51 protein-coding genes (2 of these 51 running past the window's edge) are annotated in these 57,671 nt (G+C 58.1%); 13 read left to right on the top strand and 38 right to left on the bottom strand.

The genetic code is table 11. The features are described from left to right. A protein-coding gene (locus tag ACNA0J_RS13595) for an FAD-dependent oxidoreductase (protein ID WP_415819395.1) crosses the window boundary here: on the bottom strand, positions 1 to 996 show its 5' portion. The gene continues 435 nt to the left of window position 1, outside the view; the window shows 996 of its 1,431 coding nt (coding positions 1-996); the start codon lies at positions 994 to 996; its stop codon lies beyond the left edge, outside the window. A gap of 165 nt (positions 997 to 1,161) precedes the next feature. On the opposite strand from ACNA0J_RS13595, the gene ACNA0J_RS13590 reads away from it, so the two are divergent. After that, on the top strand, positions 1,162 to 1,458 hold the full coding sequence (locus ACNA0J_RS13590) for a YciI family protein (protein WP_415819394.1): 297 nt from the start codon (positions 1,162 to 1,164) through the stop codon (positions 1,456 to 1,458). A 67-nt stretch (positions 1,459 to 1,525) separates the two neighbouring features. Continuing rightward, positions 1,526 to 2,530, top strand: coding sequence for a Bug family tripartite tricarboxylate transporter substrate binding protein (locus ACNA0J_RS13585; RefSeq protein ID WP_415819392.1), 1,005 nt, complete (start codon positions 1,526 to 1,528; stop codon positions 2,528 to 2,530). A gap of 13 nt (positions 2,531 to 2,543) precedes the next feature. Here the strand turns inward: ACNA0J_RS13585 and ACNA0J_RS13580 are convergent, their stop codons facing one another. From ACNA0J_RS13580 to ACNA0J_RS13560, 5 genes are all read right to left on the bottom strand, one after another. Then, complete coding sequence (locus ACNA0J_RS13580) at positions 2,544 to 3,551, bottom strand: Ldh family oxidoreductase (protein ID WP_415819391.1); 1,008 nt, start codon at positions 3,549 to 3,551, stop codon at positions 2,544 to 2,546. A gap of 84 nt (positions 3,552 to 3,635) precedes the next feature. After that, complete coding sequence (locus ACNA0J_RS13575; protein ID WP_415819427.1) at positions 3,636 to 5,099, bottom strand: aldehyde dehydrogenase family protein; 1,464 nt, start codon at positions 5,097 to 5,099, stop codon at positions 3,636 to 3,638. A 102-nt stretch (positions 5,100 to 5,201) separates the two neighbouring features. Further along, positions 5,202 to 6,821 (bottom strand): GMC family oxidoreductase, encoded by a 1,620-nt coding sequence (locus ACNA0J_RS13570; protein ID WP_415819390.1) that lies wholly within the window; start codon positions 6,819 to 6,821, stop codon positions 5,202 to 5,204. A 12-nt stretch (positions 6,822 to 6,833) separates the two neighbouring features. Continuing rightward, the gene (locus ACNA0J_RS13565; RefSeq protein WP_415819389.1) at positions 6,834 to 7,829 is read right to left on the bottom strand and encodes a Bug family tripartite tricarboxylate transporter substrate binding protein; all 996 of its coding nucleotides are present in this window, start codon (positions 7,827 to 7,829) and stop codon (positions 6,834 to 6,836) included. Next, positions 7,826 to 8,197, bottom strand: coding sequence for a hypothetical protein (locus ACNA0J_RS13560; protein ID WP_415819387.1), 372 nt, complete (start codon positions 8,195 to 8,197; stop codon positions 7,826 to 7,828). Before ACNA0J_RS13560 ends, ACNA0J_RS13565 begins: the two co-directional genes overlap by 4 nt. A gap of 428 nt (positions 8,198 to 8,625) precedes the next feature. Here ACNA0J_RS13560 and ACNA0J_RS13555 point away from each other — a divergent pair, with 428 nt between their 5' ends. Both ACNA0J_RS13555 and ACNA0J_RS13550 read left to right on the top strand, forming a co-directional pair. Then, a complete protein-coding gene (locus ACNA0J_RS13555; protein ID WP_415819386.1) occupies positions 8,626 to 10,044 on the top strand; it encodes an FAD-dependent oxidoreductase in 1,419 nt (472 codons plus the stop codon). A gap of 37 nt (positions 10,045 to 10,081) precedes the next feature. Further along, positions 10,082 to 10,867 (top strand): SDR family NAD(P)-dependent oxidoreductase, encoded by a 786-nt coding sequence (locus ACNA0J_RS13550; RefSeq protein ID WP_415819385.1) that lies wholly within the window; start codon positions 10,082 to 10,084, stop codon positions 10,865 to 10,867. A gap of 6 nt (positions 10,868 to 10,873) precedes the next feature. Here the strand turns inward: ACNA0J_RS13550 and ACNA0J_RS13545 are convergent, their stop codons facing one another. The 9 genes from ACNA0J_RS13545 to ACNA0J_RS13505 all read right to left on the bottom strand — a co-directional run bounded on the left by ACNA0J_RS13545 (position 10,874) and on the right by ACNA0J_RS13505 (position 19,690). Further along, positions 10,874 to 11,785, bottom strand: a complete 912-nt coding sequence (locus ACNA0J_RS13545; protein ID WP_415819384.1) for a LysR family transcriptional regulator — start codon at positions 11,783 to 11,785, stop codon at positions 10,874 to 10,876. Positions 11,786 to 11,831: 46 nt separating this feature from the next. Further along, positions 11,832 to 12,071 carry a hypothetical protein gene (locus ACNA0J_RS13540; protein WP_415819383.1) on the bottom strand — a complete coding sequence of 80 codons (240 nt, stop codon included), beginning with the start codon at positions 12,069 to 12,071 and terminating at the stop codon, positions 11,832 to 11,834. Positions 12,072 to 12,128: 57 nt separating this feature from the next. Then, a complete protein-coding gene (locus ACNA0J_RS13535; protein ID WP_415819382.1) occupies positions 12,129 to 12,923 on the bottom strand; it encodes an enoyl-CoA hydratase/isomerase family protein in 795 nt (264 codons plus the stop codon). Positions 12,924 to 12,940: 17 nt separating this feature from the next. Beyond that, a complete protein-coding gene (locus tag ACNA0J_RS13530) occupies positions 12,941 to 13,657 on the bottom strand; it encodes an enoyl-CoA hydratase/isomerase family protein (protein ID WP_415819380.1) in 717 nt (238 codons plus the stop codon). A 9-nt stretch (positions 13,658 to 13,666) separates the two neighbouring features. Beyond that, positions 13,667 to 14,665, bottom strand: a complete 999-nt coding sequence (locus ACNA0J_RS13525) for a 2Fe-2S iron-sulfur cluster-binding protein (protein WP_415819379.1) — start codon at positions 14,663 to 14,665, stop codon at positions 13,667 to 13,669. Positions 14,666 to 14,676: 11 nt separating this feature from the next. Beyond that, on the bottom strand, positions 14,677 to 16,785 hold the full coding sequence (locus ACNA0J_RS13520) for an acetate--CoA ligase family protein (protein ID WP_415819378.1): 2,109 nt from the start codon (positions 16,783 to 16,785) through the stop codon (positions 14,677 to 14,679). A 133-nt stretch (positions 16,786 to 16,918) separates the two neighbouring features. Continuing rightward, positions 16,919 to 18,109 carry a lactonase family protein gene (locus ACNA0J_RS13515; protein ID WP_415819377.1) on the bottom strand — a complete coding sequence of 397 codons (1,191 nt, stop codon included), beginning with the start codon at positions 18,107 to 18,109 and terminating at the stop codon, positions 16,919 to 16,921. Beyond that, positions 18,106 to 18,516, bottom strand: coding sequence for a Zn-ribbon domain-containing OB-fold protein (locus tag ACNA0J_RS13510; protein WP_415819376.1), 411 nt, complete (start codon positions 18,514 to 18,516; stop codon positions 18,106 to 18,108). The genes ACNA0J_RS13515 and ACNA0J_RS13510 overlap by 4 nt, the downstream gene beginning before the upstream one ends. A gap of 4 nt (positions 18,517 to 18,520) precedes the next feature. After that, positions 18,521 to 19,690, bottom strand: coding sequence for a thiolase domain-containing protein (locus ACNA0J_RS13505; RefSeq protein ID WP_415819375.1), 1,170 nt, complete (start codon positions 19,688 to 19,690; stop codon positions 18,521 to 18,523). Between the two features lie 211 nt (positions 19,691 to 19,901). Between ACNA0J_RS13505 and ACNA0J_RS13500 the strand changes: the two genes are divergently transcribed. Both ACNA0J_RS13500 and ACNA0J_RS13495 read left to right on the top strand, forming a co-directional pair. Then, positions 19,902 to 21,986, top strand: a complete 2,085-nt coding sequence (locus tag ACNA0J_RS13500) for a 3-hydroxyacyl-CoA dehydrogenase NAD-binding domain-containing protein (protein ID WP_415819374.1) — start codon at positions 19,902 to 19,904, stop codon at positions 21,984 to 21,986. Positions 21,987 to 22,039: 53 nt separating this feature from the next. Next, entirely contained in the window at positions 22,040 to 22,243 is a 204-nt protein-coding gene (locus ACNA0J_RS13495; RefSeq protein ID WP_415819372.1) for a rubredoxin, read from the top strand. Positions 22,244 to 22,315: 72 nt separating this feature from the next. Here ACNA0J_RS13495 and ACNA0J_RS13490 read toward each other — a convergent pair whose 3' ends face one another. Both ACNA0J_RS13490 and ACNA0J_RS13485 read right to left on the bottom strand, forming a co-directional pair. Further along, complete coding sequence (locus tag ACNA0J_RS13490; protein WP_415819370.1) at positions 22,316 to 23,152, bottom strand: SDR family NAD(P)-dependent oxidoreductase; 837 nt, start codon at positions 23,150 to 23,152, stop codon at positions 22,316 to 22,318. Between the two features lie 325 nt (positions 23,153 to 23,477). Then, positions 23,478 to 24,218: an IclR family transcriptional regulator gene (locus tag ACNA0J_RS13485; protein WP_415819369.1), complete on the bottom strand. Its 741-nt coding sequence runs from the start codon at positions 24,216 to 24,218 to the stop codon at positions 23,478 to 23,480. A gap of 462 nt (positions 24,219 to 24,680) precedes the next feature. Here ACNA0J_RS13485 and ACNA0J_RS13480 point away from each other — a divergent pair, with 462 nt between their 5' ends. Further along, positions 24,681 to 25,433 (top strand): hypothetical protein, encoded by a 753-nt coding sequence (locus tag ACNA0J_RS13480; RefSeq protein ID WP_415819368.1) that lies wholly within the window; start codon positions 24,681 to 24,683, stop codon positions 25,431 to 25,433. Positions 25,434 to 25,627: 194 nt separating this feature from the next. Next, positions 25,628 to 26,035, top strand: coding sequence for a GFA family protein (locus ACNA0J_RS13475; RefSeq protein WP_415819367.1), 408 nt, complete (start codon positions 25,628 to 25,630; stop codon positions 26,033 to 26,035). A 143-nt stretch (positions 26,036 to 26,178) separates the two neighbouring features. Here ACNA0J_RS13475 and ACNA0J_RS13470 read toward each other — a convergent pair whose 3' ends face one another. The 13 genes from ACNA0J_RS13470 to ACNA0J_RS13410 form a co-directional block, all read right to left on the bottom strand. Next, positions 26,179 to 27,228 carry a zinc-dependent alcohol dehydrogenase family protein gene (locus ACNA0J_RS13470; protein ID WP_415819366.1) on the bottom strand — a complete coding sequence of 350 codons (1,050 nt, stop codon included), beginning with the start codon at positions 27,226 to 27,228 and terminating at the stop codon, positions 26,179 to 26,181. A 35-nt stretch (positions 27,229 to 27,263) separates the two neighbouring features. After that, complete coding sequence (locus ACNA0J_RS13465) at positions 27,264 to 28,262, bottom strand: Bug family tripartite tricarboxylate transporter substrate binding protein (protein WP_415819365.1); 999 nt, start codon at positions 28,260 to 28,262, stop codon at positions 27,264 to 27,266. 118 nt (positions 28,263 to 28,380) lie between these two features. Further along, complete coding sequence (locus ACNA0J_RS13460) at positions 28,381 to 29,724, bottom strand: MFS transporter (protein WP_415819364.1); 1,344 nt, start codon at positions 29,722 to 29,724, stop codon at positions 28,381 to 28,383. 228 nt (positions 29,725 to 29,952) lie between these two features. After that, entirely contained in the window at positions 29,953 to 30,999 is a 1,047-nt protein-coding gene (locus ACNA0J_RS13455) for an amidohydrolase family protein (RefSeq protein ID WP_415819363.1), read from the bottom strand. Positions 31,000 to 31,004: 5 nt separating this feature from the next. After that, positions 31,005 to 32,837, bottom strand: coding sequence for an NAD-binding protein (locus ACNA0J_RS13450; protein ID WP_415819362.1), 1,833 nt, complete (start codon positions 32,835 to 32,837; stop codon positions 31,005 to 31,007). A 34-nt stretch (positions 32,838 to 32,871) separates the two neighbouring features. Then, a complete protein-coding gene (locus tag ACNA0J_RS13445) occupies positions 32,872 to 33,858 on the bottom strand; it encodes a Bug family tripartite tricarboxylate transporter substrate binding protein (RefSeq protein WP_415819361.1) in 987 nt (328 codons plus the stop codon). 45 nt (positions 33,859 to 33,903) lie between these two features. Continuing rightward, positions 33,904 to 35,412, bottom strand: a complete 1,509-nt coding sequence (locus ACNA0J_RS13440) for an aldehyde dehydrogenase family protein (RefSeq protein ID WP_415819360.1) — start codon at positions 35,410 to 35,412, stop codon at positions 33,904 to 33,906. 28 nt (positions 35,413 to 35,440) lie between these two features. Further along, positions 35,441 to 36,427 carry a Bug family tripartite tricarboxylate transporter substrate binding protein gene (locus ACNA0J_RS13435; RefSeq protein ID WP_415819359.1) on the bottom strand — a complete coding sequence of 329 codons (987 nt, stop codon included), beginning with the start codon at positions 36,425 to 36,427 and terminating at the stop codon, positions 35,441 to 35,443. 53 nt (positions 36,428 to 36,480) lie between these two features. Beyond that, positions 36,481 to 38,313, bottom strand: a complete 1,833-nt coding sequence (locus ACNA0J_RS13430) for an NAD(P)-dependent oxidoreductase (protein ID WP_415819358.1) — start codon at positions 38,311 to 38,313, stop codon at positions 36,481 to 36,483. Positions 38,314 to 38,469: 156 nt separating this feature from the next. Next, positions 38,470 to 39,849: an NAD(P)-binding domain-containing protein gene (locus ACNA0J_RS13425; RefSeq protein WP_415819357.1), complete on the bottom strand. Its 1,380-nt coding sequence runs from the start codon at positions 39,847 to 39,849 to the stop codon at positions 38,470 to 38,472. A 56-nt stretch (positions 39,850 to 39,905) separates the two neighbouring features. Then, positions 39,906 to 40,889 carry a Bug family tripartite tricarboxylate transporter substrate binding protein gene (locus tag ACNA0J_RS13420; RefSeq protein ID WP_415819356.1) on the bottom strand — a complete coding sequence of 328 codons (984 nt, stop codon included), beginning with the start codon at positions 40,887 to 40,889 and terminating at the stop codon, positions 39,906 to 39,908. 36 nt (positions 40,890 to 40,925) lie between these two features. Beyond that, the gene (locus ACNA0J_RS13415; protein WP_415819354.1) at positions 40,926 to 42,287 is read right to left on the bottom strand and encodes an MmgE/PrpD family protein; all 1,362 of its coding nucleotides are present in this window, start codon (positions 42,285 to 42,287) and stop codon (positions 40,926 to 40,928) included. Positions 42,288 to 42,289: 2 nt separating this feature from the next. Continuing rightward, entirely contained in the window at positions 42,290 to 43,258 is a 969-nt protein-coding gene (locus tag ACNA0J_RS13410) for a Bug family tripartite tricarboxylate transporter substrate binding protein (RefSeq protein WP_415819353.1), read from the bottom strand. Between the two features lie 260 nt (positions 43,259 to 43,518). On the opposite strand from ACNA0J_RS13410, the gene ACNA0J_RS13405 reads away from it, so the two are divergent. Further along, complete coding sequence (locus tag ACNA0J_RS13405) at positions 43,519 to 44,499, top strand: Bug family tripartite tricarboxylate transporter substrate binding protein (RefSeq protein ID WP_415819351.1); 981 nt, start codon at positions 43,519 to 43,521, stop codon at positions 44,497 to 44,499. Positions 44,500 to 44,667: 168 nt separating this feature from the next. Here ACNA0J_RS13405 and ACNA0J_RS13400 read toward each other — a convergent pair whose 3' ends face one another. After that, positions 44,668 to 45,567: a LysR family transcriptional regulator gene (locus ACNA0J_RS13400; protein ID WP_415819350.1), complete on the bottom strand. Its 900-nt coding sequence runs from the start codon at positions 45,565 to 45,567 to the stop codon at positions 44,668 to 44,670. A gap of 145 nt (positions 45,568 to 45,712) precedes the next feature. Here ACNA0J_RS13400 and ACNA0J_RS13395 point away from each other — a divergent pair, with 145 nt between their 5' ends. After that, positions 45,713 to 46,366, top strand: coding sequence for a hydrolase (locus tag ACNA0J_RS13395; RefSeq protein ID WP_415819349.1), 654 nt, complete (start codon positions 45,713 to 45,715; stop codon positions 46,364 to 46,366). 108 nt (positions 46,367 to 46,474) lie between these two features. On the opposite strand, the gene ACNA0J_RS13390 is transcribed toward ACNA0J_RS13395, so the two are convergent. The 7 genes from ACNA0J_RS13390 to ACNA0J_RS13360 form a co-directional block, all read right to left on the bottom strand. Further along, entirely contained in the window at positions 46,475 to 47,713 is a 1,239-nt protein-coding gene (locus ACNA0J_RS13390; RefSeq protein ID WP_415819348.1) for a Hint domain-containing protein, read from the bottom strand. A gap of 902 nt (positions 47,714 to 48,615) precedes the next feature. After that, on the bottom strand, positions 48,616 to 48,786 hold the full coding sequence (locus ACNA0J_RS13385) for a hypothetical protein (RefSeq protein ID WP_415819347.1): 171 nt from the start codon (positions 48,784 to 48,786) through the stop codon (positions 48,616 to 48,618). A gap of 16 nt (positions 48,787 to 48,802) precedes the next feature. After that, on the bottom strand, positions 48,803 to 49,882 hold the full coding sequence (locus ACNA0J_RS13380; RefSeq protein WP_415819346.1) for a YeeE/YedE family protein: 1,080 nt from the start codon (positions 49,880 to 49,882) through the stop codon (positions 48,803 to 48,805). Positions 49,883 to 49,973: 91 nt separating this feature from the next. Next, positions 49,974 to 50,909: a sulfurtransferase gene (locus ACNA0J_RS13375; protein ID WP_415819345.1), complete on the bottom strand. Its 936-nt coding sequence runs from the start codon at positions 50,907 to 50,909 to the stop codon at positions 49,974 to 49,976. Positions 50,910 to 51,110: 201 nt separating this feature from the next. After that, complete coding sequence (gene yghX / locus ACNA0J_RS13370; RefSeq protein ID WP_415819344.1) at positions 51,111 to 51,998, bottom strand: YghX family hydrolase; 888 nt, start codon at positions 51,996 to 51,998, stop codon at positions 51,111 to 51,113. Positions 51,999 to 52,244: 246 nt separating this feature from the next. After that, a complete protein-coding gene (locus ACNA0J_RS13365) occupies positions 52,245 to 52,724 on the bottom strand; it encodes a MarR family winged helix-turn-helix transcriptional regulator (protein ID WP_415819343.1) in 480 nt (159 codons plus the stop codon). Further along, positions 52,721 to 52,921 carry a hypothetical protein gene (locus tag ACNA0J_RS13360; protein ID WP_415819342.1) on the bottom strand — a complete coding sequence of 67 codons (201 nt, stop codon included), beginning with the start codon at positions 52,919 to 52,921 and terminating at the stop codon, positions 52,721 to 52,723. Before ACNA0J_RS13360 ends, ACNA0J_RS13365 begins: the two co-directional genes overlap by 4 nt. 116 nt (positions 52,922 to 53,037) lie before the next feature. Here ACNA0J_RS13360 and ACNA0J_RS13355 point away from each other — a divergent pair, with 116 nt between their 5' ends. From ACNA0J_RS13355 to ACNA0J_RS13345, 3 genes are all read left to right on the top strand, one after another. After that, entirely contained in the window at positions 53,038 to 55,413 is a 2,376-nt protein-coding gene (locus ACNA0J_RS13355) for a thiamine pyrophosphate-dependent enzyme (RefSeq protein ID WP_415819341.1), read from the top strand. A gap of 80 nt (positions 55,414 to 55,493) precedes the next feature. After that, a complete protein-coding gene (locus ACNA0J_RS13350) occupies positions 55,494 to 57,038 on the top strand; it encodes an indolepyruvate oxidoreductase subunit beta family protein (protein ID WP_415819340.1) in 1,545 nt (514 codons plus the stop codon). A gap of 26 nt (positions 57,039 to 57,064) precedes the next feature. Continuing rightward, positions 57,065 to 57,671 carry the 5' portion of a PDR/VanB family oxidoreductase gene (locus ACNA0J_RS13345; protein ID WP_415819339.1) on the top strand. It continues 383 nt past the right edge of the window, so the window shows 607 of its 990 coding nt (coding positions 1-607); the start codon lies at positions 57,065 to 57,067; the stop codon falls past the right edge of the window.

Genomic DNA, 57,671 nt, shown 5'->3' with positions numbered 1-57,671 from the left:
CTGCAATAACGGATTAGGAGAAGTGATCCGCATAGCGCCGCACTCTTGCCAGATCTTCTCGTCAACGATCACAAAATAGGGACCAGATTGAACAGGCTGCCGGGCAAGGCAATTCGCCAGATACACGCCGCCGAGCCCTTCGTCGGCGATGCGCCGGCCTGTCGAATCGACCAGCATCCCCGCCGTCGCCAGATAATCGAGATAGGGGTAAGTCGCCAGCTCGGCGTTTTCCAATGCATCTTGCGACAATAGATGCCCATAGAAACCGCTCAACGTACTGGTCGCCGCTCCTGCCTCTACCGCCATCCGCAGGCCGTCTCCACTGCTCGCCCGCGAGTTCCGTTGGACGACACGTTCGGGATCGGCCGCAATCCATTGGCCGATTTTCTCTACGTTTGACTGGAATCCTCCGTCCGCAATCACGACATGCCTTGAGTTCACGTGAAAAGGTACGCCATCGTGACACTCGCCGCTGACGCCATGCACGCCCTGCTCATCGACCAAGAGCCCTGTGACCCGACGGCCTCGCAATAGCGATCCGCCTCTGGACGTCAACGCAGCCTCCAGAGCCTGCAACGCGGCATCCGGCCCGCGTCCTTTCCAGACAGCGCCTTGCGGCGACACGGCCGGCGGAGCGAGCACATATTTCTGATAGGCATAGGGACCCCGTATGAACTTCGCCCCTTGATCGCGTAGCCAGTGCACCACCCTCACCGCGTCGTGCGCGACAACGCGAACCAAGTCTGGATCAGCCTCTCCCGCGGTGGCCTGCATCATCTTTTCCTGCAGTCCTGCGGGATCGCCGGAAATATCCGATGCGCAGCAGTGCCACACGCCGGCACTCAAACGAGAATTGCAGAGGTACAGCGGTTCCGCTTGTTTTTCGAGAACACTGACTTTCAGTCCTCCTTGCGCACATCGCAGCGCCGCAATCAGGCCGGCAATGCCGCCGCCGACTACGACGACATCGCAAAATTCCTCGCCATTTCTCGACATCGGAGTCTCCCAATTTTCTGTCGAGATGCTATCATGAGTTTTGTCAAACAAGACTAATTCCATTCAATGGAACTTTATAGGCGGGCCATATCAACCCCGCCTGAGTCGACCACACTGCAATTGGTTCTAAGAAGCAAAAATCCTCACCACTAATCGGGAGACGCAATGCTTTGGCTCATCATGTGCACGGACAAACCCAATCAGGCGCAGACACGGGAAAAACTGCTGGCGGAACATCGCAACTACCTGGATACGAACACCGACCTGATTTTCTTTTCCGGGCCTCAGCAAACCGACGATGGCGCCGCCTCACTGGGCAGTCTGTTTATTCTCAACGCAGAAACCCGTAAAGAAGCGGAAGACTTCATCAATAATGAGACCTTCTGCAGGGCCGGCGTATTCGAGGCCGTCGTAGTACGACGCATGCGCAAAGGCCGCTTCAATCCACAACGCGCGGACTGACCCTATCGCCAGGATGCGGATGCACCGCATCTTTAAAAAATCTAAACAGTGGCACTCGGAGGATTTCGTGGAGACAGCTCACTACTGGCGATATGCCGCCTCGGCGCTGACAGCTGCAGCACTGTCATTTTCCCCTTTGCCCGCAGCCACGGCTGCCGATAACTCGAATTATCCCGTCAAGGCCATCTCTTTACTGGTTGGCTTTTCACCCGGCGGGTCCGGCGATTTCGTCGCGCGGGCCATTGCTCAATATCTGAGCCCGGCATTGGGTCAGACCATCGTCGTAGAAAACCGGCCCGGTGCCAACGGCCTCATCGCCGCCAGCCTCACCGCAGCGGCAAAGCCCGACGGATATACCTTGCTGGTCACGACCATGGGGCTGACAACGAATCCTCATCTGTACAGCACCAACAAACTGGATCCGGTTAAAGACTTCACGCCCATCACCATGATTGCCGATGTTCCCAATGTACTGGTGACCAACCCTGCCATTCCCGGAACAGACCTGCAGTCTTTTCTCGACCAACTGAAGGTTCGCGACACTCCACTTTCCGTCGCCACGACCGGACAGGCCGCACCAGGCCACCTCGCCAGCGAGCTCCTGCAGCGTGCGGCCGGCGTCGATTTCGAATTCGTGGCATATCGTGGATCAGCGCCCGCACTGACCGACGTCATAGCGGGTCATGTGGACGCCTCCATGCCCACCGTCGTCGCTGCGCTGGCCGGCATCAAATCAGGCAAGCTTCGCGCATTCGCAGTGACGGGCTCTCAGCGGTCGCCGCTCCTTCCGGATGTGCCGACCTTTGCCGAACTGGGTGTCTCGACCATCGGAACGGCATCCGGATGGTACGGCTTGGTCGCACCACCAGGTTTGCCGCGCGAAATTGCCGAAAAGCTCAACCATGAGATACGCAAGATCATGGAAACCCCTGAAATTCGCGATCACTTTCTGACTCAAGGTGCCACGCCGCACACCATGACGACTACAGAGATGAGCGACTATTTATCAGAAGAATACCGGCACTGGGGCGACATCATCAGGCAATCAGGCATCAAGGCCAGCAGCCAATAGCGAACAGGAAAAATCATGCTGAGCCGAGTAATTGCAGCTGATCCCAAATGCGGCGATCAATACTGATACCCATATCCTGTCGCTTTCGGCGTTCGGCAAATGCGCGTTCGGACGGCAGGCGAATATCCGTCACGCCGGCCTGTTTTGGCGTGGCTTTTATCCTGGCCAGTGTTTCGCTAAGTCCGCGGCGATAGTCCTCCAGAGGCACAAGCAAATCAGGCCTCATGGCGATCAATAGATAGCCGTAGTCTTTGTCAGGACTCTTGTCCGAGCCAGCCATCACACCCAGCGCCTGCATCGCGAGTCCGATGGCAAATCCGCGATAACCGGCAAAATTCAATAACGCCCCGGCACGAGCCGCCTGAGGATCGCGGGTAGGAACGCCCGCCTTGTCGATGGCAACTCCCTCAGGCAGCTCTCCTCCCCGGCGCTGTACAAGAGACAATTCGGAAACCATATAGGCAGACGTCCCCAAGTCAATCACCAAGGGATCATTCTCAGTCGGGAAACTGAAGGAAATAGGGTTGGTCCCAAGCGCGGCAGCCGATGCCCCCGGCGGAGCCACTATCGAGAACGATGAGACAGTCAACATCCCGATGAGACCGACGTTGGCCAACTGCTCGACGAAATAGGCGCTGCGTCCCGTCATCCAGCTGTTGTAGACACCTACCACCGCGAAACCATGCTCAGCAGCCCGTTGGATCGCCGTCTGAGTCGCAGTATGCAGGGCCAGCATACCTACCGTATTGCCGCCGTCGTACAACGCCGATACCGGGGTCTCGTGATAGATCTTCGGTGTGGCCCTTCCCTGCTGCACCTTGGGATGGGCGGCGAGATCCAGAATTTTCGGAAATCCGGAATACTCATATCCACACAGAGCCGCATCAAGAAGCTGCTCGGCAATGATCCCCGCCTCATCGGGCGAGTAACCAATACGGGCCACAATCTGGCGCATATGTTGCCGGGCGTCATCGACACTGAAATGTACGCGATCGGCGCTATGAGATTCGTAGGTATGCACGGGAAACTCGTCTATAAAATTTTGATTCCCGCATCGCGGGATCACGCCAATGAAGAGCCGTCGCACGCAGACAGCGTGCGATGATCAGAGCCGATGCCGGATCATGATGCTCTTGGTCTCCAGGAACTCATCCAGCCCCTCCGGCCCCATTTCCCTGCCGATCCCACTCTGTTTAAACCCGCCGACCGGCATATGCTTGAGGATGGAATTGTCGCGATAGCCATTTACCCAGACCATCCCCGCACGGACCTCCTGGGCAAATGCCATCGCGGTGCCCAGATCCTGGGTCCAGCATCCTGCCACCAGACCAAACAGGCTGCGATTAGCCAGTTCGATGGCCTCCTCAACACTGTCAAAGGTCAGAATGCTGAGTACGGGGCCGAATATCTCCTCCTGGGCGAGGCGGGAATCCAGCGGCACATCATCGAAAACCGTAGGCTCAAAAAAGAACCCGCGTGACAGATCCGCATCCACAGGCCTATGGCCGCCGACAAGAAGCCGGGATGTTTTCTTTCCATCTGCCACGAACGCTTCCACCCTGACCAATTGATCTTCGCTGACGAGTGGACCACAGGTTGTATCAGCGGCCAGCGGATCTCCCATTTTCACTTTTTCGATCTCGGCAAGCAGCAGTGGGATGAATTCATCTTTAATGCTGCGCTCGATAAGCAGTCGGCTCCCCGCCTGACACGACTGTCCCGCCAGACGAACAAACCCTTTGGCGCAAGACGCCGCGGCCACTGACAACGACGGCGCATCGGCGAAAACCACCTGAGGCGACTTACCGCCCAGTTCCAGCTTTACGCGCTTTAAGTTGCCTGCGGCAGCACGCATGACGGCGCTGCCAGTACGCGACGAGCCGGTGAAAGTGACCATATCGACTTTGTCGCTGCCAGCGATTGCCTGACCCACAACTGCCCCGTTATCCAGCGCACTGGTGAGCACGTTGAACACTCCAGGAGGCAAGCCGGCCTCCTGCAGAATCTCTGCGAACTTCAAAATTGCGCCAGGCGATTGATGGGCAGGCTTCACGACCAGGGTACACCCGGCCGCCATTGCCGGGCAGCTCTTGTGAGCCACCGATAGCGGCGTATTCCAAGCAGTCAATGTACCCACCACGCCAACGGGCTCTTTTGCTACCAGTCCAATAGCATCGGCATGCTGCCCATAAACAGCCTCGTCTCTCCTGCTGACAATGAGGCCTGCGTAGTATTCCAGCGTCGCTGCCGCACCGCTCACAAATTTGAGTTGCTCATCCTTGGGCTGACCGACTTCCTTGGCCATGATCGTTGCCAACTCATCTACGCGCTCTCGCAGCAGTTGAGCCGCCCGCTTGAACACCGCCGCTCTTTGTTCGGCGGGCGTTTTCCGCCATGGCCCGGTATCGAACGCCAAACGCGCCGCGTCTATCGCGAGTTCTGCATCGACGGCATCGGAATCCTGGTATACACCCACAATCGATTGATCATATGGATTCAGGCGCTGATAGGTTCTGCCGCTTTGGGCTTCGATCCAATTGCCGTTGATAAAGTTCTTTTGGCTCGCCATGTCGGGTTGCTGGGAATGGGTCATGATCGTAAAAAGCCCTCAGAAATAAATAGCAGACAAAATCCCGGAACGGGCTTTGGCTTGATCTGGAGAAACAGCGAGCTAAGCGTGCACAACATCCTCTAACACCATGTCGGCACATTTTTCGCCAATCATCATGCATGGCACGCTGGTGTTTCCCGAGATAATGGTCGGCATCACTGACGCATCTGCGATGCGTAATCCCGTCATGCCATGCACTCTCAAGCGTTCGTCGACCACAGCTGCAGCATCCACGCCCATCTTGCACGTGCCCACCATATGCTGAGTGATATTTCCGCTCTGACGAATGAACTCGAGTATTTCCTCGTCTGTTTCCACCTCCAGACCAGGAGACATCTCACTGGCAATCACGTCTCGCACCGGTGGCGCCGCCACAATTTCGCGCGCCTTGCGCACCGCGAGAATTGCCGTTTGACGGTCTTCCTCTGTTTCAAGAAATCGATAGTTGATCGCGGGAGAGGCCAACGGATCGGCTGATCGAATATGCACAGAACCTGTGCTGCCTGTGCGTTGGACATGCGTATAGACAAAGAACCCCTCAGTACGCGACATTCTCCGGCCTTTCCCTTCCTTCAATTCAATGATGTAGGGATTCACAATCATCATGATGTCCGGCAGCTCACTCTCTGGGCGCGAGCGCGCGAAAACACGCAGCGATCCGTTGCCTTGGGCGATAAAACCCTTGCGAAAGAACACGTACTTCAGGACCTCCATCGCCAGTCCGATACCACGACCCCGTTTAGCCAGAGACAGACCTGGCCGATTGAACTGCCACTTCAGAATCGCTGCGTAATGATCCCGCAGGTTCTCTCCTACACCGATGAGGGGATGCTTAACGGGTATGCCATATTCTTCAAGGATTTGAGGATTGCCAATCCCTGATAGTTCAAGCAGCTTTGGAGTATTCGCCGTGCCGCAGCACAAAATGACCTCGCGCCGTGCTCTCAGTTCTTTCGTAATGCCGTTTTTTTGAATACGGACGCCTAAACAACGCTTACCTTGCAGGATCAACGAAGTCGCCTCTGCACCTTGCAGGATCGTCAAGTTTCTTCGCTTCCGTGCAGGCCACAGATACTGTGTGGCGGTGCTGTGGCGAAAACCTCTATAGCTGGTCTGCTGCGCTAAAGCGATGCCTTCCTGTGTCACACCGCTGTAGTCGGGGTTCTTTGGAATGCCCACGGCTTCTGCTGCGTTGATATACAGGTCATAGAAAGGGGACATCTTGGCCATTTCAACGACTTTGACCGGTCCTTTCCTGCCTCGATAGGTATCATCGCCGATCTTCGTGGATTCTATTTTCTTAAAATACGGCAGAACCTCTTCATAGCTCCAGCCGGCGCAACCCAGTTTGACCCAGGTATCGTAATCAATGCGTTGGCCGCGGTTGTAAATGAGGCCATTCAACGCGCTGCTGCCCCCGAGGATCTTTCCACGCGCCACATAAATCCGGCGATTGCCGTGACTCTCATGGGGCTCCGACTCATAACACCAGTTGGCCCGCGGGTTGTCGACTAGCTTGACCACGCCCGCCGGCGGCATGGTCCACAGATATCTAGCCCCCTTGTCACCTGCTTCAAGGCAAAGAACCCGGTACTTTCCACTCTCGCTGAGCCTGTTGGCAACGACACCACCCGCGGACCCAGACCCAACGACGATAAAGTCGTAAGTGTCATCCTGCATCTTCTGTCCTATTCATGCGCCAGGCATATCGATCTGAACCACTTTTCCCAGCTCTTTCCACTTTGTCACTTCGGTAACCAAGTAATCGTTGAAGCTCGCCAAGGTGCTGGTTGCGGGTTCAAAGTAAAGGCTGTCGCGCATTTTGCTGACGAGCTCTGGAGCCGCCGAGGCAGTGTTGAGCGCGTCATTCAGTTTCTTTATCACCGGCTCAGGTATGCCCTTCGGGCCTACGAGTCCGTAAAACGTGTAGTTATCTATTCCCTTTAGCTCGGCAACTCCCGTTTCCGAAAGGCTGGGCACATCGGGAAGCGCCGGCAGCCGATGCGCGCCTGTCACGGCTAGAGGCCTGATCTTGCCGGCGAGCGCCATAGGGATCGCCGCCTGTGCGATTGTCAAACCCACATGCACGGTGCCGCTAGCTGCCTGCAATGTGACGTCCTGATCGGATTTGAATGGAATATGGACCAAGTCAATACCAGTGACTTGCTTCATATACTCCATTTGCAGATGATTAGCCGCACCGACTCCGGCGGACCCATAGTTGAGTTTTCCCGGATTATTTTTTGCGTAGGTGATTAACTCACCCATGGATTTGACAGGAACCTCGGGATTGACAAAGAACACACCAGGTGCCGTGGCGACCATCCCTGCCAGCGAAAAATCTTTTAGCGGATCGTAAGGAAGGTCCTTGCGCACGCCGGGCCCTTGAGCCAGGGAGCTTCCCGTGCCGAGAAAAAAAGTATAGCCATCAGGAGGCGAATTCAGCACAGTTCTAATAGCCAATAGCTGAGAAGCGCCCACTTTGTTTTCGACAATGACTGGCGTCCCCAGAATTTCCTGCAGCTTCTGCGCATAGACGCGGGCAATCGCGTCCGTGCCTCCCCCGGCGCCGAAACCAACGATCAACCGAATCGGCCGCGACGGAAACTGCTGAGAAAAGGCTGGCCGCGAAAACACGGCGGATGCTGCGCCAAGCAGAATCGAGCGCCGGATTGAACTGGTCGTCATGTTCTCGCCTCCTTGGCCGCATGCAAATGGAACGCTTCCGGTACCTGCTCGATGCGAGAGTTACACAGATGTTCGATCAGGCCGTCGGTACCGCTGAATATCCAGCGAACCAAAACGGGGGCTTGACCCGGATAATGAATATTTCCGTAGACAGTGACCCTGTTCGGCCGAACGATGAACTCCGACAGAAACTCGACCGTCATCGTCGGCACTTGTGCAATGAAAACGCGAATAGACTGCCGCCCGGCATGGCATCTACCGCGAAAATCATCGATAGCGCCATGCTCTTCAAACAATGATGCGGCCAGTACACCGTTTCGGGATTGAAGCGCCGCAAAGTACTGGTCAATCGTGCTTTGCGTCACCATAGCCCTGATCCTTGGGGCCAGGGCCGTACGGAAAACTCGTCTTTCTGTTTTTGATATTGACGTAGCACAAACCCACTCCACCAGCCTATTTGAACAATCCTGTTCACTGTAGTCTCCTCTAGTGCGGGCCATCAACGGCTATCAGGGCAACCCGTAACCGTTGCCGCAGTATAGGGACAACATTTCCAGCCTGTCAATAAAATGGAATAAGTTCCGATTAATGAAACCGAAAGGCATATCTGCGGCTCGTTACGAGGCGTGCCATCAGCCCCCTTACGCTCCCCCAACACAAATTTCGCTCAATTTGGCAGCCAAGTCGCATATCTAATCTGCATTACTTCGTCTGTAAATTTTTCTTGTAAGTCTGGCCCCTCGTGCTGAGTACCATGCGTCCATCATCGCTCTGATCTGGAAGACGTGACTTAACCATGACTGAACTCGAAGCAGATGTAATCGTAATAGGAGCCGGCATTGCTGGATTGGTGACGGCCCTGCGCCTGACGGACAAAGGATTGAAACCCCTCGTCCTGGAACAGGGAGACCAGGAAAAGTATCCCTGCAATACCCGTATCGCAGGGGGAGCCTTTCACGTGGCCCATCAAGACGTCGCTGACGATCCCCAAGTCATTCGGCAAGCTATTGTGAGCCGTACTCAAGGGAGCGCCCGCCAAGATCTGATCGACGCTGTCGCCGACAATATCGGTGAAGCCACCCGTTGGCTTCAGAGTAAAGGCGTGCGGTTTATGAAAGTCGGCCACGAATCGTATCGCAAGCACACATTAGCGCCCCCGATTCTCACCAAAGGTCGAAACTATTGGGAAGGCCGAGGCGGTGACGTACTGCTACGAACGCTGGCTAGCGCGCTGGAAAAAGCGGGCGGCCGTATTCAACGAGGGGCCAGGGGTACGGGATTACTGATGCGCGGTGATACGTGCGTTGGCCTGCGAGTCGAGTATGCAGGCACGACGGCAGAAATTCCCACCCGAAGCGTCGTGATCTGCGACGGAGGCTTTCATTCCAATATCGATCTGCTGCGTGAATTTATCAGCCCTGCGCCCGAAAAGCTCAAACAACGTAACGCAAAGACAGGCAACGGCGACGGTTTGGCGATGGCGCGGGCCGTCGGGGCCAAGCTGACCGGATTGAACCGGTTCTATGGCCACGTCCTGGCGCAAGATGCCATGCATAATGACGACCTCTGGCCTTTTCCCATGATGGATTTTGTCTGCGCTGCAGGCATAGTGGTGAATGCATCCGGCCAACGCTTTATGGATGAGGGCTTGGGTGGGGTTACGATGGCCAATGCCATTGCCACCCAAGCAGACCCCTTGGGGGACACCGTCATATTCGACTCGGAAATCTGGAATACGGCGGGCCGGGAATACCTCATACCAGCGAACCCGACGCTTTTATCAGGCGGAGGAACACTCTACTCTGCCCCAGATTTGGCTGGCTTGGCAAATCAGCTTGAAATCCCCGTCGAGTCGCTACAACGCACTGTCGCACAATACAACCACGCCATCGAGCAGGGCCAGGGAGCTGAACTGGTCCCGGCACGCTCGAATACGACTCACAAGCCACATCTCATCAACAAGGCGCCCTTTCACGCAGTGAAGCTCTGCGCCGGCATCACCTACACGATGGGTGGCATTGCTATCGATGGCGCCGGGCGGGTCCTGGACCAACAAGACAATCCCATTTCCGGGCTGTATGCAGCCGGCTGCTCTACGGGCGGCCTTGAGGGCGGTGATGGAGGTCAAGTCGCGTACATCGGCGGACTGACTCGGTCGATGGTCATCGGATTACGTGCAGCCGACGATATCGCTGCTCATCTGACCGTTGCATAGCAGTTGAAGGAAACCACTCAACACCAGGGAGACCCAAATGCGTTTGAAGGACAAGACCGCCATCATCACGGGAGCAGGCTCCGGCCTGGGACTCGCGATTGCCAAACGCCTCGCTCAAGAAGGCGCCGCTGTCGTGATTGCCGACATCAATGAAACGTCGATCAGCGCCGCCGTAAACGAGATTCAGGCCACCGGCGCACAAGCCATCGGATATCGCATAGACGTCACAAAGCACGAAGATGTCAAGCGATTTGTCGACGACATCGCAGAAAAAACCGGCCAGATCGACATTCTCGTCAATAATGCCGGCGTCACGCGTTACCGTGCGTTTGACACGATTTCCGATCCGGATTGGCAAGCCGTGCTGGACCTGGACCTCAAGGGGGTCTTCTACGGTGCACAGGCAGTGGCTCCTCACATGGCCCGGCGCCGTTACGGAAAAATCGTCAATATTTCTTCCAGTCTCGGCACCGGAACCACGCCTGACATAGGGAAACTGTCAGCAGGAGCCAGCGCCCCGTATGCCTCAGCCAAAGCCGCTGTGATTCAGCTCACCAAGACCCTGGCACGCGAACTCGGCCCGAGCGGCGTCAACGTCAATTGTGTCGCGCCGGGATTCTTTTTGACGCCGCTCACGTCAACGACTCGCTCTCCGGAAGAAGTCAAGGAACATATCGCCTTGCGAACACGCACGACAGTGCTGAACCGTCCGGGCAAACTGGAAGAACTGGCGAACGCAGTTTTGTTCCTTGCATCCGATGAATCCAATTTTATCACGGGCCACACGATCCCCGTAGATGGCGGACGTACCGACCGGATGTAATGCGTATCATCGCAATTGAAAATCAGGGTGGCAGCTGAGCTCTTGGTGCAAAAACTCCATTAGCGCCCTGGTTTTCTTTGGAATCTGCGTACGTCGTTGCATATATAAGGAATAATCCAGCGAACCGACGAGCAGACCAGGCAAGATCTGAATCAGGCGCGAGGACCGGATATACGGTGCAGCACGGTACGTGGACGACATGACGATCCCTGCACCGCTCAATGCTGCCTCGATAGCGCCTGCGGCATCATTGGTCACGATACTGGCCTTCCTTTCCAGATCGACAATCTTTCCCCCCATCTGAAACTGCCACGGGCGGATCGTCTGCGTCATCCAGCTTCGCAGGTCGATGCACTGATGTTTGCTCAGATCTTCTACCTGCTGTGGCATGCCATGCTGCCGTATATACATCGGCGACGCGCAGAGCATGAATGGCGAAGAGATCACCCGCCGGGCGACCAAGCTTGTATCCGGCAAGGGATGGGGCAGAATGCCGACGTCGATATTTTCCGTCACGACGTCTGGAATGCGGTTCTGTATCAGCATTTCTACTTCTACGCGAGTGTTCATCTTTAGGAAACGCCCGATCGCAGGCGCAACAAAGAGAGACCCTATGCCGCAAGGCGCGGCAACACGTACTCTGCCCACTGCCTCCTCAGAGGCATTACGCAGCCGCTCCACTTCGTTGTCAATCGCGTTAACAGCCAGGGTACAGGTCTGATAGAACTGTGTCCCCTCCTCTGTGAGGCTGACTTTGCGTGTATTCCGATTAAAGAGCCTTACGCCGACCCAATTTTCCAGCTGTTTTACATGGATACTCGCCGCCTGCGGCGTAATACTGAGATCACGGGCAGCGTTGCTAAAGTTTCCCGTTTCGACGATGCGGATGAACGTTGTAATGCCCCGAACATGTTCCATGAATCACGCTCCACAATCTTTTGACGTCCAGCGATGCTCAATCCGTTTATTTAGGCAACATCATGTCGACAATCAGCCTGACCATTTCAACGTAGCTCTTCAGTAATACGTATAGAAATATGGCCCCTATTACGCTGATAGGCAGCGCCCATACGGCTTGCTCAATTGCCCAATAGACAATACCCAGTGCCAGAGCCCCCACAGACACGATCCACGCTAACCGGTCTCCATGCTTGACCAGAAAGAGCAACATGCTATAGACGCGTACAGGATCTTGGTTATCCATATTCTTTCCTTTGGTATGTTCCGTATCTGCCGATTGATCAACGATGCGGGCCGCTGGTCATTTACCTTGATAAACAGGTTTGCGCTTCTCTTTAAAGGCCGCAATGGCCTCTTTGTAATCCTGAGTAGACTGAATCACCGCCATATGAGCCGATACCGCGCGCAAGCTGGTGCGCAGATCGGTATGCAGAGATTGATACAGCAGTTTCTTGATTTCGCGCTGCTGCACAGGCGGCCCCTCGGCGATTCGCGCGGCGAACGTCATGGTCTCATTCAACAAAGCGTCATCGTCATACACACGGCTTACCAAGCCCAGTTCCAATGCCTCTTCGGCCGAGACAAAATCACCGGTCCATAAAAGCTCCAGGGCACGCGCAATGCCTACGATGCGCGGCAGGAAATAGCACCCGCCGTTGCCTGGCAACAATCCAACACGAACATAGCCCTCCGACAGCCGCGCCGAACGCCCCGCAAAGCGGATATCGCACATCAGGGCCATGTCCATCCCTGCCCCGACAGCAGCCCCGTTCACGGCAGCGATCAATGGTTTTTCAAACTCTTCAACGGCGCGGGCGACATTGTGCGTCACGCCATGCAGGCGGTCCATGCGTTCCAGAGGCGTAGGCGACCCGCCGTTCGGGTCGTTGGCGCGCCGGCCCAGGTCACCGCCCGAGCAAAACGCATCGCCCGCACCTGTCAGCACAAAGCAACTCACTCCGGGATCCGCATTGGCATCGCGCAATGCCTGGCATAGCAACTCGAGCATTGCTTCGCTTTGCGCATTTTTCTTTTCCGGACGGTTCAAACGCGCCAGGACGACGCGACCTTCACGTTGGATCTCTAGATCGGCCATGATTACCTCCTGATAAGTCAGTGTTTTTTGGGGGAACGGTGGCGGGCATGCTCTTCGCGCGCCTCGGCCATCGCCGCCTTGAGCGGACCGTTGATCCAGCGCTTGATATCTTTGAACGCGTCTGCTGGTTTGTCGCCCAGACGCGCAGCGGCGCTGGCTGCCGCCTGCCGCAACTCTGCGCGCGGAACGACGCCTTGGATCAGTCCCCGCGCTGCGGCCTCGGCAGCCGGCATGCGGCGCCCGGTCAAAATCAGGTCCGCCGTCACAGCGCGGCCTCCCAGCGTCTGCACGATGTTGGCGCCTGAAAAGCTGGCGATACCGATATCGATTTCGGGCAGAGACAAGGTCGCCTCTTGCACCGCCACGCACGAATCGGCCAGCATGGCGAGCATGGCGCCACCACCGATGGCAGCGCCGTTCAATGCGACTACCACAGGTTTTCCGCTGTCCATCACGGCATCCTGCAAGGCTGCCGTACTTGCCGAGCGGCGCGCGCGCTGCGCTGCCTCATCGCCGTCGGGAGCCGTCTCCCGAACGTCAACGCCTGCGCTAAAGATCTTCTCGCCCGCAGCGGTGAGTACGATGGCCTTGACCCTCTCATCGTCATTGGCACGCACAATCGCCTCGGTCACACACCGGGACATGTCGACCGTCATGGCATTGGCTTTGGCAGGACGATCCAGGGTGATCCAGGCGATGCCTTCGGACTGTTCAATCGTTACTTCTTCGCTCATGGTTGTGTCTCAGGATTTTTTGAATTCATCGGTGTAGAAATCGCGCAGGCCGCAGCGTTCCTGCAGGACCTTTCGAGCGGAGTCGATCAGAATCGGCGCGCCGCAGATGTAAAGCTCATGGCCACTCAAATCCGGAAAATCTTGTGCGATGACATCTTGCACAAAGCCGGTTTTTCCCTGCCATTGATCCTCAGGCAGAGGCTGCGCGAGCACAGGCACATAGCGCAGGCCAGCGCGCGCCTCCCAACTGCGCGCCAACTCGTCCATGTACAGATCCGCCGGACGGCGTCCGGCCCAGTAGAACGCCACTGGGCGACGCGACCCTTCGTGAATCAGTTGCTCGACCATGGCCTTGATCGGTGCAAAGCCCGTGCCGCTGGCCACAAAGACGATCGGCCTCTCGGTGCTGCGCCGGATCGCAAAGATACCCAGCGGACCCTCCATGCGAATGAGGTCGCCGGCTTTCAGTTTCTCGAACACATGTGTACTCAGGACGCCGCCATAGTTTTTTAAATGCAGCTCGACAAAACCATCTTGCCCAGGGGAATTGGCAATCGACACACAGCGGCGGACGGATGCGCCCAGCACGACATTCACATGCTGCCCAGCCGCGAACTTCACCGCGTCTCCCTCGGCTAGCTTCAGAGTGATGCGCATGACATCGCTCGCGACACGCTCCAGCTCATGCACGCGGCTCATGATGCGGCGTACCGGAATATCCGCGGTCTCGTCGATCATGTTCAATTCCAGTGTGACCGGCGAGTGCGCGCGGGACTGGCACAGCAGCGCCAGTCCTTCGGCCTCCTCGGCCGGCGTCAGCGCGCAATCCTTCGGCGTGGCGCGCTCCACGTCGCCTTCCAGAATCCGGACTTTGCAGGTGCCGCAGCGGCCACTGCTGCAACTGTGCGGCACAATATGGCCTTGCCGCAACGCGGCCGCCAGCAGGGTTTCGTCCTCGCCGCAGGTATAGGTCAAGCCCAGCGGACGGCAGTGAATTTCATGCTGCATAGAACCTCCCTTCAGGCGCCATGGCCATCAGGCTTGCGTGACACGACGAGGGCATCGGCCGCGACCACCCCGTCCTTGGCCAAGAACAGCGGGTTGACATCGACCTCCTGGACTGTCTCTCGATTGGCCCAGACAAATTCAGACAATGCCACCAGGGCACGCGCCGCCGCGCTCACATCCAGGATTGCCCCACCGCGCGCACCGTCAAAAATCGGGCGGCAACGAAGCTCGTCCAACATTTCCATGGCCGTCGACTCGTCAAAGGGCGCGAGCCGGTACGACACATCCTTGAGAATCTCTGCGTAGATGCCGCCCGCCCCCACCATGACGACTGGGCCAAATACCTCGTCGTTCACGCTACCGGCAATGAGTTCAAAACCGCCGCCCACCATTTCCGACACCAGCACGCCGTCGATCTTCGCACCCGGGGCCAGGCGAGCCGCATTGGACAACACTTCGTCGATCGCGGTGCGTACTTCGCCTTCGGTGCGCAAGTTCAGCTTCACGCCACCCACTTCTGACTTGTGGGGGATGTCGCGCGAGACGATCTTGGCCACCGCCGGAAACTTGAAACCTTTCAAGTCGGGCATCTGTCCTGCCGGCAGCAGCACGTCACGCGTCACCGGAACACCCGCCTCAGACAGAATGGCCTTGGACTCCATTTCGGAGAACACGTCACCCACCTTGATGGCTGCCGGCGTCCCGCGCTCGCCTGCAACGGCGGTCTGACTGCGCTTGATCCGATCCAGACGCAGCAGGACCCCCAATGCGTTGGCAGCGCGCGATGGAGACGGAAATACGGGCACTCCGCCATCTGCGAACACCTGGCGCGCCTCGCCGTTGATGGACTTTGGCGTCGATGAAAAGACCACCACAGGTTTGTCGTAATCCCGGGCAACGCGTGTCAGCACCTTGGCAGCGACCAAACTGCCCGATGCGCCGGTGGTGGCGATGTTGACGCATATGCCGCCGACAGCACGGTCCTCGATGACTGCGCGCAGCGCGATTTCCAGCTTGTCCTGGTTACCCTCGGCGAAGTATCCCGCCGTGAGGTCGATCGGGTTGTGAATCGCGCCAATGCTAGGCACCACCGGAGCCAGACGTTCCTGCGTCTGTGCGGACAGGTCGCATAGTTTCAGGCCCTGGCGCGCACCGGCGTCCGCGAAAACAATGGCCGAGCCACCGGAAACGCCCATTACAGCGATTCCCGGTTCCTGCAACCGCTTGCCCGACTGCAACAGTTTCAGGTAGTCGACGATTTCGTGCAGCTCGGTGATCTCGACAATGCCGCTCTGCTTATACAAGGCCCGGTAGAAGTCATAGGTACCGGTCATACTCGCCGTGTGCGACTCGGCGGCGCGTGCGCCTTCTTCGGTCACGCCGCCCTTCCAGAGCAAGACAGGCTTGCCCGCCGCCAGCGCCCTGCGGCCCGCGGCCAAGAGACGGCGGCCATCCCGGGTACCTTCTATATAGGCAACGATGCACTGCGTCTGGTCATCGTCGACGAGCGATTCGATGAAGTCCACCGTATCGATGTCGCTCTCGTTCCCCGTCGCGATCACATGACGAAAGCCTATGCCCTCCTCTGCGCATGCCAGCGCGATGCTGTAGCCGAATCCCCCGCTTTGCGTCACCAGCGACACGCCACCGCGCGCTAGCTTGGGTTCGCGCGTAATACTGCCAAACGCAGCGTAGACGCCTGCGTGGATGTTGGCAAAGCCCAGACAGTTCGGGCCCACCAGGCGGATTCCAGCGCCGCGTGCGATCTCCAATAACCGCCGCTCGCGCTCGATGCCTTCTTCTCCGCTTTCCCGGAAACCGCCGCTCAGGATCAGCGCATACTTCACTTTCTTGGTCGCACATCCTTCCATCACGGGCAGAACGGCCTTGGCCGGTACACCGATGATCACCAGATCGACATCCGCGCCAATGGCCTCCACGGAGGGATAGCACGTCAGGTCGTCAAAGTGCTCATACTTGGGATTGACCGGGTAGATCTTTCCTGCGAAGCCATTGGCGCGCAATGCCCGCAGCGCCTGCGTGCCCGGCCTGCCGGTCTCTTCCGAAACGCCGACGATGGCGATGGATCGTGGTTCCAACAAATATTTGAAATTGCTCATGATTGTTCAACTCATTGGGTTGTGGCACTGCATCGATCGAGGTTGCGCCGTTTCCGGGGCACCGGCATCCAGGATGGCTGCCCGCATTGGATCAATTTAGAAACCAGTTCCGTTTAATAAAATCCGAAAAAAATTACGTCGGCTCGGTACAGACCGTGCCCAGTCCCGTCCAGTACTGCAGTTCCGTTCCAGGGGTTGCCACTTCCTCGCGATGCAGCTGCTGCAGCAGGACGCCGTCCATGCGAAAAACCGTCAGTGACGCCGCGACGGGACCTGCCTCCGTAGCCATCGGTTTGACACTGGCAGCCACCAGCACGCGCGCGTCGCCATCCATGGAAAACGTCCGCACGTGGAACGACTCGGTATCAGCATGCTGTACCGGTGCCACCTTGCCGCTGGTCGGATCTATCTCGAATACGGCTATGTTGTTCTCACCACCCCCGAACACCTGTCGCCCCTGCTGTTCAATAACGCCATCGGCCCGGTTCGCCACATACACGGCGCGGCCGTTAGGATGAACGTGGATGGGGCCGGCCAATTGCCGCTGCTTGGCGTTGCCGGGATCTCGAAGCGTGGACAATGTCTGCAAGGGCTGCGGATCGATCAACGAGCCGTCCAGCGCGAACACGTGCAAGCAATTAAATCGCTCGTCCGAGACATACAGCCAGCGGCCGGAAGGATGAAACGCGACGTGGCGCGGCCCAAAGCCATACCCTTCATTAGGCGCTACGACCTGCCCTGCCCCCAGTTGCCCATCGGTCATGCGATACGTACGCAGGGCGCCAGGATCTTCAGGCCGTTCGTCCTTGGGCGAATTGCCGCGGTCCACGATAAGCGCATAGTCCCCTCCAGGCAACGTCATGACTTGATGGGGATAGATGCCGAAATCCTGGACCTCATGCTGCGCAACCGCCGCCCCGATCGAACCATCCGGGTTCAGCGCGTGCACGGTGAGATTTCCGCCGCCGAAATTATGGCCGCTCAACAAGAACGGCCCGGAAGGATGCACGCAGATATGTACGGGACGCGCCGGAAGGATCTGCGACTGGCCGAGGGGCTGCAGGCTGCCGTCTGCGGCGATGCTCCACGCACTGACGTGATTTTCCAGTGACGCCTGACGGGGACCGGCGCTGGAGGTTCCCACATACAGGACCGGTAGACTGGGATGACGCCACGCGTATTGCACTTTTGCAGGCATGTCTGCACCACCGCGCAGTGCCAGACGGCCGGTCTGCGGGTCGAGATGATAGACACTCAGCCTCGAGCCCACCGCGCTGTAGAAGCACAGCGGCCGCGAACGACTGCCGTTCACAGACGTGTTCATTGGCCCGCTCCTGTAACGCCGGTGCTGAACATCGGAATGGCCCAGCCGCCTTCGGTCGGCTTGAACACCACGCGCACGATATCCCCGATGCGAATTCGATCCAGATCACAATCGACAATATTGGTCATCAGCGTGGGGCCTTCCTGCAGTGTCACATAAGCAATGCAGTACTGCTCTCCGCGGCGGGTCACACTATAGGTGTAGATCGTGCCCAGGCCGCTGGCCTCGACCCATTCCACACGGTCACTCCAGCAGAATGGGCAGATCGCGCGCGGATAATGGTGGGTCTTGCCGCAGGCCGAGCAGCGTTTGAGCAGCAAGCGGCCCTCTTTGGCGGCAGCGAAATAGGCCTCGTCACCTGGGTTCATCGCCGGGTCGGCCAGTTTGGCTTCGTCATTGGTTTGCATACGCTTACTCCCTGCCCATGATCAGTGTCGCTGCGCCGTGACGGTGACCGATCGCGCCGCCGACGCCGGTAGCCAAGGCGAACTGACAGTCCTGCACTTGCACCTTGGGATGCGCCTCGCCGCGCAATTGGCGCACCGCCTCGATGATCTTCGTCATCCCCCCGCGGTTGGACGGATGGTTGTTGCACATTCCGCCGCCGTCCGTATTGAACGGCAGGCGGCCCACACCGGATATCAAATTGCCATCGGATACGAACCTGCCACCCTCGCCCTTGGCGCAGAAACCCAGATCCTCTAGCTGCAACAGGACCGTGATGGTGAAGCTGTCGTAAATGGAGGCGTACTGAATGTCGGCCGGGCTCAGTCCCGCCTCCGCAAAGGCGCGTGGCCCAGTCCAGGCAACCCCCGTATAGGTCAGATCAATCTCTCCGCCGTCCTGATGCTTGGTGGTTTCACCGGTGCCCAGCACGCTGACCACAGGACGCTTCAATGAACGGGCGATCTCAGGCCGGGCAACGATGATCGCGCCGCCCCCGTCGGTGACCACACACGAATCCATGCGCCGCAGCGGATCAGCGATCATGGGTGATGCCAGCACGTCCTCCACACTGAGCACATCGCGCAGCATGGCGTTCGGGTTGTGCTGGGCATGATGCGACGCCGCCACCTTGACCCAGGCCAATTGCTCGCTTGTCGTGCCGAACTCGTACATATGGCGCATGGCGCACATCGCGTACAAATTCAGCGTCACCGGACGATAGGGAATCTCGAATGGCGTTTCCGGCAGATTCGATCCGCGCACACGCACTTGCGTACCGGACACCCCCTCGGATCTCGGGCGGCCCGCCAGCGTGATCAGCGCCACATTGCATTTTCCCGCGGCGATAGCTTGCGCAGCGTGCGCCACGTGGATCAGGTAGGAACACCCGCCCATGTCAGTGGAATCGATATGCCGCAACTGCCTCAGGTTCAGATAATTGGCCATGGACCACGGGTTGGCCCCGGGGGAATCGCCGGCGCAGAAATAGCCGTCGATGTCATTCTTGTCCAGGCCGGCGTCGGCCAGAGCACCGACGGCGACCTCGGCATGCAGCCGCGCCAGCGAGTGCTCCGGCGCATGGCGCAGGGGATGTTCGTAGGCGCCCACAATGCACGCCTTGCCTCGGATACTCACGCTATCTCCTCCATGATCTGGTCTGGGCTTGCTGCCCTCTGGCCTCGGGAACGATCAATCTATGTTCGTTCCGACGGCCCAGCCAAAAAGTTTCATTCATCAAAACTAATGTCACTGTGTGGATATCATGGTAGCATGACGACCGGTCAAGACAACAGCGCGAATTCCGTTTTTTTCGAACATTCGCGCGGAAATCACGAAGGAGATAGCCATGAATTCGGTCCCTACGGTCCGATACGAGGTGAACGATCAGCTCGCCGTCATTACGGTTGATAACCCGCCCGTCAATGCCATGGCGCCGGGAATGCGCGAGGAAATTGTTGCCGGCATCGAACGCGCGAATGCGGATCCCGCCGTACAAGCCATCGTTCTGACAGGCGCCAATCGCAATTTCATTGCGGGCGCAGATATCCGGCAGTTCGGCAAAGCCCGCGGAATTTCCAGCGCCGAGAGCACCGCTGCCATCGTCCAGAGCGCGAAACCCATTGTGGCTGCCATTGAGGGGTACTGCCTGGGTGGCGGACTCGAGCATGCATTGGCCTGTCACTACCGCGTTGCCGCGCCCAGCGCACGCATGGGATTGCCGGAAATAAAGATCGGGCTGATTCCCGGCGGCGGCGGGACGCAACGGCTGCCCCGGCTAGTAGGCGCCCGTGCCGCCCTGGACCTCATCCTGAGCGGACGGCACGTTGACGCCAAAGAAGCGCTGGCCCTGGGCATCGTGGATCTCGTCACGGAACAGCCTGTGCTGGGGGCCGCGCGCGACCTGATTCAGCGCCGCTCACCCGCGGCCCCCCTGCCCCACGTGGACAGCATGACGATCCAGGATGCCGACGAGCGCGTATTCGCCGAGGCACGCAAACGCACCGCACGCCAACGCATCAAGGCTGCGGCCTATGCGATCGAGCTGGTCGAGGCAGCGACCTCGCGATCCGTCCCGGAAGGCATGGCCCTGGAGCGCGCCCGATTCTCCGAACTAGAGGGCTCCGACGAATCGCGTGCATTGCGTTATGCCTTTTTTGCCGAGCGCACCTCGGCCAAGGTCCCCGGAGCACCCGAAGACTACCGGCCGCCACGCGTAACGCGGCCTGCCGTCATTGGTGCAGGCACCATGGGGGGAGGTATTGCCATGGCCTTTGCCGACGCCGGCATCGCCGTCCGCCTGCTGGATGCCAGCGCCGAGGGCCTGGAACGCGGCATACAGCGTATCGCGGCCAACTATGCCGCCAAGCTAAAGCGCAACACGATCACCGAGGACGAGATTCGTGAACGCATGGCGCTCATCCAGCCAACGCTCAGTTACGACGATATCGTCGATTGCGACGCGGTGATCGAGGCCGTATTCGAGCGTATTGACCTGAAGCTTGAAATTTTCTCCAAGCTGGACAGGATCATGGGTCCCGATGCGCTGCTGTTGACGAACTCGTCGGCCATTGACATCAACACGATCGCGAGCGCGACGCAGCGTCCGCATATGGTGGCGGGATCTCACTTCTTTGCACCGGCCAACGTGATGAAGCTATGCGAAATCGTTAAAGGCGACGCCTCCTCGATAGAAACGATCCTGCGCGCGGCGAAGATGGGCCGCGACCTGGGCAAGATCAGCGTCATTGCCGGCAGCTGCGATGGTTTCGCCGCCAACCGCAGCCGCGCGCCGCTGGTGACCGAAATGATGCTGCTGCTCGAGGAAGGCGCATTGCCGCAGCAGATCGACAAGGTAATGATGGATTTCGGCTATCCAATGGGCCCCTTCGCTGTCAGTGATCTGTCCGGGCTGGATGTCAGTTATGACACGCGCAAACGGCGTGCGGCCGCCAATCCCGAATACCGCAAGCTGCATGTTCCCGACCGCCTGGCAGAAATGGGCCGTCACGGCCAGAAGGTCGGCGCCGGCTGGTATCGCTACGAAGCCGGCAGCCGCACGCCGATGCCGGACCCAGTGGTGGCTGAGGTCATTGCGGGCGTCGCGCGCGACTTCAATATTCCGCAGCGCCAGTTCAGCGACGACGAAATTCTGCGACGCCTGCTATTCGCCTCAGTGAACGAAGCCTGCAAGATCATTGACGAAGGCAAGGCACTGCGCGCCAGCGATATCGATGTGATGTGGCTCAACGGCTTTGGCTTCCCGCGGCACCGTGGGGGTCTGCTGTACTGGGCGGACAGCATCGGCGCGGACAATATCTACCGGCAGATCAGCGAATGGCATGCAGCCTATGGAAAGCGGTGGCAACCCAGCCGACTGCTTGCCAGCATCGCTGCTGCCTCCGGACAACTGCGCGAGGCCACCGCTGCCTGAGCAATCGGCGCCGCCAAAACGGCGCCCTCGAAGCTTTTGGACTATGTATCATCATGACTACAGCCTCTCCTGAGACCATCACCGAGCAACCTTTCAAAACCTGGCAATGCATTCTGTGCGGCTTCATTTACGAAGAAGCCGCCGGCATCCCCGAAGAAGGCATTCCACCTGGAACGCGATGGGACGACATACCTGATACGTGGATTTGTCCCGAATGTTCTGCCACGAAGGTCGATTTCGAAATGATCGAAATCTAAAAACAACAAGGCCGCCTTTTGGGCGGCCTTGTTGTAGCGTAGTGCTATCGCGGCCAAATGGCCGCATTGACGTCAAATCCGATTAAGCACCCGTCCGCCATCGACCAGTAATGACGTCCCGGTCACAAACGCCGACTCATCCGACGCCAGATAAAGCGCGGCATTGGCGACATCCCAGGCAGAGCCATGCCGCCGCAGAGGGATCTTGGCCAACCGCTCCGCCTCGACCTGCTCGCGAGGCTGTTTCCAGTGTTCTATGCGACGGCCAATTGCCATCGGGGTCGCGATCAAACCGGGCAGAATCGAATTGGCGCGAATACCGTACTCGGCATTCTGCAGGGCCAATTGCTCGGTGAACGCGACCACGCCTGCTTTGCTGGCCTTATAGGCGACATAGGGATACCGGCCCACAGCTGCGGCCGAAGCGATATTGACGATCACCCCGCTGCGTTGCTCACGCATGATACGCACTGCGTGTTTGCATGCGAAAACGGTCCCCCGCAAGGTGACGCGACAGACGAAGTCGAAATGCTCCTCGTCGATGTCCATCAGATCGGCGTCGCCGCCTGCCAACGACACTCCCACATTGTTGTGCAGGATATCAACGCTGCCCCAGGCGTCGCGCGCCTGAAGAATGGCCGCCTCCAGATCCTGTTCGCGCGTCACGTCTGCCGCGCATGCCTCAGCCTCGAAGCCTTCCTTTTTGATGATTTCTGCGGTCTCTTGCGCGGATTCCAGATTGCGATCTACCGAAAGAACTCTGGCGCCCTCGCGGGCGAAACGCAGCGCGGTCGCGCGCCCGTTCCCCAGCCCCTCGCCCGGACTTTGCCCCGCTCCGATCACGATGGCTACTCGTCCCTCCAGGCGTTTGCTGGGGGTCCAGCCTTCCATACTGCTATCGCTATGCATTGCTGCCGTCTCCAGTTGGTATCTCGAATATCACGTTCCGCCCTCGTCTATTTCAGCCGCTTGGCGAGTGTCATATGTTAGCTCATTAATTCTAATCATCAGTATTAGTTCCGATGAATAAAACTACGAAGCGCTTGAAATGAAGAGACCGTGCGAAGATGAAATGAACGGGCATGCTGCTGGACATCGAGCATGAACTCGCCGAGCGGAGAGAATCACGCGCGACCGCAGCCTTTCCAGGGCTCAGTCATGCAACTGGCACTGCGGTGCGCTTGAGTGAGGAAGCGGCGAACAGATCCCGCCGATGGCCTAAGAGGCGCGTTGTTCAGGCAACGCCGGCCCCTCCGCCGAATTGGCGGCTGATCTCGGCTGCCGATTGAACGACTAGTTTGATCAGCGCCTTTTCGTTGGCCTGAATACGTACGGAAGCACCACCCAACGAAAGGCAGTATTTCACCTCTTCGTTGACATCGAAGATCGGTGCGGAAATGGCGCTCACACCCAATAGGCGTTCGCCATGCGAGACCGCATAGCCTGCCTGGTGGACGGCCTTGAGCTCTTCTTGAATGGCCGTTTGAGTACGTTTGGTGCCTTTGGCCACCGCGGGCAAAAATGCCGACAGCTCTTTTTTCGGCATATATGCCAGCAAGATTTTGGACGCAGAGCCCGCCAGCAGGGGAACCTGCTCTCCGGGCTGCACCACGCTGCGCAACGTCGTTGCGGCCGCGACGGACTCGATGCAAACCCGATTGGAGCCAATCACCGTATGAATCGAGGTTGCTTCTTGGGTTTTTTGAGAGAGGTCCGCCATCACAGGACGGGCAATCTCGCGGATCCCCAAAGTGCTTTTGACCATACCGGCCAAGCGCAGGAATCGAAGCGACAAGCAGTATTGCCGGTCATCCATACGCACCAGGTAGCCGGCTTTCTCCAGGCTCTGCACAATACGGAATGCGGTGGATTTGGGTAGCTCGATGTGATCGGCCAGTTCCTGCAGCGACAGACTATTACGCTCCGCGCTGAAGCTCTCGAAGATCGCCATAATCCGTTGAACTGAGCGCATCATAAGCAGCCTCGTATAGACTCGGTTAACTGGACGGTCGCAGGCCCGTAGACGCAGGATGCCCGATTCAAGATGATTGCCTCATAGGCGTCCGGGTTTCTACCACTGAAATACTAACCGGCCAGCGATGCGCGAGTATAGCATTACTGCAGTGTTCAACCTCACGCTGTGATTCTCTTTTCACCGTCTGCGCCCTCAGTCCTTCGCCCCTGCGTGGTGGCATGCCGACGGACTGCCATCCTACCCGAACAATCTGATTAACGAATTTAGTTTCTTTTATCGAAACCTGGCCAAAGCTCCGTTTCGACCGGAAATAGGGCTTTCCTTCCCATAAAGTTCCACTGAATAAAACCAATGCTATTAAATAAAACTTTGTGCTAAGATTTCTCTGACGCCACCATGCAGCGCGGCAGGAGTTCCTCGCGGCAGAACGGCTACGCCAAACTCTTATCGGAGGTTTTCCAAATGATTTACACGCGCAGTGGCGCCGACGCATTGGCGCAACGCAGGGTCATCGTCTCGCCGGGGACCGGCATCGAGCACTGGGGAACGGTCTATTTCGGCCCCCGCTCTTCGAATACTCACGCCCCTGGACCGCAGGCCACGATGTCGGAACTCAACGCCAACGAATCTATCGTTCCGCACTTTCACGGCGTCTCCATGTTTCAGCTGTTCCTGGCAGGCTCGGGCGAAATCGGCAACCGCGGCCAAAAACTGCAGCCGCTGACCGTGCAGTTCAAAGATCATCACACCGCATACGGCCCGATCGCAGCCGGACCGCAAGGTCTGACTTTCGTTGCATTGCGCATGTTCACGGGCAACTCGGAACCCGTATACCTGAGCTCACCCGACTACCGAGACCGGATCAAACCCAGCAAGCGCCGCAACCTGGCTTCTGAGCCCGTCGGCTTTTCTATCGAGCCGGTCATGAGATCGCGCAAAGAACCTCAATGGGAGACGGTTCTCAAGGGCGATGATGAGATGCATGCACAGGTCGTGCGCCTGGGTGCCGGAATGAAGACGTTAGGTCCCGACCCGAGCAAAAGCGGCGGGTATTACATATTCGTCGGCAATGGCAGCTTGGTGCACAAAGGCGAAGAATTAGGCCTGTGGTCCATGGTCGTGGTCGAAAGCAACGAAGCAGAATTCACGATCCAGGCTGGGGAAAACGGGCTCGAGGCCTTGGTACTGGAATACCCCGCCAGCGATCTTGAATAAGGCGGCTTGAGCTTTCGCGCCGCACGATTTCACCGGCCATCCTGGGACGGCCGGTGCGGGCGCTTTGTTTGCACTTGAATAGGAAGGCAAGCGCTACCTCGTGAATTGATTCAGGAGCTGGGCATTCCAAAAGAATAGCGCCAAGAGCCTACACTAAAAACGTAGGCTACGCCTATCATCTACCGGGAGAAACGATGAAAGTCCAGGGTCAATGTCATTGTGGCGCTATTGCGTATGAGGCAGAGGTCGAACCGGGTACGATTTCCATCTGCCACTGCGCTGATTGCCAAATGCAGTCCGGTTCCGTTTTTCGCACCAATATTCCTGCACCCGCAGATAAATTCCGGCTGTTGAAAGGAATCCCTAAGCGGTATTTGAAGGTTGCGGATAGCGGAACCAAGCGCATTCATGCCTTTTGCGACAACTGCGGTGGGCCGGTTTATGCCTGCGCGGCCGACAATCCGCAAACTTATTCTCTGCGCGTCGGCACGTTAAAGCAACGCTACGAGCTGGGACCGCCCGTGCGACAGATTTGGGCCAAACGCAGATTCTCCTGGCTTGCTCCGCTCGGAGCTGTCCAGACATTCGATAATCAGCCTTAAGCGGCCGACAGTGCCTGCGTCCGGCAGCAGCATCAGCAGCAGCGGCGGCAGTGGCACAAACACCAACGCCGCTCCTGCAACGCCGGCAAGTCAAGCGCCCAGCGGTACAACATCACCTGAGCGCTGACGGGGTAGTTGATCATCTATATCAGAAACACTCCTTTTCCGGTGGTTTGCTTGTCAAACAGCCGGTACGCCTCTTCGGCCTGATCTAATTGCCAATAGTCAGTAAATACCGCGTCGGCATCGACTTTCTTGTCGGCGATGAACTGCGCGCATTCTGCCTGGATGATCGTCGAGAATGTCCACGAACCCATCACCGTAATCTGGCGGCGCAACAGATCCGGACTGACGTCGACCTTCAGTTCGCCGCCCTCGCCGACAAAACATGTTTTGCCCCATACTTTCAGGCATCGAATCGCTGCAATACGCCCCGGCCCCGAGCCTGAGCTGTCCATCGAGGAATCCGCCCCATAGCCACGGGTCAGGTCTTTGATGGCGCTCACCGGGTCGTCCTGGGCGGGGTTGATCACATGATCGGCGCCAAACTCGATCGCGCGCCGCAAACGATCGGCGTTGATGTCCAATGCAATGACTCGGGCGCCCATCGCGCGCGCCAACTGTGTGCCCGCCAAGCCGACCGGGCCCTGGCCAAAGATCGCGATCGTCTCGTTGCCGGATAGCGCCAGGCGACGCAAAGCCCCATAAGCCGTCCCCGTGCCGCAGGAAATCGCGGCGCCCGCTGCGAATGACAGTGTGTCAGGCAACGGCACCAAGGTCATGGCGGGAACCTTGAAGTAATGCGCATGGCAGCCATGATCGTTATTGCCATAGGTACGGCTGGGCGCTTCCTGACACAGCTGTTGCCAGCCCGAACGGCACAGGCTGCACGCGCTGCAGCCGGAATAATGATGCACCATCACTCGATCACCTACACGACCGAATGACTCCGGCACGGCTGAGCCCAGCGCCACGATAACCCCGCAAGGCTCATGCCCCGCGATCAATGGACCAGACTGATACTGGAATTTTTCGCTCATTGGCGTGCCCACCGGACGCCGGTAGTAGATCAGATCACTGCCGCACATTCCTGAAGCCTTGATCTCGATGACCGCATCTAACGGCCCCGGAGTGGGGTCCGGCATCTCGATGATTTCCACCTGGCGATCGCCAGGAAACGTAATCGCACGCATATAAGAAATTCTCCTGGATTAAGCGTCGCCAAACACTATTCGCGCGGCAGATTCAACTGCGCCGCGAGCTTGTTCATCTGAGCGGCCTCATCGTTCAGATACCGGTTGAACTGATCCGGCGTCATGAAAGTCGTATCGGCGCCCTCCGATTTCAATCGTGTGCCGACCTCAGTCTGCAGCGCATACTTCAGGGCGTCCGAGAGCTTTTCTATCGCGGCTGGCGGGGTTCCCTCGCGCACTAACAAGCCGAGCCAGACTGTGTAGGAATAGTCGAATCCCAGCTCCTTGAACGTGGGCACCTGCGGCAAGGGCTGTATGCGTTCGGTCGACGTGACGGCCAGCGGCCGCAAACGGCCAACTTCAATAAAGGGCGCCGAGCCGATGTAGGCGTCGAAGATCATTCCGACACGGCCCGCAGCCACATCGGGTAGGGCTTCCCCGTTGCCTTTATAAGGAACATGCAGGATATTCAGCCCCTCGGAACGGACGAACTGTTCCGCAGCCAGATGCGGCGCGCTGGCCGTGCCACCGGAGGCGAACGTAATATTGTGCGCCCGGGCATCGGCGATATAGTCCTTTGGCGACTTATATGGCGTGTCGCCGCCGACCACCATCAAAAAAGGTGAACGCGCCATGATCCCGACGCCGGTGAAATCTTTGATGCTGTATCCCGGATTCTTTTTCGTCACAGGCACGGACAAGAATCCCAACGATTGCGCCAGTACGGTGTAGCCGTCAGCAGGCAGTTCCTTGACTGCGCGCGTGCCAACCATCGTGTCGCCTCCGGGCCGATTCTCGACCACGATAGTCTGCCCCAACTTTTCTCCCATTTTCTGGGCCACCAGGCGCGCCGTAATATCTGTCGCCCCGCCTGGCGGCGTAGCAACAATCAATCGTATGGGTCTGCTGGGATAGTCGCCCGCCGCGTATGCCGGCGTGCTTGCAAAAGCACCGGTCGCCATCACCGCAGCAACGGCTACAAAAAACCGCTCACGCAGGACTCCCTGCTTACGGGTTTCACGTTCTTCCAACATTGTCGTCTCCTCGATTTTGGTGAGTTGCTGGTAACGCTTGTTCCATCGCCTGGAGTCCTCCCTCCCCAGGCGACGTGATCCTTCGTTCCATCCGGAACGTGTGGCACGAACTTGGCAATCAGGCCGTTTGACTACGTTCGCGCGCGGCCTCCTGTTCTAATGACGTCTTTATTTGAACTTGGCTGTAGTGAGGTTTTCCCGCCATGATGGCCAAGATACTGATGATCGCGACTGCCACGACGTAGCCGTAGAAGAGCCACAAACTGCCATTCTGATAGGCAATCAACGCCGTCGCGATGATCGGCAAAGGACCCGCAAACAAGGCCCCGGACATTTGATATCCGATTGAAATGCCCGAATATCGGACGGATGTAGGGAACATTTCAGCGAACAGGGCCTGTTGCGCTGCGTAGCTGGCCGAATGACCAATGCCCAGTACGAGTGCGTAGCTGATCACCAGCCACATATAGGACTGCGTTTGCGCCACAGCAAACAGGGGAATGCTGGCAATGGGCAGAACAATCAATCCAGCGACAAAAACCTTGCGGCGTCCTACCCTGTCAGACAATTTGCCGAACAATGGCAGCGTGCACATCTCTACGGCTGCACCCACGCACACAGCAGCGAGCATCTGCGTCTGTGTAAATCCAAGACGCGTGACGCCGTAGGACACCATGGCCACCGCGCAAGTCCAGAAGAACGTGTTCGGTGCTCCCTGCGCCAGCATGACGGATATCAATTGACGTGGATACTTCCGGACCACGGTCACAAAGGGAATACGCTCAATCGCACCTTGCCGTTTGGCTTTTTCGAAGTCAGGCGATTCGGCCATACGCTTGCGAATCAGCACACCTACCACCAGCATCAACGCACTGAACAGAAATGGCACCCGCCATCCCCAGGTCATCATCGCGTCGTTATCCAGGTAAGTCATCAGAACGAACGTCCCGTTGCCCAGCAGCAAACCCAGGAATGATCCTATCTGTGGCACGCTGCCGTAGAAACCCCGCTTGGATTTCTCCGCATGCTCCACCACCGTCACAACGGCGCCGCCGTACTCCGCACCTACTGACAGCCCTTGCACAATACGCAGCAGCACCAGCAAGACCGCTCCCGTCGATCCTGCGTTGTCATAGGTGGGCAGCATTCCAATCATCATGGTCGCCAGTCCCATGATGATGAAACTCCAAAGCAGAATTTTTTTTCTTCCTATTCTGTCGCCCAGGTGGCCGGCTACCACCCCGCCTATCGGCCTGGCAATCCATGCCGTGGCAAAGGCCATGAACCCCAGCATCGTCCCTGTCGTGTCATCGAACGTGGGAAAAAACAGCTTGTTCAGAAACAACGCCGATAGCACGCCAAAAATATAAAAGTCATACCACTCGATCGTCGCGCCGATAAACGTGGAGGCCACGACGAATCGGCGTTGACGCGGATCGCTAGAACCAATATCAGTTGCCATGCGGTCTATCTCCGTTATTTTGGACCTTGTTCCATTCAACAACGTCTATATAAGGCGGCCCAGCCAACCCAACGGCGTCGGAATAGCGGCCGCCTTTTGGGCTTCGCCTCAAAATTGATTGATGAAATCAGATGCCCTGATACGACAGGGTCGATCGCGCGGGCAAACTTGCATGCCCCAGTAGATTGTCAGTGCGCCCGAAGCGTTCCTTCGGACGCAGTGCTGCCATCACGCAGGCGGCGGCAAGTCGAGCCGATAAAACTTTTTAGCCGTATCATGAAACAAGCAGGCTCGCTCCGAGTCCGTATAGGACCGTGTCAGCCGCTTGAACGCATTCCACAGTGCGCCATAACCGCAGCTTTGCTTGTCGACAGGAAAATTGCTCTCAAACATTGCTCGCGCCGGGCCGAATGCCTCGATACAGGTCTCGACATACGGTTTCCATGTTTCGGCCAGTGTTTCCGACGATGGCGGCTCAATATCATGGTGAAACTGATGGCCGCCATACAGCATTCCCAGGCCGCCCAATTTCACGCTCAGGTTCGGGTATCGGGCGAGATCCCGGATATGTCGGCTCCAGACGTTGAACACTTGCTCATGATCGGTATGGGGGGGTATGCCCAAGATGCCGCCGCAGTGATTCAGCACCACCGGCGTTTCTGGAAAGGCCTGCAATAGATCGATCAGCTCGGGCAACTGAGGATGAAAGATCCAGGCATCGAATGACAATCCCATCCGGGAAAGATGCGCGTAACCCGCACGGAACTCCGGCGCGAGCAAAAGATGCCTGCGCGCGAAAGTCCGGCCATAGCCCGCGCGGCCTGCATCCCAGGTTGCGCCATGCCGAATACCCCTCAGATAGCCGTTACCGGCCTCCTGTTGCGCTTCGAGCACCGGCAAGACCTGATCGCCTAATGCCAGATCGGCATGGCCGACGATGCCCGCACACAAACGTACAGACTGCGTTGCGGCTGCGCGCGCGACACCCGCCGCAAACTCGACCTCTCCCACCGGGCGCAGCGCCTCCGGGCCTTCTGTGCGATACGAGGCAGAATGCTGCAGATATACCGTCGCCACGACGTTGTGCCCTGACGAAATCTCATCCAACATCTCCGGCGCCAGATATCGGCCGCGCTCATCGTCGTACAAATGATGGTGCGAGTCGATAATGGGCAATTCCGGCTCCAGTGCTGCCTCGACATGACGCGATGTCCAGACTGACAATTCGTCCAGGCCTCGTGGCGTGTTTCCAATGAACTCCTCTTCGTTGGGCATCTTTCTCATCCTTGTGTATCGTGTGCGGACGATCCGGCACGGACCTCCACGCCGGTCCATTGTTCGTACAGCTGAACCAGGGTCGTCACGTCAGCGTCAGGCCCAAGCCTGGCCACTGCCATGCGATAAAGCAATCGGGCGGATTCCAGCACCCATGCACTGATCTGCAACTTGGCTCCTTCCTCGCTGACCAGCTGCAGCGCACGCAGGGCCCTGCCCAAGGATTTCCCGTAATCGAACTGACGCGTCAACACCTGCTGCGGAAACAGTGTTGCGCTGGCCAACGTACGGCCGGTCTCGATGCCTAGAATGCGGGGCATGATCTCCACAGCTAAACCGGCACGCGCGCCGATCACATAGGATTCGCAGGCGACGGCAAGCAATACGGCGGAGACGGCCTCCTCCAAATGGCGCATACGCTGGGCGTCGCCAGGCCGCGCTGAAACCTGATATACCTGTTTTCCCAATGCGTGCAAAACGGGCAAAGCCTGCGACACATGACGGGGATCGCCACTGACCAGCAGCGTTGCGCTACCATCCTGCATGTCCCGAGGCCTACTGGATAAAGGAGCGTCCACGAATCCATAGCCCTGCCGTTGCAACCGCTCAGCCAACAAGCTCGCTTGCGCGGCAGGCATCCAGCAGGTATTGACGATCAGCGCATGGTCGGGGTTTGAGCCCAGCTCGGGCAAACCTGATAGTTCGGAGATATCGGCATCGCTGTCGAGTACCCATACTATGCAATGCGCCGCAGGAGTGGAATCTTCCGCCGTCGCCAGGGCTACGGTCCACCCCAGACCCGCCAAATGATCTACCAGCGCTGAGACATTCTCGGGCTCGCACAAGATGTGGCACGCCCCGGGGGCCATAGGGCCGCCGTCTGCAGGTAAAAGCGCGTCGTACGTTGCATCGTCGTCACGTACCTCAATGCCAGCCCACGCCTCCAGGTAGGTAATCAAAGCGCTGCCATCACGTTCCGCACCACCTTGCGACACCGCGTAACGCCACAACTGCTGCACGGGGCGCGCGATCCATACGGGTACGTTCAAATGCTCGGCTTCCGCGACTGTCAGCGAAATATCCTTGGCGGTAATGGCCATGCGTGCGCCGTAATTGAAACGCCGCGGCAGTACAGAGCTGGCGAATTTATTGCGGCTGGCATTTGTGCTGGCTTCGCCGGCGTTCAGGATCTGTAGCATCACGGCCGGCTTCAAACCGGCCTTTGCCCCCAGGATGAAGGCCTCGCATGTGACTGCCATGCCAGTCGCTGAAATCAGGTTATTCAGCAATTTCAGTGTTTGCGCACGCCCCGATGAGTCTCCCAGATACAGCACAGTGGCCCCTGCCATCACACGCATGACGGGCTCGGCCTGTTCGAACGCCGACTCCGGCCCCGAGCACATCACTCCCAGCCGTCCGTTACCGGCGGTCGTGACATTGCCTGTAATCGGTGCGTCGATATATGAGACGCCTCGTGGCTCCAGCGCGGCACGCATTTCGCGTGCAAACGCTGGCCCCGTCGTAGACAGATCGACCAGAGTGCACGGCCGACCACAACGGGCGACGCCGTCATCACCCAACAGGACAGCGCGCAATGCCCCCAACGAAGGCAGACAAACAAAGACCAATCCAGTCTGTCGTGCCACGTCCTGAGGATTGGCGGCAATGCGCGCACCGGCTTGCGCTGCCGAGCGAACGGCCTCCTGGTTCAAGTCGTACACCACGACTGTCCAATGCTGGCTCAACAAGTGGCGAACTATGGGCCCTCCCATTGCCCCGAGGCCGACAAAGCCGACAACCTCAGCACCACGTGCAATGTCTGCATCCTGCACACTCATGACCAACTTCCTTTCGAGATACGGCACAACATGATCAGTTTGCGACTGCGCCTGATTGCGCCACCGCCTTGCCCCACTTTTCTATCTCGGCTTTCAGGAATGCGCCGAATGCGTCCGGCGCGGAGCCCACGGGATCAGTGCCGCTGGTATTCAGCTGCTTGACGACCTCGGGCTTTTTCAACGCCTGGGCCACTGATTCCTGCAGTTTCTGAATGACGTCTGGCGGTGTTCCCGCGGGCGCCAGCAACCCCTGCCAATTGTTCACCTCAAAGCCCTGATAGCCCGACTCCGCAATCGTGGGAACGTCAGGCAGCGATTTCACTCTCGTAGGTGCTGTCACAGCCAGTACCCGAATCTTGTTGGCTTGGGAATACTGCAGCGTGGACGGCGGCGTCAAAAACGCCATGTCCACATGTCCCCCTAACAGCGCCTGCGCCGCCGGGCCCATTCCCGCATACGGCACATGCACCGCCTCAAAACCCGCGTCAGAAGCGAGCATAGCCATGCCCAGATGCGATCCCTGCCCTACCCCTGCCGATGCATAGGACAGTGCCGTCTTTTGGCCCTTGGCGTATTGCACGAGTTCACCCAGTGTTTTTACCGGCAACGAGGGCTTGATCGCCAGAAAGAAGAAATTCTCGGTCAACTGCGAAATGGGCTCGAAATCCTTGATAGGATCGAACGGCAATTTCTTGTACAAACTGGCGTTGATGGCATGACTGGAGTTCGCCAGCAGCAAGGTATAGCCGTCCGGCTTGGCCCGCGCCACCTCGCTCGCGGCAATATTGCCGCCAGCGCCAGGACGGTTCTCGACAATGACTGTCTGGCCCAGAATGCCATGCAGGCTCTCTGCAAGCAACCGGGCGATCATGTCAGCGCCACCGCCAGGCGGCACACCTACGATCAGGCGTATGGGATGATCAGGGTAATTGGCGGCCTGCGCAATACCACCGGCACAGAGTGCCAGCCCGGCCAGACCGCCCAGGGAAAACCGGGCAATGCGCTGCAAAAGTGATTTCATGATTGTCTCCTGCCATCATTGGGCTATCGTTTTATGTTTTACCGCTCAAAGGCGCATCAGCACCGACTTGGTCTGCGTATAAGCCTCGATCGATTCGGCACCCATTTCACGCCCGAACCCTGACTGCTTATAGCCACCCAAGGACATGACAGGGTCGGTCTCCGCATACGTGTTGATCCACACGCGGCCTGACTTCAACGCACGTGCCACACGGTGGGCGCGGCTGATATCGCGCGTCCACACTGCCGCAGCCAAGCCATAAGGCGTGTCATTGGCTGTCAGCACTGCATCGTTCTCGTCCTTGAATGGAATAATCGAAAGCACCGGCCCGAAGATTTCTTCCTGGGCGATTTTCATGCCATTGGCCACCCCGGAAAACACCGTGGGTTCGACGAAATACCCCACGTCCGCAGCACGAGCACCGCCCAGTTGCAACGTAGCGCCATCTTCTTGCCCCGACCTCACATAGTCCAACACGCGCTGCATCTGCTTTTCCGAGATCAACGGGCCCAATTGCGTAGCCGCAGCCAATGGAGAGCCAACCTTATAGCCTGAGGCGATTTTTACAATGCGCTCAGTGACTTCGTCTTGCAGGCTTTCCTGGACGAACAGGCGCGTGCCCGCAGAGCAGATCTGCCCGGAATTGCGGCAAAAGGCCACGACCGCCGTTTCAATAGCCTTGTCCAGGTCGGCGTCGGGAAAAATAATGTTGGGCGACTTTCCACCCAGCTCCAGGGTGACTTTCTTCATGTTGCCCGCAGACGCCTGCAGAATATGCCTGCCCACGGCCGTGGATCCTGTAAACGCGATCTTATCCACGTCCAAGTGCGCCGCCATAGCTGCACCTGCAGTCGCCCCAAATCCCGGAATCACATTAACCACGCCCGGCGGAACGCCCGCCTCCTGGATCAGCTCGGCCAAACGCAGGGTCGACAATGGAGACTGCTCGGCAGGTTTCAAGACGGCAGTGTTACCGCACACCATGGCGGGCGCCAATTTTGTAGCAGCCATGACCAATGGCACGTTCCATGCATTGATCAACGCGCACACGCCCATGGGTTCGCGCAACATGTACACGAAGCGCGCCGCGTCGGTGGGGTTCGTGGTGCCCATGATCTTGGTGGCCCAGCCGGCGTAGTAGCGAAACAACTCGGCGGCCGACGCAACGCGCCCCGCTGTAAAGGACACAGGAGCACCCATATCCAGCGTTTCGAGCATAGCCAGTTCTTCGGCATGCTCCTCGATCAGGTCAGCGATCTTTAGCAGATACCGGGTGCGGACATGCGGAGAAATACCCGACCACGACGGCGACTCCAGCGCCTGCCGTGCCGCCTTGACCGCGCGGTCCACATCGGCGCTGTCAGCCTCGGCGATTTCCGCCAAGGTGTCCTCCGTCGCCGGATTGATGGTCTGGAACGTTTTACCAGAAAGAGAATCGACCCACTTCCCTCCGATCAGCAATTGCTTAGGGCGGCCGCGCAGCCACTCGAACGCTTGCTTCTGTCCCGTCGTCAGGGAATCGTGCAGTGCGCCGCCGTCTATCGTCAATGTCATTCCGAACTCCAGTCAGTATTAGATGGGATTAAAGTTTGGGCAGCGCCAGATAGGTCACAACCTCGCGCCCCTTTTCGACTTCTTGCGCCATGTAGTTGTTGAACTCGTCTGGCGAGAGCGGCAAGGACTCCACCCCATCTTCGCGAAACCGCTGTTGCACCTCTGTGCTGTCCAGGGCGCTGCGTAATGCAATGGACAGACGGTCGACTACCTCTTTTGGAGTCCCCGCCGGCGCCACCATACCCAACCACGTGTAGTAGCTGTACTCAGGCGCACCCAACTCGGCCAATGCCGGAACATCCGGCAACACTGTCGCCCGCTTGGGCGACGTCAAGGCCAGCGCCGTCAACTGCCCTGCTTTGACCTTGGCCCCGCTGCTGCCATAGGCCTCCATGATCACGTCGACCCTGCCGCTCATCACATCACCCATGGCTGCACCGTTTCCTTTGTATGGCACGTGCATCAAGTTCAAGCCCAGCTGTTTGAAGAGCACCGCAGCAGCCAGATGAGGGACGGTGCCTACCCCCGCCGACGCATAGGACAGCGTTCCGGGATTGGCCGTGGCGCGGGCGATAAAGTCGGCTCCCGACTTGTCCTGTCCGGAGGAGGCTTCCACCAACATGAACGGCGATCGGCCCATCAGACCCACGCCAGTGAAATCCTTTAGCAGATCGTAGCCGGCATCCTCGCGCACCGAGGGTTGCAGTGCCATCGTCCCCGCGGAGGCCAGCAAGGTGTAGCCGTCGGGTGCGGCAGCCTTGACGGCACGCAGACCGATCAGACCATCACCTCCCGCGCGATTCTCGACCACTACCGACTGATTCAGGTTTTCAGACATCTTCTTTGCAACGAGTCGCGTCGTCACGTCCGTGAGGCCGCCGGGCGCCGTATTCACGATGACGCGTATCGGGTGCGTCGGAAACGCATCAGCCGCCTGCGCTGCGGTCGTTCCCCCCAATGCCGCGGCGAGCGCACAGGCGCCCATGCCAAAGAAATTCGAATATTGCCGTTTCACGCTGCTGTCTCCATACTGATCTTGTGATTCAAATAGCAATGCGGCACCACGTGCTAGTCCAGTGTCGTATCCTGCTGAAACTTGATCCCTGCCATGGCTTCGTACAAGTGAGCCATATCGTCGATGTTTGCAGTGCCGCCAATCCCGTTGTGCCCGGTCTCGAAAAGAGTGCGCACGGCATTGGAAATCATCATGGGCGCGCCGCACGCCATGCCAACGTTGGCAGCCAAACGCAGATCCTTGACCATCAACTGGATCTGGAAATTTGCCGATTTCGCCTCCGTACCCAGAACGGGCAACGCCCGTTGAGACACGCCGCTCCAGCCAGAGGTATGTGCCAATACCTCAGCCATCGTGGACAACGACAGGCCATACTTGAATCCCGCTGCGGCACACTCGTACGTGACAAGCCGGCACAATGAAGACACGGCGTTGTTTACCAGCTTGATCAAATGCCCATTGCCTACCTGGCCGCACGTCACAATGTTTGTGCTGATGGCCTCCAGCGCCGGGCGAGCGCGCGCGCAATCCTGTGATGTGCCACCGGTCATGATGGCAATCGTGCCCGCCAGCGCCCAATCCGGCATCCCCGACACCGGGGCGTCAACCCAACCCATACCCATTTTCTGCAACCGGTCAGCGAAGCGCCGGGATTGCACCGGATCGCCACTGGTCATGTCGATGACCAACGATTGTGGTGCCAGCTTCCTCGACAAGCCTTCTGCCGAAAACAAGGCATCATGGACGGCTGCTGAATTAGGCAAGCACAGGAAAATCACATCGCAATGCGTGGCCAGCGACGCCAGATCGTCCGCCGCCACTGCACCTTCGCGCTCGAACTGTCTGCGAACCTCTTCACGTGTGTCGTAGACGTGAATATGTTGTGACTGCATCAGCCGCCGCGCGAGCGATCCGCCCATGGCGCCCAACCCTACAAAGCCTATCTTCATCGATGCCACGTCATGGACATCGCCTGCATGTTCCGCCTGGGCCTGCAGGTTATCGTCCCTGAACCGGGTACCCGCCATGGACTCGATAACGGTGACCATGTCTTCGAGCTGCGCGTTTTTCCCTACGGTATTCAGGCCTATTTGCAGCAACCCTCGAACGATATTCATCAGCGGCATGGGCACGCCTGTCTGCATACCCAACACCACCGCTTGATTTACGTCTTTGATTTGCAGCGCCAATGAAAAATTGGTCGACGCTTTTCCTGCGGCGATGGCAGGCAGCATTTTTACGGTGGTTTGATTGCGCGCCGCCCCCTTGTTCAATAGGTCGGTCATGCTGGTCAATGACAAACCAGCGCCACGGCCCATTGCCACGACCTCCAAGGTCCCGAGCCGCACGCCGGCATTCATGGCATTGTTGACCATCTTCATCGCCTGGCCGTCACCCACGCGGATGCCACAGCGGTAGATCGTTTTGGTAACGGCACGAAGCACCGGCAGCGCACGTTCATATGCCTCGTCAGACGCCCCTACCATCAATGTCGCGCCGCCTTCGGCAACAATGTGCGGACTGGCCGACACCGCAGCATCGATCATGACCACACCACGTTGCTGCAGCTCCAACGCCATCGCATGCGTTTCGGCTGGAACGCCGCTGGTCTGGTCGATGACCAACTGCCCGGCCGACAACCCCTCGGACAGCCCGCCCGGACCAAATACCACCTGATGCACATCGGCACTACGCGGGAGGCACAACAGAATCACCTCACAGTCCCGCGCCAACTGAATGGCCGAGGTTGCGACCTGTGCGCCAGCCTCTGCAAATGCCGAGCACACCGTCGTATTGGCATCCCAAACGTGCAGTTCATGTTTGCCCAGAAATGTACGCGCCAATTGACCGCCCAACGCGCCCAATCCTATGTACCCGATCTTCACTTTTGCACGTCTCCTGTTGAGTTTATGTAGCCTTGGCCGGCGAGCTTGAACTCAGCATCAAAGGACAAAGCGAGATTTTTCAGCGATGAGAAATCTTAACACGAAATTTCTATTATCAGCACAAGTTTCAATGTATGAAACTTCATGAATGATTCTTCATGCCTTCTTTTGCCGGAGCGCGTCCAGCCCAAACACCCGTTCCAGTTCGTCAATGTTGGCGTCTTTACCCAATTCGCAGATTGCGTTCTCGACAGACGTGCGCACTAGATTGGCAATCAGCATTGGCGCTCCGCAGCTCACAGCCTGATCACAGATAAGACGCAGGTCTTTCGCCAATAGCTCCAGTCTGATATCGGCTGTCGGCGCACCAGTCTTCATAGCCGGGACAATGCGCTGAAATGCAACCGTCCAGCCCGGACTCGTACTGACGGTCTGGGCCAACACATCCAGCGGCAAGTCCAGCCTCATAGCCATGGACAATGCTTCGTAGGTGATGAGACGGTTGCATGCCCCCAGCGCGTTCTTGACGAGTTTTGCGGCATGGCCATTACCCGTCTCACCAAAATGCGTGACTTGACTGCCCATTGCCCTTAACACTTTCTCGACCACGACATAGGCAGGCCCGCCCCCTCCGCACAAACTCAATAACGAGCCTTTTCGTGCACCGTCTGGTCCTCCCGCGACGGGAGCATCGATCAATGTGACACCTGAACACGCCAGCTCGTTTGCCAATGCGCGCGTGCGTGCCGGCGAGCCGGTCGTTTGATCCACGATGATCTTGCCAGGCGCCAATCCGTCAATCATGCCGCTCGCTCCAAACAGCGTTTGGCGAACTTCGGCTGCACCTGGCACGCACAGCATGATGATGTCGCAGGCTTTAGCCAACGACGCCAGGTCGGTCGCCCCATGGGCGCCTTGCTGTACCAACGTCTGCACGCGCGACGGGCTTATATCGTAGACATATAGCTTGCTCGCCGCCTGCAATGCCTGCTGCGCCAGAGCGCTGCCCATCGCACCCAGCCCCACATAGCCGATGACTGGCTTGCGAGAGGAAGCTGTAACCGGAACATCGTTCACTGGCGGCCCGGCCTGCCCGCTACGTTCTGCAGCGGTATACAACGAAACTCCTGCTAAGCTGCCGATCACATCAACCATACTGTCTGCATATGCCTCGGCCCCTCGCATATTGACCCCGATCTGCAGCAACGCACGCGTCCCGGCCGCAATGGGCATCGCGGCACCGGCCTCCGCGCCCAAGGCAATCGCGCGGTCCACCTTGTTCAAGACTGACGCCAGCACCCCGTTGTCAATATCTCTGCCGGCAAGCAACATTGGCAGTTCGAGCTCGGAAATACGGCTGCGGCCCGAACTTTGGTTAATAGTCTGCAGCATGCCTGTTAATGACAGTCCGGATTTGCACCCCATCGCCATGACCTCAAGGTTCAGCAATAGAACCGCCGCGGCGATGACATCGTTGACGGCATTGAGTGCCTGCTCCTGTTCCTCTGCATTCACATTGACGCGCTCATCGGCCATGCTCAGATCCCTGCTGTGCTTTGCTGTAGTTTGAGTGGTGAACGGTGACCAACGCGTCATTGCTTCGGCAGTGCCAGATCCTTGATCAAGGAGGCGGTATCAGAGACCTCCTTGCTCAGGAATACTTTGAATTCCGCGGGAGCCAGAAAATACGGCTCCGTGCCATCGGACTGCAATCTGGCCTTGATTTTGGGATCGTCTAGTGACCGTCTTAACGCCTCAGACAATACCTTTACGATGTCTTCTGGGGTGCCCGCCGGAGCAAACAGTCCCAGCCAGTAGTAATACTCAAAACCCGGCAGCCCTGCGGAAGCTACGGTCGGCACTTTCGGCAACACGTTCAAGGGCTTGTCGGCTGTGACTCCCAATGCACGCAGGCGTCCGCCTTCCAGATTGGAAGCACTGCTGCCATAAGCGTCGATCATGAAACTCAGGCGTCCCGCGATGACGTCCGGCATGGCTGCACCGTTGCCCTTATACGGCACGTGCAACATTTGAACGTCCGCCCTGCGCAACAGCATTTCAGCGGCGATGTGCGTCGTCGTGCCTACCCCTGCGGACCCGTAACTGATCTGATTGGGCTTGGCGCGCGCGGCCTCAATCAACTCAGGCAGAGTCTTGTACGCCGAGTCCGCCCCCGCGACGACAATGGCAGGCGAACGCACCATCGAGGCAACGGCGACGAAATCTTTGTTAGCCTCATAGCCGGGCTGAGCGTTCAGAGCCTGCTGAATGGCAATCGTGCCGCCGGTCGCCAGAACGGTATATCCATCGGGATGCTCGCCCTTGGTATAGCGAATACCTACCAGCCCCCCTGCCCCCGTCCGGTTTTCGACGACGACCGGTTGGCCCAGCTCTTCGGCCATGCGCTGGGCGATGATGCGCGTGGTCACATCGCCCCATCCGCCCGCAGCGACGGGCACCACCACACGTATGGGCCGCGATGGATATGCATCGGCGCCGAATGCGCCGACCGAGCATGTCAACATCAACGAGGCCAATAGCGCCCGTCCCAAGCGCGTAAATGCCGTTTTCTTCATGTCTCTTCCTGTTTTTCTTTATCGGTGAATACGTTCTCAGCCGTTGCGCAGGCTGACGATCAAGTCCTGGATTGCCGGCACCGAAGGGAGGGTACGTAGCAAGTCGAAACTGCGGGCTATGGCCCCGGGGCTGACGCCGCCATACGGCATCAGGGTTTGGTATTTGTGGCTGATCTCGTCCCAACTGATTCCCCGCACCGCAGCACCCTTGGGAAATCGAACGGTTTCCTCGATCACCCTGCCGTCCTTGGTTTCGATCTTGACGATGGCCCCGCTTTTGTAGAAGCCTTTGTCGGGAACGTCCGCATCCACGCGCGTCACGCGATCGAACAACGATCGGATACGGTGATCCTGGATCTTTTCCGGGAAAGCATGTTGCCAGCTGTAGTCATGATCGGCGGCACCCGCCGCGGCGAAATAAAACGGGCTGTGCGCGATGCCGATCAAATCCGTAGGATGCTTCGGCCCGGGAAATGGATAATCCGGCATGGTGAAGTAAATCTGGCTGATATCCGACACATCGAGATCTGCCTGGCGCGCAGCATTTGCGGCAGCCTCCGCCACAGCATGAAACGGTGATCCTCCCGGAACGAGCTTCACACCAAGCTCGGTCAGAATGTTCCATTTCCTGCCCAATTGGCCGATCACCTCTTCGGCGTCTGCGCCATTGCCCAATGTCTCGAAAAACCCTCGTTTCATTTCAAACGTGGCCAGCTCAGCTTGATAGCCCAAACTGGCAGCCTGTGCCGCATATACCCCCATCATGGCCGCATTACCGGCCTGGTATTCACGAGACAGGCTAGTCGCAGCAGCCGCATGCAGCCCTCCCATAGACGTAGCGGCCAACGCCAGCGCATGAGCGGACGATTTCGCATCAAGCTTCAACAGCCGCGCCGCAGCTGCTGCCGCGGCAAAGGTCGCCACCACGCAACCGTGAAAACCCTTGCGCTGCAGCCCGCCTGTCATGGCCGTATTGATCGTGCCGGCGACCTCGTAGCCCAGCACGATGGCTGCAACGACGTCTTTACCACTGGCACCGCACTGCTGCCCCACCGCGACCGCGGCCGCGCAAGCTTGTGTGCCACTGTGCACGATATTGCGCAAGTCACTATCATCTGATGCTGCGGCGTCACTCATCAATGCGTTCACACGCGCCGCAGCTACAGCAGGCAACGCGTCCCATTGGCCAAACCACGCCGTAGCCTCGGCGTTTCCTCCGCGTTCAGTTTCCAGACGCCGAACGATGTGGCCGGATTCCAGGGTCGATCCCAGCGCAGCGCTGGCCAGCGTACTGGCCACCAGCATCTGGCCGTGCACAACGGCTTCTGATGGAAAATCTCCTAGTTCGGACTCAGTAATGAACTTGCCGAATCGCTGGGCAAGAGTATTGCTCACCATATTTACTCCACACGTATGTTCGCTTGTTGAATGACGTCGCCCCAGCGGGCGGTCTCCCGGACCAAAAATCGTCCGAACTCGTCTGGAGTGGAAGTCTTCGGCGTCAGGGCTACGCGATCGAGTTGCTCGACAACCTGAGGCATGGCCAAGACGGCAGCGATCTGCTTGCTCAATGCAACAGCCTGATCCGGCGGCAAACCAGCTGGCGCTACCAACCCTTGCCATGCAGTCAGGTCAAAATCAACGCCCGTCGTCTCTTGGATCGTCGGCACACTATCAATTTTTTCCACACGCCGGTTTCCAGTGACGCCCAGAATGCGCAACTTGCCTGCCTCCAGACCGGCAAATGCTCCCGGCAACGTCAGCATCGCAACATCGACCTGAGCGCCCATCAACGCAGTAGTTACAGCGCCCGCGGACGTGAAAGGCACATGCACCAGATCCATTCCCAGCCGCGACTTCAGTAACTCCATGCCCAAGTGATTCCCTTGGCCGATGCCTGAGGAGCCATAATTCAATTGACCCGGGTTGGCTTTCGCGGCCGCTACCAAGTCGCTCAGGCTCTGATAACTCGACGTGACAGGAACCGCCACAGCGAACGCAGACTCAGCCAAGCTGGAGATCGGTGTAAAGCTCTTGATGGGGTCATAGCCCACTTTGCGATACAGATGAATGTTGCTGGTATGGCTGGTAGACACGACCAACAAGGTCCGCCCGTCAGGTTTGGCTAGTGCGACTTGCGCGGTGGCAATATTGCCTCCCGCGCCGGCCTTGTTCTCGACAAAGAAACTTCTCGACGTTGCCGTACTCATCTGTTCGGCAAGAATACGCGCCAATACATCCAGGTTACCGCCCGGGGCAGACGCAACGACGATTTTTGTAGGGCCTTCTGATGCTTCGGCAGCCACAGCCGGACTGCCCCAGGCCAGCGTACAGAACAGCAGGCACGTACTACTGATTTTTCCGAACACTTTTGTCTCCTCGGGGGTAAGCCACACGGCCAGATTCATCACCATTACGGGGATCCAGCTCGTCAGCACACGGCGACTCTAATCGGTTCAAACGCCCCTGTCAAATTTTAGGAACCAGTTCCATTAAATGAAACCAACAAACAAAAGGCAAAAATAAACTATTTTTCAGCAAGTTCCAATTATCGAAACTAAAACTGATTAATGAAACTGTATGATGCGGCTGATCAGATTGAAAACACCGACAAGAAGGAGATGCCCCCATGACCCCGACCAGACTCTGCCTGATTGCTGCCGCAGTCTGTATCGCAGCGGGTAGTGCCCACGCCGCTCAGCCAGACACCTACCCCAACAGACCTATACGGATGATTGTCGCGTTCAGTGCAGGCGGCTCGACCGACACCGTCGCGCGCTACTACGCCGCAAAAATGGGCGACGTGTTAAAAACCAATGTAATAGTGGAAAACCGGCCGGGCGCAGCGCAGATGATAGGCATCAATGCCGTTCTGAATTCCGCACCGGACGGCTACACAGTCTATTTGGGCACAGGCAGCTCGCTATCCCAGAATCCTGGCGTCCGCACGAATCTCACGTACGACCCGCTAAAGAACTTTACGCATATCGGCTTGGTCGCCACCACCCCAGGTCTGATTGCCATCAGCCCCGCATTGCCGGTCAAGAATTTTTCCCAGCTGATCGCCTATGCCAAGGCCCATCCGGGTGAACTGAACTACGGTTCGTCGGGCATGGGATCGGCCAGCCACCTGCAAGGTGAATATTTTCTCAGTCTGACCGGCGTGCAAGCCACGCATATTCCTTATAAGGCCGATGCCGAAATCATGACGGCCATGTCAGGCAATTTGGTGCACCTGGGCATCTCGCCATTGCAAGGCGCGATCAGCGCAATACGCGCCGGAAAGGTACGCCCACTGGCCATTACGAGCGCGAACCGTATCGAGGCGCTGCCTGATGTGCCATCGGTCAATGAGCTTGGCTTTAAGGAACTGCAGGCGATCGATCCGTATACCTATTACGGTTTGGTCGGCCCGGCTGGCGTACCCTCAGAGATCGTGGCCAAGTTGAATGCTGCGGTCAACGCAGTTTCACAAATGCCGGAGACACAGAAGGCCATGGCCGACAACTATTTCAAACCCGCCACCAGCACACCGGAGTCATTCAAGGCCTATATCGCCCAGGACCTGGCAAAGTGGCGCAGCTTCAGCACCAAGATCAAGCTGGATTGATTGAATAAGAGCACGCTCTACCTGAGCCCAGCATTGCCCCGGGCTCAGTTTTTTTGTGGGTTGCACTCTGCTTTCGAGATCGTAGATAGGATCATCCAGACCCACCAGGAAATTGATGGAATCCTCATCACCATTTTGCCATCGCAATCGAGATACGAACAAGCACGGTCAAATCTGGCGAGCACTCCCCTGAAGATACGGAGCGTGCTCGAAATATTCGATCAGCAATTCAATCAAGACTCGTATTTTCCGTGCAGGATGCTGCCCAGGCGGGCGAATGACATAGATACCTGCCGGTGGCGGCGGATAGCCTGTCATGACAGGCACTAGTGCCCCAGACGCCACATATTCATAGGTGACGCAGTCAGGCAGCCAAGCGATGCCGAGCCCCGCCGCCGCAGCTGCAGCCAGCGCGATGCCGTTGTCGGCTTTGAAGCGGCCCTGCGGACGAACGCTGACGGTCTTGTCACCGTCCATGAATTGCCAGGCCTCGGTGCCTTGCATGAGTGCCTGATGAACGATCAGATCATCCGGCGTCTCGGGCGCACCATGCGCGTCGATATAGTCGGGGCTTGCAACGAGCTTGCCGTACAGCGGCGCGACGCGTCTGGCGATCAGGTTGGAATCCGGTAGATAGCCGACCCGTATCGCACAATCAAAGCCTTCAGTAATGAGGTCAACAAAGCGATCACTGTAAGAAGCATCAATATGCAATTGCGGGTGGCGCCGTCCCATGTCGGCGAGCACGGGCGCAAAATGATTGGGGCCTAGAGACAGCGGCACCGCCACTCTCAAGCGGCCACGAAGGTCGCCAGTAGGCAGGATCGTTTCCCTCGCCACGTCGATCTCGGCGCAGGCCCTGGCGGCATGATCTCGAAACGCGGCCCCGGCCTCCGTCAACGCGGCGCCGCGCGTGGTTCGCGCGAGCAACTGGGTACCCAACTCTGTTTCCAGCCGCAAAAGCCGCCGGCTGACGATCGATTTAGAGATACCGAGCCGGCGTGCAGCGGGCGATACGCCGCCCGCATCTGCAACGGCGACAAAGGTCTGCAGGTCTTCGATATCCATTCAGCGTTCCTTGTTTAGCGACACAGCGTAGCAAAAAAGGCCGGTACCGCATCATAAATGGAGATGCCAGAATCCATTCAGGCAGCACGGCAGTTCGAGCGTGCCTGCCGGCAAACCCATTTCACTTACTGCAGAGGATGTATCAATGACCTTCCGTAACGGCTTGGCTTCGCTTCTTCGCCCCGAGGATTCAGTACTCGTCCTGATCGACCACCAACCTTACCAGCTTGCGAACGTGAACAGTCACGAGCCACAGATGGTGGTCAACAATTCAGCCGCACTGGCAAAAGTCGCCAAGGCCTTCGACGTGCCCACGATCCTGACGACCGTGATCGCCAGGCAAGGCGGCCTCCTCTTTCCTCAGATCACCGATGTGTTTCCCGGCCAGGAGGTCATCGACCGGACGCTCATCAACACCTGGGAGGATAAGAAGGTCGTAGATGCGGTCAAGGCAACGGGCCGCAAGCAACTGATCATCGCTGGTCTGTGGACGGAGGTATGCGTCGCGATGCCCACCATTCAGGCCCTTGGCGAAGGCTGGGATGTCACCGTGGTCACCGATGCATCCGGCGGCGTGTCGGTCGAGGCACACGAGATCGCCATCCAACGCATGATCGCCGCCGGCGCCAACATGATGACGTGGCTGGCAGTGGCATCGGAATGGCAGCGCGACTGGGCGCGCACCGAACACATCGGCGAGTTGACGGAAGTCATCAAGCACCATGCAGGCGGCAGCGGCATAGCGTTTTTATGGGAGCAACAGCTACTCAATACGCCTGTGCCGAGCACTGCGCGCTGATCTCGCAGCAATAAAAAAACTTCCCACGCATGTACCGGATACCGGTACGGCGTGGGAAGTCAGTTTCTATCAACAACGGTGCCAGGACCCGCCTGGCACGGGTGAAGATTAGCCGTAAGCGACCATCAACTCTTGGTCTTGTTCTTGCTGCAGCTTTTCAGCGCGGGCAGCGTAGACGGCTTGCAGACGCTCGAGTTCGGCACCCTTGCGCAGAGCAACGAAGCCCGGACGGTCAGCACGGCGACGCTTGCGGTCTTCCGGACGCAGAGCAGCGACGTCGGCGTTCTGGAAGTAGTCGCGGTTGCCACCGTCGGCCCACGATTCGGACATCAGGCCATGGGCGCTGATCACGTCGAACTGATCGAGTTCTACGTGGAAGTACTCGTAGCTGACGTGGTGCGTTTCTTGATAGATCGTCTTGCCGTTGACCATGTCTTGAGCGCGAACCAGTTTGCCTTCGACCAGGATGTGGTGTCCCGGCGAAACCACGATGTCCTTGCTGGGCACGTTCTCAGCGATGGCATCACGGACGATGCGGATGGGCATGTGCTCGGCACGGCGATCGGCGGGGATGCGCTTGGTGTAGGTCTTGCGGAAGCCGACCCACTTGACGGTGCGCTCGCCGGATTGGCCGATGACGACATCGCCTGCGACCAGGTCTTCGATGGCGACTTCGCCCTTGGTCGTTTGAATCATGGTGCCACGCAGGAAGCACACGGGCGAAACGAATTCGCCGAAGCCAGTGGTGCCGCCGTGGTCAGCGATGATGGCGTCGTAGTCTTCTTGGCTCAGGTTCTGAACATTGAACGTCACCGGGCCGCCACCGACGCCGAGGATGCCACCGGGATAGTTAAGCGTACCGGTCTGGGTTTCTGCGTTGTAGGTAAACGTGCCGTTGGTACGATCCCCCACCGACAGCGTATCGCCTACACCGAGGCTCTCAACGTTGAACGTTTGGCCAGTCCCGATCAGACCACTGGGGTCATAGGAGAACACGCCGCCGCCGTCACCGGTGAAATTGATCGTTTGATTGTTGATCAAACCAACGTCGACCGTAGGACCATTGATGGTCAACGCGGAGCCGTCACCAACGTTATACGTAGTGCCGCTCAGAGCGCTCAGATTGGCCACACCAAAATTGATCGTCAGGTCGCCGCCATTGACCAAATTGTACGTGGGGTTGCCAACTATCGAAACGCCAGCGGCAAAATTCGCGGATGTGGAGACGCCATCAATTGTCAGCGTGTTAGTGCCAAGCGCAGTGATCGACAGCGTATCGCCAGCGTCGTAATTACTTTCATCAATTGTCTGATCGCTCGAACCAATATTTACACCAATGATCGCCATGACATTCTCCGACGCAAAAGTTGCCAAAAGAAAGCATCCGTGAAGGATATCTTCACGAACTGCAAAAAATAATACTGGTATTGCCTATTCAACAGCAGCATTCTCAGATGATTTCAAATATTTTTGAAACCATTTTTTATTTCCAATTGTTAAAAACAACACAATACGACTCTATATTCTTTCAAAGAGCTAAATTATCACAGTGAAATGTACAAACACATGTCATTAACCCGTATATTGTTATAGCTAATTGCATATCAAACGCGCATAGATATTTCCATTGCAACTTAAGTGAAACAATGCTGCAACACTATGGATTGACACATTTAGCACATTGATTGCATGTAACGACAAAAAATATGACTAGAAAAAATACGTCGAAATAGGTAGCAATTTGGAGAGACGGCTTGTTTTTCGACGACAAACGACAGGCCATCTGTCATGGATGCATTCGCTTCCAAGTTGGCTTGAATCAATGGATTTCTAGGCTGCTCAGATCTGAGGGTGATCTACAAGGATGTAAAAACATCGGCCATAATGTGACATGACATGAAAGAATTGCAGAGGGCACCGCACAATGGTGAACATGTTGCAAACCTCGGCAAGCTGATTTCATCCACCCCATCACGGAGCCTTTCTATGCGTTTCGCTGCTTTGCTGTCTCTCACTCTCTTGGCCGCCTGCGCCAGCAAGCCTCCAACGCCGGTAGTGATTCCGTCGGAATCTCAGGTTGACCAAGGCAGCGCAACGCCCGCGGAGTTGCCGCGGAAATAGGCGCATCTGAGGCCCATGCGATTGCTACAAAGACATCTGCCTGCGGTAGCGTCAACGCCGCCGCAGGCAGATCAGACAGGATGGCGTCGCGGGCTAGGCCGCGACCGTAGCGAGCAGGTTTAAACGCCTCAGAACGTTGATGCGCAATGCCCTCCTGTGGGGGCATGGCCGGAGCCCGCTGCGATGAGCGGCGGCTCCAATCGAACGTTGACGGGTTTGGACACAGCCCAGTCCCAGGCAAAAAAGGCAATCAAACCCAGCCAAAAAACCAGCGTGAGTGAGGATAGATTTTTCTTCATGATCTGCACGCCCAGCTTAAAACGCAAAGTGGCGACGAACCCGTACGCCAATCAATGAACCGCAAAACGCTAACGGCACCCAGATCCAGCCGTGCAAACTGCCGGTGGAAATGCCGCTGACCATGGCGCCGATGTTGCAGCCAAAGGCCAGACGCGAACTGTAGCCAAGCAAAAAACCCGCGATGATGCCGACCAGCCATTGCTTGCCGGTCAAGGGCGCTCGCTGCGCGGCAGTTTGCCCCGCAGCGACGAACAAGGCTCCCGCCAAAATACCGATGTTGGTGATCGAGGTAACGTCCAGGAATACCGATTGCGACAGGTTATTGAGATTGACGGACTGACTCCAGAAGGCATTCGCCGTTGGGTCGAATAGCCCAGCAGCAGTGGCGAGCTTTGCGGCCCACAGGCCAAAGCCATACACCACACCCCACGGTTGACCGGCAATCAGCAGGTTCAGCATCGCCAATGCGGCCAACAACACGGCCCCGATCAGCAGGCGCCGGTTGAACCAGCTGGCGCCCCCGCCGACCCAGGCGCGTGCAGCCAAACCAAACACGACCAAGCCGATCAATGTCAGCCCAAACGCCTCGCCTGCGCCAAACGTTTTTACCAGGCTGACGGGGGCTGTCGCGCCCAGCTGCAGCCATTGCTCCAACTGAGCCGAGCCCAGAAAACTGCCGATCGCAAACACCGGCAATATCGCCATATTCAACGGCACGCCCATACCAGCCTTGTACAGCGTGCCGGAGCCGCAGCCGTCGGCAATCTGCATCGTGGCGCCGAATACGAACGCGCCAATCAACAAACTGACACTAGGTGGGCCTAGCGCTGCCCCCAGATCCGTCGGATATTCGGCCAGCAGCGGCATGCACACTGCCGCCGCGATTGCGAGCAGTATCAATTGCGCCATCACGCCGCTGGGATCGCGCTGTTCGATCAGGCGTCGCCACCCGGTCGTGAATCCGAATCGCGCGCCGGCCAGCACACCCCCCATGCCGATGCCAACGAGGAATAAGGCCGCCTGACGTAACGATACGAACCAGGCCAACGCCAAGAAAAACGCGGCGAATACTGCCGCCAACGGGAAACGGGTCATCACATGCCTTGAAAAACCCCGGCGCTCACGCCGGGGAAAAGGATGCAACCAAGCGGCTGCAAAATTTTGAGTTTGATTATTCGACTCGCGATCAGCCCGCCAAATCCTTCAGGCTCTTCCAGATCTGTTGACCTCTGCTAGGCACGTTGTCCATCGGCAAGGCCTCAGAGGATTGTGTCCAATCGGCCAGCGATGCCGGATAGAGCATCACGTTCTTTTGGCCAACCACCTCTGACAGAGCGAACCAATCTGTCGCTGCCCAGTGACCGGTATTGCAGAAAGAAATGGTCTCATCAGCGGGTTCGGGCAAAGACTGCGACGCAATCGTTTTTGCCTCGTCCGGCGAGACAAAGATCGACGTGCCAGGCTTGAACCATTTGCTGTGCTCGAGATTGAGCGCGTTGTGAATCGTGCCCGGGATCTTGGCGGTGGGTGCTTTGACCTCACCGCGGAAAAAGTTCGACGGACGGGCGTCGACCAAGTGCACCTTGGGGTTATCGATCTGGGCCAAGACCTGCTCTTGCGTCGCGATCAAGGATCGATTCAGCACCGGCGTATAGGTGCTGGCAGCGACCGTCGGCACGGCTTGGTCCTGAGGCAAGCCGGCGTCAGCCCAGGCCTTGACCCCACCGTTCAAGATCGACAGCTCGGACAAGCCCAGATATTTCAGTGTCCAATACACCCGCGCCGAGCTGCCGAAATCGGTGGCGTCTGAGCCCGAGGATACGACGACAGCATGGATGTTCTGATCCACACCCAGTTTGCGCACCAGGTCGGCGAGTTTTTCTACGGGCGGCAGCAGACCGGGATTGTCCGCCGGGCCACGCCATTGGCCATAGGGGGCCGACAAGGCGCCGGGGATATGGTTGGCGGCATAGTCCTGCGGCGGCCGGATATCGATGATGCGCACGGCGGGTTCGCTACGCACCGCGTTCAGTTCGGCCGGCGTCAGCAAGGGCTGCGCGGCGTACACGGCCGAGCCCGCCATCAGCGCCGCGGCGGAAAAGAGAAGGAGAAAACGCTTCATGGTGATACGTGCCCTGAAAGGAGTAAGCCCAGCGGCCATTCTTTCATTATTTATTTATATATAAAAATACATTTTAATCATCTTTATATATATGAAAGTAAGAATGGCCGGCGTTCCCCTTATTAAGGGACTAACGCCCGCGAAACGGCCGCCATCAGGATGGCAACGCCGCTCAAATCCGCGCAGAGCCGGATCTATTGATCAGGCCAGATAGCGTTGGAACCAGGCAATGGTGCGATCCCATGCCTGCTTGGCCGCAGCCTCGTCGTAGCGAGGAGTCGAGTCGTTGTGAAACCCGTGGTTGGTGCCGGGATAAATATAGGCTTCGTATTTTGTGCCCGCCGCCTTGAGCGCCGCCTCGTAGGCTGGCCACGTGCCGTTGACGTTGGGATCGGTCTCGGCAAAATGAAAGAGCAGCGGGGCCTTGATGCGCCCGACGTCCTCGGGCTTGGCCTGCCGGCCATAGAACGGGACGGCCGCGGCAAGCTCGGGATAAGCCACAGAAGCCGCGTTGGACACGCCGCCCCCGTAGCAGAATCCCGTAATGCCGACCTTGTCGGTGGTCAGATCGCTGGCACGCACATATTCGATCGCCGCAAAGAAATCGTTCATCAATTTCTGCGGATCGACTTTCTGCTGCAATTCGCGGCCCTTGTCGTCGTTGCCGGGATAGCCGCCGACCGAACTCAGCCCGTCCGGGGCCAGCGCGATGAAACCGGCCTTGGCCACACGACGCGCCACGTCCTCGATGTAAGGATTCAAGCCACGGTTTTCGTGCACGACGACGATGCCGGGGACCTTGCCCTGGGCAGCCTTTGGACGCACCAGATAGCCGCGTACCTGACCGTGCCCGTTCGGTGACGGATACTCAATGTATTCCGCCACGATATCGGGATCGGTGAACTGCACCTGCTGGGCCATCGCATAGTCGGGACTCAAGGACGCCAGGATCGTTGCGGCTGTCAGGCCGCCCACCGCGTATTTCGCCGCGCGATCGAGAAAATCGCGCCGGCTGATCCGGCCGTGCACATAACCGTCATAAAGCTCAAGCAGTTCAGGGGAAAAGTCGCGGGCGGTGAGGCGGCTCATGGCGGAGAATCTCCGAGGTAGTGACGCATTGACGGGAACACCCTACGCGAACCGTACGGCATTCTGATGACTAATCCCTTCTGTGCAATAAGAGGTGGATCCCCACGGGTCAAGGGCATCAAAGTGCCTAAAGGTGATATACGCGAAGTATTCACAAGCAACCGGGGGATTCACCATGAAGTTTACGCCCGTCGGAGCAGACATTGCAAAATCAGGGCGATAACATGAGCCCCCTATTCTGCGAACTCAAACAGCACCGTCCACTGCACCGTCGCTCTGATCCACTAAGGGCTCGTGCCAGTGCATCAAAGTCTTTAGCATTTCGACAAAAGACGCCGCGCGCGCTGGATCAAACGACGCCAGTATTTCACGTTGGTGGGCCATAGCCTGATCGCACAGACCGCCGATCAATCGCCGCCCCGCCGCAGTAATCCGAACCTGAGTTTGCCGGCGATCCGCGCGCACGCCGACGCGTTCTACCCAACCGTCGATTTCCATCCGCTGCACCACTTTGCTCAGCGTAGGCTGTTTGGTGATTGCCAGGCGAGCCAAGGTCCCGATGGTTTCGCCCGTGCCGCCCATCAAGCTCGCCAACACGCGCCACTCGGTCACTGAAAGCCCTGCCGCATTGACCTGCAAATGGAAGTCCGCCGAGATGCGATGGCTGGCCTGGGCCAATAAATAAGCCAGGTATTCGTCTACAAAACGCGTCGATGGCGGATTCATTCGGCCTCATCTTTACTTCGAAACCAGGCACGGTTCGCACCTGCACCAACATGGTTGTTGAATGCTGTGCCGCACCATACCGCGATGCCCTGTTTTAGCACGCCATGCACCAATTCGATACAGGGTAAACCTGGATATAAATCATCTTTCCTGGTCGTATACACCCTTGTTTTTAAGTGATATTTTGTCTTTTCCATGAAAAATCATGTTTTTTGTTGACAGTTATATAGTTGACTCCTAAAGTATTTATTCATGACGCAATCGCGGCAAAAAAACACGGGCTCTCGATAGCTCCGGATTCAGGGAAAACGGCATGGCTGAAAGATCTTTCAAGAAAGAAGTCCAGCAGTTGCGCATCGGCGCCGGCACGGAATTTCGCGGCGAAGGGATTCTGGCTGTGACCAAGGGCCTGTTGCAGGCCGGTGTGGGCTATGTGGGCGGCTATCAGGGTTCGCCGATTTCGCACTTGATGGATGTCCTGGCCGACGCAAACGAGATCCTGCAGGAGCTGGGCGTGCACTTCGAGGCGAGCGCCTCCGAGGCCACTGCCGCCGCGACGCTCGCCGCGTCAGTCATGTATCCGATTCGCGGGGCTGTCACCTGGAAATCCACCGTCGGCACGAACGTAGCCTCTGATGCGCTGGCCAATCTGGCCTCGGGCGGCGTCACGGGCGGGGCACTGGTCATCGTGGGAGAGGACTACGGCGAGGGCTCATCCATTATGCAAGAGCGCTCACATGCCTTTGCGATGAAATCGCAGATCTGGTTGCTGGACCCACGTCCCAATCTGGAGAGCATGGTCAAGGCGGTCGAAGACGGGTTCGAGCTATCCGAGGCCAGCAATACCCCTGTGATGCTGCAATTGCGCATCCGCGGCTGCCATGTCCATGGGCGATTTATTGCCAAGGACAACAAGCGTCCCACATACACGCTGGCCCAAGCGCTGGAGAGTCCGTCGCGCGATACCAATCGCATCGTGTTGCCGCCCGCCTCGTTTTTGCACGAGCAGGAAAAGATCAAAGACCGTTGGCCCGCCGCGGTGCGCTATATCCAGGAACACCAACTCAATGAATTCATGGACGACGGCGATCTGCAGGATATCGGATTGATCTTGCAAGGCGGGCTGTATAACGGTGTCATCCGCGGATTGCAGTTGTTGGGCCTGGCGGATCACTTTGGCAATAGCCGTATCCCCCTGTACGTCATGAACGTCACCTACCCGGTCATCGAGGACGAGGTGCAGCGTTTCTGTACGGGCAAGCGCGCCGTGTTGATGCTGGAAGAAGGCCAACCCGATTATCTGGAACAAAACCTGCACGCCATCCTGCGCAAGGCAGGCGTCGCCACGGCGCTGCACGGCAAGGATTTTCTGCCGATGGCCGGCGAGTACACGACACAGGTGCTGCGCGATGGCATACGCGGGTTCCTGGCGAAGTATCAACCCGAGGTGTTGCAGACGCATCCGGCAGTCGCGGCAGATGCGGGGCCCCTGTCGGCCGCACAGGCGAGTCAGGCACCCGCTGACGCTCGTCAGCAATCGCTGCGGAATCTGGTGCAGGAAACCGTGCTGGATTCACCGCAGCCGGCGGCAGTGAAGCAAGCATCAATCAGCCCACACACACCGGAAACAGGAGCCACTCAGTCCCGCGCGACAACGCAGACGCCCGACAGTACGGGTACCAAGGCGCTCCCTAAAGAACAACCCATCACGTTCCACAAACACGTCGCCGATCTGGCTCAGGTCGTACCGCCCCGCCCTGCGGGCTTTTGTACGGGCTGTCCGGAACGGCCGATTTTTTCCGCGCTGACGCTGGCGCAGGAAACGCTGGGACAACACCATATTTCCTGTGACATCGGCTGCCATCTATTCTCGATTTTGCCGCCGTTCAATCTCGGCGCGACGACGATGGGCTATGGCCTGGGAGCATCGAGCGCAGCCGCTTTTAATGTTCCAGCGGCAAAACGGCCGATCTCGATCATGGGCGATGGCGGTTTCTGGCATAACGGGCTCGCGTCCGGCATCGGCAATGCAGTATTCAACAAGTACGACGGCGTCATCGTCATCGTCGACAACTTTTATGCATCGGCGACAGGCGGTCAGGACATCTTGTCCTCGCGCGCACAGAATCCCGATCGCAGCACTAACAACCCTATCGATGCAGCCGTGCGCGGCGTAGGCGTCAAATGGGTACGCACGCTGGATCGCACCTACGACGTCGCCAAGGTCCGCGCCACGATCGAAGAAGCCCTGACCACCGACGAAAAAGGTCCGAAGGTCATCATCGCGCAGTCCGAGTGCATGCTGAATAAGCAGCGCCGCATCAAACCGCAGTTCAACCAGGCCGTCAAGGACGGCAAGCGCGTGGTGAAGGAACGTTTTGGCGTGGATCCCGATGTCTGCACGGGCGATCACGCGTGCATCCGCCTGTCGGGTTGCCCGTCGCTCAGCGTGAAAGACAGCGGTGATCCATTGAAAGAGGATCCGGTCGCGCATGTGGAAAGCAGCTGCGTCGGCTGCGGCAATTGCGGTGAGGTCGCTCACGCCGCCGTACTGTGTCCTTCGTTTTATCGCGCCGATATCGTGCATAACCCCACAAAATGGGATCTCACCGCGGCACGCGTGCGCGGCGCGGTGATCGGTTTCTTGCAAAAACGACGCGCCAGACGTCTGGCACAGACCGCCTGGTAGTACCGCAGTATCGGCAATGGGACTGTTGATCCCATCGCACCGAATGACGACCTGTATGGCTTTTCCATCTCGAGACTCGCATGCACACGAACGCTGTAACCGCCGCATCTCCGATCAAGATCGCCGTCCTCGCCATGGGCGGCCAAGGCGGAGGCGTGTTGGCTGATTGGATCGTGGATATGGCCGAACACGCAGGCTGGTGGGCGCAAACCACGTCCGTGCCGGGTGTCGCGCAACGTACCGGCGCCACGATTTACTATCTGGAACTCTTGCCCGAGTCTGCTGTGCAACAGGCGGGCCGCCAACCGGCGCTGGCTCTCATGCCTACGCCCGGCGATGTCGATCTGGTCGTGGCTGCGGAATTGATGGAAGGCGGTCGCGCCATTCAACGTGGCCTTGTCACCCCTGAACGTACGACCTTGATCTCCTCCTCGCATCGCAGTTTTGCGGTCAGCGAAAAATCCGCACCCGGTAATGGCATTGCCGATCCGAACAAGGTGCTCGATGCTGGGCGTGTCGCCGCACAGCGTTTTCTGTGTTTTGATTTGCAAGCCCTGGCGGATCAGGCCGACAGCGTCATCAGCGCCAGCCTGTTTGGCGCCGTGGCGGGCAGCGGCGCCCTGCCCTTTAGCCGCCAGGATTTCGAGGCCACGATCGAACGCGGCGGGCTCGGGGTCAAAGCCAGCTTGCGCGCGTTCGCGTTGGGCTATGAGGCCGCTGCGACGGCCCCTGCCGTGCCTGCCGCGATTGATCGTGAACGCGAAATGCCTGCAGTGCCCACGCGTGCCGCGACACCGGGCGCGCAGGCGCTGCTGGATCGCATCACGCGTGATTTTCCGAGTGTGGCGCAGCCACTGCTGGCAGCAGGGACGCAGCGTACTGCCGAATTTCAAGACATGGCGTATGCCCGCGAATACCTGGATCGCATGGCGGCACTACAGGCATTGGACGCGCAATATGGCGGTGCCGGTCACGACTGGGCATTGACCTGTGCGGCGGCGCGCTACCTCGCGGTGGCGATGGCGTACGACGACGTCATTCGCGTCGCCGACCTCAAGACGCGCGGCACCCGTTTTGACCGTGTACGTGCCGAGGTCGGCGCCAAACCGGATCAGTTGGTCTACACCACCGACTATATGCACCCTCGTGTCGAGGAAATCTGCGGCACGCTGCCGGTAGGCCTGGGCCGCTGGATCGAGCGCTCGCCGGGTCTGTCGGGATTTGTCAGCCGCCGCCTGGGTAAAGGACGCCGACTGAGCAGCGCCTCGTTGACAGGGTTCCTGATGCTCTATGGACTATCCGGCATGCGGCGCATTCGCCGCCGGACCTTGCGCCATCAGATCGAAACACAAGCCTTGCGCGAATGGCTGGATTTGATCACCGAGCTCGCGCCGCGCGATTACGCACTCGCCGTCGAGGTCGTGAACTGCCGACGGCTCGTCAAGGGCTACAGCGATACGCACTCACGCGGCACCAGCAAGTACGGCACATTGCTCGACACCGCCCGCCAGTTGGCAGGCCGCCCTGACGCCGCGCAAACGCTGCGCGGTCTGCGGGAAACCGCCCTGTCGCAAGTCGCCTGCGGCCCGCTGGAAAACCAAGCCAAACAGGCCATCGCCGCCTGAACCGCCACGATCGCTACGGAGACATCGTGCAGATTTTGAACCTCATCATTCGCGACATCCAGCAGGCCACGCCGCTGGTGCGCACTTTTGTCATGGAAAATGCGGACGGTGGCACGCTGCCGGCATTCGAGCCCGGCGCGCATTTGAAAGTCCAGATCCCGGGCCTGGCCGAACCTCGTTGTTATTCGCTGATCGCAACGTGCGCCGATACCGCGGCCTTTACCGCTCCTCATCAATATCGCTTGGGCGTTCGCCTGGACGAAGCCGGCGGTGGCGGATCACGCTACATGCATGGATTGCAAGTCGGGGACACGCTGACGGTGCAGGGACCGAAGAACGATTTCCCGCTGCATGCCTGCTCGCGCGAGGAATCGACAGACCGTCATCGCACCGTGCTCATTGCAGGCGGTATCGGCATCACCCCCATCGCATCGATGGCTGCAGCGCTGAAAAACACGGACCGCGAATTCGTCTTGCATTACTGCGGCCGCCACCGCGATCAGTTGGCCTTGGTCGACGAACTGCATACGTTGGCCGGCGAACACCTCGATGTACACGTGGACGACGATCCGCTGTCTGCGTTGAATCTCGACGCATTGCTGGATACCTACGCGCCACATCAACACCTGTATG

Origin of the sequence: Bordetella tumbae, from assembly GCF_965139195.1 — a bacterium.
GTDB classification, from domain to species: domain Bacteria; phylum Pseudomonadota; class Gammaproteobacteria; order Burkholderiales; family Burkholderiaceae_B; genus Bordetella_A; species Bordetella_A tumbae.
Note: the sequence above shows the minus strand (reverse complement) of the source record. Positions and strands in the feature narration are given on the sequence as shown.

Coding starts and splice junctions, on each gene's coding strand:
- ACNA0J_RS13590 (WP_415819394.1), top strand. CDS start 1,162: ATGCTTTGGCTCATCATGTGCACGGACAAACCCAATCAGGCGCAGACA.
- yghX (WP_415819344.1), bottom strand. CDS start 51,998: ATGAGCCGCCTCACCGCCCGCGACTTTTCCCCTGAACTGCTTGAGCTT.
- ACNA0J_RS13395 (WP_415819349.1), top strand. CDS start 45,713: ATGACCTTCCGTAACGGCTTGGCTTCGCTTCTTCGCCCCGAGGATTCA.
- ACNA0J_RS13465 (WP_415819365.1), bottom strand. CDS start 28,262: ATGTTGGAAGAACGTGAAACCCGTAAGCAGGGAGTCCTGCGTGAGCGG.
- ACNA0J_RS13380 (WP_415819346.1), bottom strand. CDS start 49,882: ATGACCCGTTTCCCGTTGGCGGCAGTATTCGCCGCGTTTTTCTTGGCG.
- ACNA0J_RS13520 (WP_415819378.1), bottom strand. CDS start 16,785: ATGAGCAATTTCAAATATTTGTTGGAACCACGATCCATCGCCATCGTC.
- ACNA0J_RS13360 (WP_415819342.1), bottom strand. CDS start 52,921: ATGGAAAAGACAAAATATCACTTAAAAACAAGGGTGTATACGACCAGG.
- ACNA0J_RS13555 (WP_415819386.1), top strand. CDS start 8,626: ATGACTGAACTCGAAGCAGATGTAATCGTAATAGGAGCCGGCATTGCT.
- ACNA0J_RS13495 (WP_415819372.1), top strand. CDS start 22,040: ATGACTACAGCCTCTCCTGAGACCATCACCGAGCAACCTTTCAAAACC.
- ACNA0J_RS13385 (WP_415819347.1), bottom strand. CDS start 48,786: ATGAAGAAAAATCTATCCTCACTCACGCTGGTTTTTTGGCTGGGTTTG.
- ACNA0J_RS13490 (WP_415819370.1), bottom strand. CDS start 23,152: ATGCATAGCGATAGCAGTATGGAAGGCTGGACCCCCAGCAAACGCCTG.
- ACNA0J_RS13535 (WP_415819382.1), bottom strand. CDS start 12,923: ATGGCCGATCTAGAGATCCAACGTGAAGGTCGCGTCGTCCTGGCGCGT.
- ACNA0J_RS13350 (WP_415819340.1), top strand. CDS start 55,494: ATGCACACGAACGCTGTAACCGCCGCATCTCCGATCAAGATCGCCGTC.
- ACNA0J_RS13355 (WP_415819341.1), top strand. CDS start 53,038: ATGGCTGAAAGATCTTTCAAGAAAGAAGTCCAGCAGTTGCGCATCGGC.
- ACNA0J_RS13420 (WP_415819356.1), bottom strand. CDS start 40,889: ATGAAGAAAACGGCATTTACGCGCTTGGGACGGGCGCTATTGGCCTCG.
- ACNA0J_RS13415 (WP_415819354.1), bottom strand. CDS start 42,287: ATGGTGAGCAATACTCTTGCCCAGCGATTCGGCAAGTTCATTACTGAG.
- ACNA0J_RS13390 (WP_415819348.1), bottom strand. CDS start 47,713: ATGGCGATCATTGGTGTAAATATTGGTTCGAGCGATCAGACAATTGAT.
- ACNA0J_RS13500 (WP_415819374.1), top strand. CDS start 19,902: ATGAATTCGGTCCCTACGGTCCGATACGAGGTGAACGATCAGCTCGCC.
- ACNA0J_RS13440 (WP_415819360.1), bottom strand. CDS start 35,412: ATGACATTGACGATAGACGGCGGCGCACTGCACGATTCCCTGACGACG.
- ACNA0J_RS13400 (WP_415819350.1), bottom strand. CDS start 45,567: ATGGATATCGAAGACCTGCAGACCTTTGTCGCCGTTGCAGATGCGGGC.
- ACNA0J_RS13485 (WP_415819369.1), bottom strand. CDS start 24,218: ATGATGCGCTCAGTTCAACGGATTATGGCGATCTTCGAGAGCTTCAGC.
- ACNA0J_RS13475 (WP_415819367.1), top strand. CDS start 25,628: ATGAAAGTCCAGGGTCAATGTCATTGTGGCGCTATTGCGTATGAGGCA.
- ACNA0J_RS13480 (WP_415819368.1), top strand. CDS start 24,681: ATGATTTACACGCGCAGTGGCGCCGACGCATTGGCGCAACGCAGGGTC.
- ACNA0J_RS13570 (WP_415819390.1), bottom strand. CDS start 6,821: ATGCAGGATGACACTTACGACTTTATCGTCGTTGGGTCTGGGTCCGCG.
- ACNA0J_RS13470 (WP_415819366.1), bottom strand. CDS start 27,228: ATGCGTGCGATTACGTTTCCTGGCGATCGCCAGGTGGAAATCATCGAG.
- ACNA0J_RS13425 (WP_415819357.1), bottom strand. CDS start 39,849: ATGGCCGATGAGCGCGTCAATGTGAATGCAGAGGAACAGGAGCAGGCA.
- ACNA0J_RS13515 (WP_415819377.1), bottom strand. CDS start 18,109: ATGAACACGTCTGTGAACGGCAGTCGTTCGCGGCCGCTGTGCTTCTAC.
- ACNA0J_RS13550 (WP_415819385.1), top strand. CDS start 10,082: ATGCGTTTGAAGGACAAGACCGCCATCATCACGGGAGCAGGCTCCGGC.
- ACNA0J_RS13575 (WP_415819427.1), bottom strand. CDS start 5,099: ATGGCGAGCCAAAAGAACTTTATCAACGGCAATTGGATCGAAGCCCAA.
- ACNA0J_RS13510 (WP_415819376.1), bottom strand. CDS start 18,516: ATGCAAACCAATGACGAAGCCAAACTGGCCGACCCGGCGATGAACCCA.
- ACNA0J_RS13365 (WP_415819343.1), bottom strand. CDS start 52,724: ATGAATCCGCCATCGACGCGTTTTGTAGACGAATACCTGGCTTATTTA.
- ACNA0J_RS13530 (WP_415819380.1), bottom strand. CDS start 13,657: ATGAGCGAAGAAGTAACGATTGAACAGTCCGAAGGCATCGCCTGGATC.
- ACNA0J_RS13545 (WP_415819384.1), bottom strand. CDS start 11,785: ATGGAACATGTTCGGGGCATTACAACGTTCATCCGCATCGTCGAAACG.
- ACNA0J_RS13450 (WP_415819362.1), bottom strand. CDS start 32,837: ATGAGTGTGCAGGATGCAGACATTGCACGTGGTGCTGAGGTTGTCGGC.
- ACNA0J_RS13405 (WP_415819351.1), top strand. CDS start 43,519: ATGACCCCGACCAGACTCTGCCTGATTGCTGCCGCAGTCTGTATCGCA.
- ACNA0J_RS13560 (WP_415819387.1), bottom strand. CDS start 8,197: ATGGTGACGCAAAGCACGATTGACCAGTACTTTGCGGCGCTTCAATCC.
- ACNA0J_RS13375 (WP_415819345.1), bottom strand. CDS start 50,909: ATGAAGCGTTTTCTCCTTCTCTTTTCCGCCGCGGCGCTGATGGCGGGC.
- ACNA0J_RS13525 (WP_415819379.1), bottom strand. CDS start 14,665: ATGCAGCATGAAATTCACTGCCGTCCGCTGGGCTTGACCTATACCTGC.
- ACNA0J_RS13455 (WP_415819363.1), bottom strand. CDS start 30,999: ATGCCCAACGAAGAGGAGTTCATTGGAAACACGCCACGAGGCCTGGAC.
- ACNA0J_RS13445 (WP_415819361.1), bottom strand. CDS start 33,858: ATGAAATCACTTTTGCAGCGCATTGCCCGGTTTTCCCTGGGCGGTCTG.
- ACNA0J_RS13540 (WP_415819383.1), bottom strand. CDS start 12,071: ATGGATAACCAAGATCCTGTACGCGTCTATAGCATGTTGCTCTTTCTG.
- ACNA0J_RS13460 (WP_415819364.1), bottom strand. CDS start 29,724: ATGGCAACTGATATTGGTTCTAGCGATCCGCGTCAACGCCGATTCGTC.
- ACNA0J_RS13565 (WP_415819389.1), bottom strand. CDS start 7,829: ATGACGACCAGTTCAATCCGGCGCTCGATTCTGCTTGGCGCAGCATCC.